Here is a 55,785-nt window from a genome sequence, read left to right as displayed (position 1 = left end):
TCGGGCGAAAGCGGCATTGCGCGCTCGGTCGAGGGCGCGCTTGCCGGCGGCATCGTGGCGGTCGAGCTCTACAAATGGACCGCCGGCATCGCCCTGCGCACGGGCGCGCGGTTTGCGCTGCCGCTGGCCCTCGGTATCGCGATCGGACGGCTCGGCTGCTATTTCGCGGGCCTCGACGATTTCACCTACGGCACGCCGACGGCATTGCCCTGGGGCCATGATTTCGGCGACGGCATTCTCCGCCATCCCGTGCAGCTCTACGAGAGCGCCGCGATGGGCATGTTCGCGCTGCTCTATGTGCTGGCGGTCTTGAACCGGAACGCATTCGCGATCACCAATGGTTTCTACCTGGTTCTGCTCTACTATGGAGCGCAGCGCTTCCTGTGGGAATTCCTCAAGCCCTATGGCACGCTGATCGGCCCCCTCACGCTGTTTCACCTGCTGTCGCTGTTCATCCTCCTCTACGCCGCAATCATGCTGGCGACGGCGCCCAAAGCGAGACCTGTGCATGAACGCGCCGTTGCGTAAGTCGCGTCCCTACATCTTCTGGGGCCAGACCCAGTCCCTCTGCGAGACCTGCCTGAAGCTGGTGCCGACCAAGATCCAGATCCTCGACAACGAGGTCTGGTACGAAAAGCGGTGCAAGGAGCATGGCGTTCAGTCGACGCTCGTGTCCACCGACGCGGCCTATTGGCGTTTGTGCAAGGATTTCATCAAGCCTGGCGACCGCCCGCTGCAATTCCAGCACCGCACCGAATTCGGCTGCCCCTATGATTGCGGCCTCTGCCCGGATCACGAGCAGCATTCCTGCCTCGCGCTGATCGAGATCACCGAGCACTGCAATCTCACCTGCCCGGTCTGCTTCGCCGAATCCGCGCCGGCGCGAACCAAATTCACCCCGCTCGCGACCGTGGAGAAGATGCTCGACGCGCTGGTTGCCAGCGAGGGCGAGCCCGACCTCGTGCAGATTTCCGGCGGCGAGCCGACATTGCACCCGGACTTCTTCGCGATCCTGGACGCCGTGCGCGCCCGCCCGATCCGCCATGTCATGATCAACACCAACGGCCTGCGCATTGCCCGCGAAAAGGATTTCGTGGCGCGGCTCGCCGAGAACAAGCGCGGGCTGGAGGTCTATCTCCAGTTCGATTCGCTGCAACGCGATCCATTGATCAATCTGCGCGGCGCGGACCTGCGCAAGATCCGCCAGCAGGCGCTGGAGAATCTCGAGCATTTCGGCGTGTCGACCACGCTGGTGGCGACCATCAAGCGCGGCGTCAACGATGCCGAAATCGGCGACATCGTGCGTCACGCGCTGACCTGGAAATGCGTGCGCGGCGTCACGCTCCAGCCGGTGCAGGATGCCGGCCGCAACGAGAACTTCGACAAGAATACCGACCGCATCATGCTGTCGGAGATTCGCAACCGCGTGGTCGAGACCGGCGTGTTCGGCGACAAGGACATGATCCCGCTGCCCTGCAACCCCGAAAGCATCTCGATCGGCTACGGCCTGCGCAAAGGCGAGAAGGTGCTGCCGCTGACCTCGCTGATCCCGCAGGAACAGCTGGTTGCGGTGATGCCCAACACCATCAGCCCGGAAAAATATCCGATGCTGCGGGAAAAATTTGTCGATCTGTTCTCACTGTCGTCGGGGCCGATCAACACCTCCGAGCGCGTTTGCGAGCTCTTGTGCTGCCTGCCGAGCTTCGAGGTGCCGGAAGGACTTTCTTACGAGAACGTGTTCCGCGTCACCATCGTGCAGTTTCTCGACCGCTTCAATTTCTGCGTCGGCAACGTCAAGCGGTCCTGCATCCATTTCGTCACGGAGCAGGGCGCGATCATTCCGTTCGACACCTACAATCTGTTCTATCGCAACGGAAAGATCGACGGCATCCGCGCTGCACTGGCTGGCGAGACGTATCGCGAGGCACGCCAAAGCGAGGAGGTGCCGCGATGAGCGACACCGGCACGCCTCCTCCGACTCCGACGCCGCAAGGGGACGCGCCTCCGATGGCGCCGCCACGGCGCGACGGGCGCCTGACCGCTTTCATGGTGATCGCCGGCGTGGTGCTGCTTTTCCCCGGCCTGTGCTTCCTGGCATTCGGCGGCCAAGGTGCCCCCTTTGTCCTGATTGGATTGGTCCTGGTCGGATTTGCGATCTTCCTGTTCATCCGCGCGGCGAGCCCGCCCAAGCCCTGACAAGAGTGTCGCCTCCTCATGAGCAACATCGCCCCCCCGCCCCCGCCTCCTCCGGCCGCCCCGCCGCAGCGCGGCGGCTGCCTGACCGCGCTCATGGCGATCTCCGGGGTCATCCTGCTGCTTCCGGGTCTCTGCGCACTCCTGTTCGGCGGAATCTCCATATCCGAGGGGGGCAAGATCGATTCCGACATCGCCCCGCTGGTCTTCCTGGGGCTGGTCGTCGGCATCGGGGGCGTCGTCCTGATCTGGGCGGCGATCAAGGGGCGAAAGGCCCCCGCTCATCCCGGAACCCAGCCCTAAGCCCCGGGAATTCCCGGACAAAATTCAGTCAACCAACCGGCAAAGAACACATTGTTTTTTGGCGGTTTTTGCATATATTGCGCCGCAACGCGCAGGGTGCCCGGTCGATAGACCGGGCTTCCCTTTTTGGGCGGAAAGCGCCCGTTTCCAGTCTTCCAGCGTTGTTTCGAGAAGAGGTCCCGGTCTGGCCGGCGAGATCGCGCTTAACCCATTGTTCGAACGCAAAGAAGCTCACTCATGAACCTCCGCAACGTCGCCATCATCGCCCACGTCGACCACGGCAAGACGACCCTGGTCGACAAACTCCTCCAGCAGTCCGGCACGTTCCGCGAGAACCAGAAGGTGACGGATCGCGCCATGGACTCCAACGACCTGGAGCGCGAGCGCGGCATCACCATTCTGGCCAAGGCAGCCTCGGTGCAGTGGAAGGACACCCGGGTCAACATCGTCGACACCCCCGGCCACGCCGATTTCGGCGGCGAGGTCGAGCGCATCCTCAACATGGTGGACGGCGCGCTGGTGCTGGTGGACGCCGCTGAAGGCCCGCTGCCGCAGACCAAGTTCGTGGTCTCCAAGGCGCTGAAGGTCGGCCTCAAGCCGATCGTCGTCATCAACAAGGTCGACCGCCCCGACGCGCGCCCGACCGAAGTCATCAACGAGGTGTTCGACCTGTTCGCGGCGCTCGACGCCAGCGAGGAGCAGCTCGACTTCCCGATCCTCTACGGATCGGCCAAGCAGGGCTGGATGGCCGAGAGCCCCGAGGGTCCGCAGGACAAGGGCATGGAGCCGCTGTTCGACCTGATCCTGCGCCACGTCGCGCCGCCGACGGTCGAGGAAGGTCCGTTCAGGATGATCGGCACCATCCTGGAGGCCAACCCCTATCTCGGCCGCATCATCACCGGCCGCATCTCCTCCGGCGTGCTCAAACCGAACCAGCAGGTCAAGGTGCTGCATGCCGACGGCAAGCTGGTCGAGACCGGGCGCATCACCAAGATCCTGGCGTTTCGCGGCCTTGAGCGCACGCCGCTGGATGAAGCCGAAGCCGGCGACATCGTCGCCATCGCGGGCCTGACCAAGGGCACCGTCGCCGACACCTTCTGCGATCCGACCGTCGAGGTGCCGCTGCCGGCACAGCCGATCGATCCGCCGACCGTGTCGATGTCCTTCATCGTCAACAATTCCCCGCTCGCCGGCACCGAAGGCGACAAGGTGACGAGCCGCATGATCCGCGACCGTCTGCTCCGTGAAGCCGAAGGCAACGTCGCGCTGCGCGTCGTCGAGGCCGCCGACAAGGACGCGATGGAAGTCTCGGGCCGCGGCGAATTGCAGCTCGCGATCCTGATCGAGACCATGCGCCGTGAGGGCTTCGAGCTCTCGGTGTCGCGCCCGCGCGTCGTGTACCAGAAGGACGAAGCCACCGGCGCCACCATGGAGCCGATCGAGGAGGTCGTGATCGACGTCGACGAGGAGCATTCCGGCGTCGTCGTGCAGAAGATGAGCGAGCGCAAGTCCGAGCTGGTCGAGATGAAGCCGTCCGGCGGCAACCGCCTGCGCCTGGTGTTCTACGCGCCGACCCGCGGCCTGATCGGCTACCAGGGCGAGCTGCTCACCGACACCCGCGGCACCGCGATCATGAACCGCCTGTTCCACGGCTACGCCCCGTACAAGGGCGAGATCCAGGGCCGCCGCAACGGCGTGCTGATCTCCAACGACCAGGGCGAGGCCGTGGCCTACGCCATGTTCAAGCTGGAAGACCGCGGCCCGATGATGATCGAGCCGGGCTGGAAGGTCTACAAGGGCATGATCGTCGGCGAGCACACCCGCGACAACGATCTCGAGATCAACGTGCTCAAGGGCAAGCAGCTCACCAACATCCGCACGACGTCGAAGGACGAAGCCGTGCGCCTGACCCCGCCGATCCGCATGACTCTGGAAAAGGCGCTCGCCTATATCGAGGACGACGAGCTCGTCGAGGTCACCCCGAAGTCGATCCGCCTGCGCAAGAAGCACCTCGACCCGAACGAGCGCAAGCGCGCGGAGAAGTCCAAGGAAGCGGTGGCGTAAGCTACCGCACGCCGTTGTGCCGTAGGGTGGGCAAAGCGTAGCGTGCCCACCACTTGAAGTCCCGGTCGGCAATGGTGGGCACGGCGCAAGAGCGCCTTTGCCCACCCTACGGAGCGTCACTCCCGCCTCTGGAATACTGGATCACCCGCTCCAGTGCGCAAGCGCGCACAGGGCGGGTGATGACAGCTGACTTGTGGCGGCTTCAGCACATCCAGCGAACGTGCTAGAGCCCGCCCATGAGCTCCCTTCCCTCCTCCGTTGATGTCGCGATCATCGGCGCCGGTGCTGCCGGGCTCGGCGCGGCGCACGCGCTGGCGGGTTCCGGCCTCTCCGCCATCGTGCTGGAGGCCCGCGACCGGCTCGGTGGCCGGGCGTGGACCGTGCAGGCCTCGCCCGAGGTGACGTTCGACGTCGGCTGCGGCTGGCTGCATTCGGCGGACCAAAACTCCTTCGTCGCAATCGCAAGGCAGCTCGATTTCGAGGTCAACAAGGACCTGCCGCCCTGGCGCGAGCGCGCCTTCGGCAACGCGTTTCCGCAAAGCCAGCGCGACGAGTTCATGCAGGCGATGGACGCGTTCTACGAGCGCCTCTGGCAGGCCGCGCAAAAGGGCAAGGACGAGCCCGCGAGCCTGAGCCTCGAGCCCGGCAATCGCTGGAATCCCATGATCGACGCGATCTCGACCTATATCAACGGCTGCGAACTCAAGGACATGTCGACGCTGGACTGGGACGCCTATGAGGACACCAACCTCAACTGGCGCATCCGCCGCGGCTACGGCGCCCTGGTCGTGGCCTATGGCGCGCCCTGCCCGGTGGCGCTGAACTGCATGGTCACGCTGATCGATCATTCCGGCCCGCGCATTCGTATCGAGACGTCGCAGGGCACGCTGACCGCCGGCAAGGCGATCGTCACCGTGCCGACCAATCTGATCGCCGATGAGGCGATCCGCTTCTCGCCACAGCTCCCCGCCAAGGTCGATGCCGCAGCCGGCCTGCCGCTCGGTGTCGACGACAAGGTGACGCTGGCGCTTGGCGATGCCGAAGCGTTCCCTAGGGAAGGCAACCTGCGCGGCGCCACCATGCGCACCGCGATGGGCACCTACCACATCCGCCCGTTCGGCCAGCCCTGCATCGAAGGCTTTTTTGGCGGCAGCTTCGCAAGAGAACTGGAAGACGCCGGCGACGGCGCCATCGCCGCGCAGAGCATCGACGAGATCGCCAGCTTCCTCGGCAACGACATCCGCCGCAAGCTGAAGCCGCTGTGCGAGTCGCGTTGGGCGCATGATCCTTTCGCGCGAGGGTCGTATTCGCACGCGCTGCCCGGACACGCCGGCGACCGTGCGGTGCTGGCTGCACCGGTGGATGGACGGCTGTTTTTCGCCGGAGAGGCGACGTCGCCGACCTTCTTCACCACGGCGCACGGGGCGCGGGACAGCGGAGAACGGGCGGCGAAGGAAGTGCTGGCGGCTCTGCGCAAGCCATAACCGCAAACTCCGTCATTGCGAGCGCAGCGACAAGTCACTCGATTACCCGCGCCCGCAACTCCGCATCCGGCACAAAGCACGCCTCGTACTTCCCGAAAATGCGATAGCGGTTGCGCGCGATGAGGCTGTAGACGGGATCCCGCAGCGGCTTCGGTACCGCGAACAACGCGCGTACCCAGCCCCAATCGGGAAGCTGCGACAGCACCATCAGCGCTGCATCCGACTTCATGAACACCTCGCCGCCGTGGATCACGGCGTTGGTGTCGGGATCCCCAGGGTCGATGCCGAACGTGCGCGCCAAACGCGCCCCATAGTCCGACTGGATCGGCGTGAAACGAAAGCGCTTCGCCGTGTCGCGCTTGGCGACGAAGCGCACCCAGCGCGAGCAGAAGATGCAGACGCCGTCGAACAGGATCACATCGTCGTCGGGCCATTTTGGCATCAGCGATTATCCAGCATCAGCAGCGCAACCAGCATCAGCACGATCGCAGGCCCCGTCTTGACCAGCGCGCCGAGCGGCTCGATCCAGAGATCGGGCGTCAGGATCGCCGCGCCGAGCATATAGCCGAGCGAGGCGACAATGCCCGCGACCAAGCCGACCGCAGCCGTACGTCGGAACGCGATCAGCACGCCGATGCTCATGTCCATCAGGCTGGTGCCGATGGTGATGGGATCGACCAGCGCAGGCGCAAAATTGTGCGCGCTCAGGATGCCGGCGGCGGCGCGGTAGGAGACGAACAGCGCGATGAAGCCGGAGACGACCCAGAACGCGGCCAGGCTCGCGAAGATCAGCGCCTTGACCAGGAACAGCCGCGCGAACCATTTGTCCTGGATGGTGGCGGGATGACGTCCGATCACTTCAGCCAGCGTTTTCGGCACGATGCCCGTGGCGGCGATCCAGGCCGAGGGATCACCGCTCACGCCGCGGCGCAGCTCGGCTATGGCGGTGGAGCGCATCGGCGGCATCCAGCCGAGATAATTGGCGAGATCGCCGATTTTCGCGCCGAGATCGAGCATCAAGGTCGGCATCGCGATGCGCGGCCAACCGGCCGTGCCGAATGCGAACCGAAACTGCTTGATGATTCCGGCCATGGTGACCGGCTCCGATAGCATCAGGTCCCAGCACACTGATATCACGGATGCATCGTCGATATCACGCGCGGCGAGCCAGGCGATGGTCGCCGAGATGTCCTCGACCGCGACGGGCTGGAACGGCGTCGCCATCTCCGCACCCGGCAAGTCGAGCGGGAAGGCGGCGAGCGCGCGCAGCATGGCGCTGCCGCCATAGGCTGACGGCGCGACCACGAAGCCGGGCCGCAGGATGGCATGGGCGATGCCGGAGGCCGCGATCAATCGCTCGGCCTCGCGTTTGGTCGTCGCGAAGGCGGTGCGGTCGGCTTCGGCCATTCCCGGAATCGAGATGTGCACCAGCCGGATCGCGCTGTCGCCGATCGCCTGAAGCAGACGCGCGACGAAATCCCGGTGCACGGCGCTTGTGTCGCTGCCGGGCCCATCCTGGAGCACGCCGAGGCAATTCACGACGACATCCACGGCCTGCTCGCGCAGCAGGCGCGTCAGCGCGGCCGCATCGAGCGATAGGATTGGAAGCTCGATATCGAGCGCGCCCATCTTCTGCGCCGGCGACAGGCTGCGCGCCACGCCGACGGCGCGAAAGCCCCGCGCGCGCAGATCGTCGGTGACGAAGCGGCCGATCAGGCCGGAGGCGCCGAGCACCAGGATGGTTCGCTGGTTCATCATTCCCTCAAAACGGCTTGGCGACCATCAGCCAGAGGATGAGCATCGTCGCGCCGAAGCCGGGGAAGCCGAACGCGAACCAGCGGCGGAACAGGACGAAGTAACGCTCCGGCAGCGCGGCGCGCTGCTCGGAAGCCTTGCGCGCGAGATCGCGCATCTCGATCTGCATGAAGACGACAGGGATCCAGAACAGGCCCGCGATGGCATAGAGCGCGAGCGACGCGAGCAGCCAGCGCTCCGTGAACGACGTGGCCGAGAGCATCATCAGCAGGCCACCGCTGACCGGCTGCAAGATCACGGCCGACAGCGTGAAGATCGCGTCGGCAATCACCACCACCGAGGCGGTGCGCGCAATGAAGTCTGCATCGTGCGTGCGATGCGCCATCAGCATGAAGAAGGCGATGCCGGTTCCGGTGCCGAGGATGACGATGGCGCCGAGCACGTGCAGGTATTTGACCAGGAAATACAACGTCATGGTTTCTTCTTCAGCGCACGCTCGAGCTCGCTGCCGGCGGCTTTGACGCCGGCTTCGGTCTCGATCATCCAGTGCCCCTCGCTGCCCACCCCGGGCAGTGCGCGGAAATCGACCTTGCCGCCACCGCCGCGAAATGCATCTGCCAGCGACTTCGAAAATACCGGCGGAAAATAGCTGTCATTGCTCGCAACGAGCCATGTGACGGGAATGCGCGCCGCCTTGCCGAATTCAGCGGCGGCCGCGAGAAGCGCATGGGGCGCGCAGATCCGGTTCGGTTCGTCATTGGCATGGCCGCCGCGCCCCGGCGCAATTACTGTGATCGCCGAGATCGTCTTGGGCTCGGCATTGGCGAGCGCCAGCGCGCCCCAGCCGCCGGCGGAATGGCCGATCACGATCGCGGCATCCTTGCGGATGAAATCCTGCTTTCGCAAATGGTCCAGTGCCAGCGAAATTTCTTCGGCGGTCGCACGACCCGCGCGCGCGTAATCCGCTTCGTCACAGCCGCCCTGGTCTTCGACATAGCGGCCGCCGGTTGCACCGTGGCCGAGCCGTTCCGGCACCAGCACGGCAAAGCCGCGCGCGACGAGGAACGCTGTGAGCGCGCGGTATTCCGGCTGCGGCATTTGTGCACGACGCAAGCCATTCTGCGTCGAAGCATGCGCGATGACCGCGAGTCGAAATGGACCGGCACCGAACGGGCGAAACAGCAGCGCATGCGCGGCAATGTCCGTATCCGGCGACGGCACACGCCACTCCTGCCGGCGAAACGGCTCGCCTTCCTCGCCCGATGCAGCGAACGTGACCTGGGCGCACAGAGGCGGCGCGGTCAGCACGGCCAGCAGAGGCAGGAGCGCGAAGATGTTGAAGAGCCGCATGAATTGCCGGAGTCGAGCACGGACAACGAAGGCCAGACTAACGGGAACGAATCATCCTGGGCGGACTTTCTGCGTTGCCATCGCCATTCATTGGTTGCTGCAACCGAGTTTTGCACCGACGCATGGCAGTTCGTTGCCGTTCAGGGCAGCGCCTTGTCCTCTTTCGGTACAACACAGTTGAAATACTGATGCAGAAAGTCCACAGGTTAACCGATAATTAACGATAGGTCTTGCCGCCGACGCGGCGACTTGGTTTGATCGTGTCCATGAGCACAACCCTGATCGAGGTCCGGCCGGCCAAAGCTGCAGATGCAACTGCGGTGGCGTCAACCCATGACGAAGCCTGGCGCTCGGCCTATCAGGGCATCATTCCCGGCGCCGAGCTGGAGAAGCTGATCAACCGCCGCGGTCCGCAGTGGTGGGACAGCGCGATCCGCAAGGGCAGCCGCGTCAGCGTGCTGGTGTTCGGCGACAAGATCGCAGGCTATGCCAATTACGGCCGTAACCGTGCCCGCAGCCTGCACTTCGACGGCGAGATCTACGAGCTCTATCTGCGCCCCGAATTCCAGGGCCTCGGCTTTGGCCGTCGCCTGTTCGCCGCCGCTCGCCGCGACCTGATGCAGAGCGGGCTGAAGAGCATGGTCGTGTGGGCGCTCTCGGACAACGATCCGGCGACCGAGTTCTACCGGGCCCTGGGCGGCCGCATGGTGGCGCGTTCTTCGGAACGATTCGGGCCGAAGTCGCTCGACAAGGTTGCCTTCGCTTGGACCAATTGAGCTGCTGAAAGTCTAGCCGGCAGCGTTTCCCATCCGTCGATACCGTTGCCGCTTGAGCCGGTGTTCGCCGGATTCATTATTTCAAAAAAACACGATGGATTGGGGGGCCAAGCCCGCGTATGACAGCGCCAAAATCGCTGCCGGGCGCGATTTAACCTCGGCAACAACGGAGCCTTGAATGCGTATCGATGCTATCTCGATCGGGAAAAACGTCCCACAGGACGTCAATGTCATCATCGAAGTCCCCGTGGGCGGCGAACCGATCAAATACGAGATGGACAAGGAGGCCGGCACGCTGGTGGTCGACCGCTTCCTGTACACGCCGATGCGTTACCCCGGTAACTACGGCTTCATCCCGCACACGTTGTCGGACGACGGTGACCCCTGCGACGTGCTGATCATCAACACCCGCGCCATCATCCCCGGCGCCGTCATGAGCGTACGCCCGGTCGGCGTGCTGTTCATGGAAGACGAAGCCGGCGGCGACGAGAAGATCCTGGCGGTGCCGTCGTCGAAGCTGACGCAGCGCTACGACAAGGTGAAGTCGTACTCCGACCTGCCCGACATCACGCTGCAGCAGATCCAGCACTTCTTCGAGCACTACAAGGATCTCGAGAAGGGCAAGTGGGTGAAGATCCTGCGCTGGGGCGGCCCGGAGGACGCGCACAAGCTGATCCTCGAGGGCATCGAGCGCGAGAAGAAGAAGAAGAAGGGCTGAGCTTCTGTGTCCCGGACGCGGCGCGGCATGAAATGACGCGACGCTGAGCCGGGACCCATGCCGCCACTGGGCCCCGGCTCAGCAGCGCCCCGCTGAAGAAGCGCTGCGCTGCGTCCGGGGCACGAGAGTTTACCTACACCGCCGGCTTCGGCAGCCCGGCGATTGCGCAGGCCGCGCGCAGCGTGTTCACGAGCAGGCACGCCACCGTCATCTGGCCGACGCCGCCGGGCACCGGCGTGATGGCACCGGCAACGCCGAGCGCTTCCTGATAGGCGACGTCGCCGACAAGGCGCGTCTTGCCGTCCTCCTTTGGAATCCGGCTGATGCCGATGTCGATCACGGTCGCGCCGGGCTTCAGCCAGTCGCCGCGCACCATCTCCGGCTTGCCGACGGCGGCGTAGACGAGATCGGCGCGCTTCACGAGGCCCGGCAAATCGCGCGAGCGCGAATGCGCGATGGTCACCGTGGCGTTCTCGTTCAGCAGCAATTGCACCAGCGGCCGGCCGACCAGGTTGGAGCGGCCGATGACGATGGCGTTCAAGCCCTCGAGCGAGGGATGGACGCTCTTGGTCAAAATGATGGAGCCGAGCGGCGTGCAGGGCGACAGCGCTTCGAAACCGCCAGCGAGACGACCGGCATTGTTCGGATGCAGGCCGTCGACATCCTTGGCGGGATCGATGGCGTTGATGACGGCCTCGGTGTTGAGGCCCTTCGGCAGCGGCAGCTGGACAAGAATACCGTGCACGGCGGGATCGCGGTTGAGCTTTGCGACGACGGCCAGCAAGTCCGCTTGCGAGACGTCAGCCGGCAGCTTGTGCTCGAAGGAGGCCATGCCGGCCGCCTGCGTCTGGGTGCCCTTGGAGCGGACATAGACCTCGCTCGCCGGGTCGTTGCCGACCAGGACCACCGCAAGGCCCGGCACCAGATTGTGCTCGCGCTTGACGCGGGCAACCTCGTCGGCCACGCGCGCCCGGAGGTCCGCGGCAATGACTTTTCCATCGATGATCTTGGCCGTCATGTCAGTTCCCTCGGTCTTTCGATTTGGCGGATGCGAGTTGGCGCAAGGTCTCGCCGAGCCGAGCCGGATCGCCGTCGACCGCGATCTGCTTCAGCCGCGAGGTCGCTCCGGACAGGAGTCTTACGCTGGCCTTGGGGACACCAAGCGATTTCGCCAGCAGGACCAAAACGGCCTTGTTGGCCTCGCCGCCATCGGCGATCGCGCGCACCCGCACCTTGAGCACGCTGCGGCCATCGGCCAGCTGCTCGATCCCGTCGATGTCGTCGCGGCCGCCGCGCGGCGTCACCCGCAGCGCGATGCTGATTCCTGCAGCCGAGTAACGCCAGGGTTCCTTGAAGGCCTCTTTCGCGACCAAGGCGCTCCTGCCTGCTTAGATGACGTTCGGGTAGATGTAATACAGGATCACCCGCTCGATGAACATGATGAGCAGGATCAGGATGATCGGCGAGATGTCGAGCCCGCCGAGGCTGGGCAGGAAATTGCGAATCGGCGCCAGCACCGGCTCGGTGATCCGGTAGAGGAACTCCGCAACCGCCGAAACGAACTGGTTGCGGGTGTTCACCACGTTGAAAGCGATCAGCCAGGACAGGATCGCGGAGGCGATCAGCAGCCAGACGTAGAGGTCGAGCACGATGATGACGATGTCGAGAACGGCACGCATGGCTTTTGAAGACTCTGGCTTTTGAAAACTCTGGCTGCGGTCGGGATTGACGCCTTTTGCTAGATATCGGTTCCCCCCGGCCCAAACAAGGGAAGTTCGGACGCAGGAATGGCTAAAACCGGGTTACGCCCGTCCTTGACTTGACCTTGGCAGGGACTTAAATGGCGCCCGGTTGTCGGCCGCGTTTACCAGGGCGGCCAACAAACGGGGCCATAGCTCAGCTGGGAGAGCGCGTCGTTCGCAATGACGAGGTCGGCGGTTCGATCCCGCCTGGCTCCACCAGCCTTCGCAGGCTGCGCCTGCTTCGGCTCGGCAAGCCCGCTCGTAGCGAAGGCTGCCACGCCATAGCCCACGGGGCGACGGCGGGCTCCATCCGAAGACCTCTCCCCCCTACCTCCCCGTAAACCTCGGCGGCCGCTTTTCCATGAAGCTTGCCACGCCCTCCCGGAAATCGCTGCCGCCGAGCGCCACCATCATCTCCCGGTTGGCCTCGATCGTTGCCTCGGCCAGCGTCTGGAACGGCACCTCGTAGAGCTGGCGCTTGATCACGGCCATCGCGCTCGGCGAGACGAAGTCGGCGAGGTCGCGCGCATAGGCGTAGGTTTCCTCGCGGAGCTTCTCCGGCGAGCACAGACGGTTGACCAGCCCGATCCGCAGCGCCTCGTCGCTCGAAACACGGCGCGCCGAGAGCAACAGATCCATCGCATTGGCATGGCCGACGATGCGCGGCAGCATCCAGCTGATGCCGTGCTCGGCGATGAGCCCGCGCCGCGCGAAGGCGGTGGTGAACACGGTGTTGTCGGCGGCAAAGCGCAGGTCGCAATAGAGCGCGTGGACGAGGCCGATGCCCGCGGTCGCGCCGTTGAGCATAGCGATGACGGGCTTGCCGATCGACGGATAGAAGCCGTAGCGCGTCTGCCAGTCGGGCCGGCGATTCATGTCGAAGGGCGGCAGGCTCGATGCGCGCCTGACGTCATCGGGGTCGAGCCCTTTCAGCGCATCCATGTCGGCGCCGGCGCAGAAGGCGCGGCCCGCGCCGGTGAGCACGATGACGCGGACATTGTCGTCGGCGCTTGATGCTTCCATCGCATGGCGCACGTCGCGCTCCATTGTCGGCGTCCACGCGTTCATGCGGTCCGGGCGATTGAGCGTGATGGTCGCGACCTTGTCGCGCACCTCATAGAGAATGTGTTCATAGGCCATGACGCTCTCCCTTTGTCTGCCGGCACGCGTTCGCGCGCGCTCGTTGTCAGCGAGCCTAGCATATCCAGGGATGAGGCAAGGGCTTGCGCGAAGGCGCGATCACTCGGCGGCTTGCGCCAGCAGCGGCCGGCGCGCCAGCCAGCCATTGATGAAGTGATCGAGCCAGGCGCGTTCCGCGGCATCGTACACGGCACGGTCCGCGAAATGATGATGCCGCTCGCGCGCACCGGGCGCGCTGAACCCGTCATAGCCGCGCGTGGTCCAGCGATGCATCATGGCGTAGGTCACGTCAGGATGAAACTGCACGCCGAAGGCATGGCCCGCACGGAACGCCTGCACCGGAAAATCGTCGCCTTCCGCCAGCAGCTCAGTGCCGGCCGGCAGCTCGAAACCCTCGCGGTGCCAGTGATAGACCTGCGCCGGCCAGGCCGGACAGAGCGCGTGGCCCGCGGCCGTCGGGCGGATCGGGTAGTAGCCGATCTGGGTCAGTGCCTCCGCATGCGGCGCGACGCGGGCCCCGAGCTGCATCGCCAGCATCTGCGCACCGAGACAGATGCCGAGGAACGGCCGCTGTTCGCGAAGCGGAATTTCGATCCAGTCGATCTCGCGGCGGATGTAGTCGTCGGGATCGTTGGCGCTCATGGGGCCGCCGAAGACCACGGCGCCGGCATGCTGATCGAGCGTCTCCGGAAGCGGATCGCCAAAGCGGGGACGGCGGATGTCGAGACGATGGCCGAGCGCGCGCAGCGCATTGCCGACCCGGCCGGGCGTCGAGGATTCCTGGTGCAGGACAATCAGAACCGGCAACCGGGCTTCGGGACGAGCAGCAGATGCGCCAAGGGCCCTTCTCTTCGGGAAGGGCACCAATTCCGCGCCACCAAACCTGTCCGTCCGGAACGACATTGCCTTTCCAAATGCTATCGGTTCAGACCGCCAGCATAGCTAAGCGATGGTTAACATCGTGTGAGTTTGCGCACACACGACACCGATCAGGAAAGCAAGCTCCGGGCCACGACAGGCTTCGAGCGTTCTTCAGCGTCTCTGCCGCTGGAATCGGCTGGTGGCGGACAGGATGAAGCCGCGCGGGAAGAAACGTAGCGCGAACGGCACAATCTTGATGCCGAGACCCGGCAGCACTGCCCGTTTATTTGCCATCAGCCCACGATAGGCCTCCCGTGCAACATCGGAGGCAGGAACATTGAGAAGGGCCGTATTGTGTCCGGATCCGACGCCGGCGCGCGCCTGGAATTCGGTAGGCACCGGACCCGGGCAAAGTACGGTGACGCGGACGCCGCGCGGCGCGAGCTCCGCCCGCAAGGCCTCGGTGAGAGAAATCACATAGGCCTTGGACGCGTAATAGACCGCCATGCCGGGGCCGGGCAGAAAGCCGGCGACCGAGCCGACATTGAGAAGACCGCCCTTGTTCCTGATGAGCTGATCGGCAAATCGCAGCGACAGATCGGTCAGGGCCCGGACGTTGACGTCGACGATGCCAACCTGCTCGTCGCGATCGCACTCGATGGCATCGCCGAACACGCCGAAGCCGGCATTGTTGACGAGATGGTCGAGCTCGACATCTTCGGCGGCGAGCGCGGCCGCGATCTTCTCGCCGGCATCAGCTTCCTGGAGGTCGCAGGCGATTACGATCGGCTTCTTGCCGCCCTTGGCGGCGAGTTCGTTCGCGAGCGCCTCGAGCCGGTCCGCACGCCGCGCCGTCAGCGCCAGACGGTGTCCATTCGCGGCGAACACCCGCGCCAGCTCCGTGCCGATGCCCGCCGAGGCACCGGTGATCAACGTTACCCGCTCAGTCACGATCGAAGTCTCTTGAATTGAAGTTTTTAGTCCCGCAATGGCGGAACGAGAGCATAGGCCGTACGCGACAGGCAAGCGGCGCTGACAGCATGGCCGCCTGACCGGACATCAGGGAGACCAGAAAACCCGGGGATTTACGGATGAATCCGGGATAACCGCAGCCGGGGGCTACATTAAAGTTTCGTCATGTAGCCTGTACAACCGGCAATCCGCCGTGTTGGACGAAATCAGCCGCCTACGGCGCCGTCCTTCACCTGGTTACCGGCACGGTCCGCCACGGCATGCTTCAGGTCGATCCGGTCGCGCTGGGAAATCCCGAGCAGGTCGGAGGCGCGCCAGACCACGTTGTCCTCGAACTCGGAGACCTGGCCGTCGGCATAGACCAGCTCCCACATCATCTGGACGATGCGCTTGCGGCCCGCTTCGTCGAGCGAGCGCATGATGACGCTGGTGAAGTGATAGAGATCGACCGCCTCACCCTCGACCTGGGTCGCATCGGCGATCAAACGATCGGCAGTGCCGCGATCGAGCCCAAAATGGCTTTCGATCAGGCTGTGCAGCTTGCGCTGCTCGGTCGCCGTCGGCTGGCCGTCCAGCGAGACCACGTGAACCAGCAACGCGGTCGCCGCAAGCCGATAATCGCTGTCGCCGAATGCGCGATCCCCGGCATGGGGAGCAACAATGTCGGCGATGAATTGACGCAGGCCGTCGAGCATGGGGTCCTACCGAAAACGATGACGCCGCGGGGGCGCGGCGTTACCAGCATTATATGTGCGGGAAACTCAACCGGCGCAACGTGCGTCAGTTCCCCGCGCTGCATTACGTTTCGGCAATCTCAAGGCGGTCATTTCTGAAGGGCGGCCAAATCGACTCTCCTAAGTCGTCCTGGCGAAGGCCAGGACCCATTACCCCAGCGAGCAGTTTGACGAAGACTGGTTGTCGTACGGTACTACGACCATCCGCAATCGATAGATACCGCGGTATGGGTCCTGGCTTTCGCCAGGACGACGCTGGAGAGATTTGGTGCTTCGCTCGTAGATGACGGAGCCCGCGGACTCCGCCACCGCGCGCTCACGGTATCTCGTACACCACCATCTTGTCGGCGATGCCGCGCAATGCGGCCTGCTTCTGAATCGGCTTGATTTCACGCTGCTTCAGCACTTCCGCCACGGCTGGCGCGTCCAGCACTGACCCGGTGATGTGCATCTCCTGCGCGGTCGACAGGCTCTGCACGCGCGCGGCGATGTTGACGGTCTGGCCGAAATAATCCTGCCGCTCGTTGAGCATCACCGCGAGGCACGGACCTTCATGGATGCCGATCTTGACGATGAGATCGGCGGTGCCGCGCTGCTTGTTGAGCACGTCCATCGCCGCACGCATCCGCAGGCCCGCGACGATCGCGTGCTCGGGACGGACGAAGGTCGCCATCACGGCGTCGCCGATGGTCTTCACCACCGCGCCCTTCTCGGAGGAGATGATCTCGAGCAGCGCATGGAAATGCGCGCGCACGAGATCGAAGGCGGCGAGATCGCCGACCCGCTCGTAGAGCGCGGTCGATCCTTTCAGATCCGTGAACAGAAATGTCAGGGACGTGATCTGGAGCCGCTGATCGACACTGAGATTGTCCGCCTTGAACACATCGCGGAACGTCTGGTTCGACAGCATCCGCTTGGCGGTGAGGAACGGCTTGCGCTTGCCGATGAGGTGATGAAGCGCCTCGGCCGCGATGAACACCGACGGCAGCACGCGTACGCCGGCCTGGTTCTCCAGCGACAGCCGCAGCGGACCCGGCCGCATGGTCGTGGTGCCCGTCGGCGCCTGCACCCTGTTGTACATGATGGCGAGCTGCTGGCGGTCCTTGGTCGGCTCGCCCTGGACGTCGATGAAATGCGCGGCGTGCGTCACCGGCTCGAAGATGATGATGAAGTCGTTCGGCAGTTGCAGCGACATGGTCGCCTTCTCGCCGGCAGGCAGCTCCATCGTATCCAGTGTGACCTCGTTGGCCAGCGTCGCAAACGACTCCTTGTTGAAGTCGACGCCGGAGCTCCAGAACACCTGCTTGAAATACTCCCATACCGGAAGCGTATCCGGGTCGTGCGCCGCGATGCGCCGGACGCGCGGGTTCACGGTGAAGGAGACCTCGACCTGGTCGTCGACGGAGGCCTTGTAACCGCAGGCACAGAGCGCACAGTGATAGTCGTCGGGCTTGAGCGCCTTCAGCGTCGCGTGAGCGCCAAGCACACCGCCGCAGCCCGGACACAGCACGTTCCAGCCGAGATCGAATAGCCCGAGCCGCGCCGAATGCAGGAAGGCGGAGATCGCGCGCTCTTCGTCGACACCATGCTGCCTGGCGAAATCGAGGACATTGACCCGGTTGAGCTCGTGATCCTCGCCGTCCTCGATGAGGCGCGCAATCTCATCGACCGCCTTCGGATCGGCGGTCTGCTTCAGAACGGAAAATTGGGCCTGGATGTCGCTCATGGCGTAACTCTATCTAGGGTGGATCACGCCATCGGCCAGGCGAGCGCCTGTCACCGACGCGTGATTCGGAACATGGGTGAGCGGTCCGGCTGGGTCGTGACGACGCCATGCGGGATCACGGGAACCGTATCGACCAGCTCGACGCGAAACGCACCGATCAGCCGGGCCAGCGCCAGCACGGATTCGGCTTGCGCAAACGGTGCGCCGACGCACACGCGCGGACCCGCGCCGAACGGCAAATAGGCAAAACGGTCGGGTGCTTCGGTCGACATGAAACGCTTTGGAACGAACGCGTTCGGCTGATCCCACAGCTTTTCGTGCCGGTGCAGCAGCCAGGGCGCGATCATGATGATGTCGCCCCTGCCGATCTCGATTCCGGCCGCATTGTCCTTCTCGCGCGCGGCACGCGCGATCAGGAAGGCGGGCGGATAGAGCCGCATGGTTTCTTCGATCACCGCGCGGGTGAATTTCTGGCGATCGATGTCGGCCATGCTGTCGAGATGTTCGCCGCGGGTCTCGGAGGCCACCTCCTCCTGCGTATCAGGATCGAGCGCGAGCAGATAGAGCGCCCAGAACAGCGCGGTCGCCGTGGTCTCGTGGCCGGCGAGAATCATGGTCGCGACTTCGTCGATAAGCTGCTCGTCCGAAAAGCCCTTGCCCGTTTCAGGATCGCGCGCCTCGTCCATGAGATCGAACAGGTCGCGCGGCGGCGCGCCGTCCTTTTTCCCGGCGGCGCGCCGCTCGGCGATCAGCATCGCGACGAATTCGGTCCAGCGCTTGCGGAAACGGGCGCGGGCAAAATCCATCGGGCTCGGCCAGGACACCGGCAGCAGCATGTCGAGGAAATAGGGCCGTCCCAGCCGCTCGCCATATTCCACGACGAAGTTGCGCAAGGTGGCGCCATGCCGGTCCATGCCGAACGAGAACATCGTGCGCCCGGCGATCTCGAGCGTCATGCGCTGCATGGCCTCGCGCAGATCGACGGTCTCGCCGCTGCGCGCATCCAGCTTCGCGATGGTCTCGTCGAGCACCGCCGTCATGTGCGGAACGAGATTTGCGGTGGCGCGCGGCGTGAAGGCCGGCGCAAGCGTGCGGCGCTGAAACGTCCAGGCATGACCTTCCGCAATCAGGAGGCCTTCGCCGAGCACGGGACGCAGCATGCGAATGCCGGCCGGCGTGCGCGTGTAGTTCTCGTAATTGCTGAGCAGGACATGCCGGATCGCGTCCGGGCGGTTCAGGATGAAGCTCTTATGGAGGAAGAAGCGGCCCTCGAGAACGTCTTCCTCATAGGCGCGCTGTCCCCAGGTTGCGATCATGTTCTGCCTGATCACAGCGACCCGTCCGAGGAACGACATGTCGTCGGGGGCACGCGGCGGCGTCGGGGGGATGATGGGCCGCCGCACGCTGGCGATGTTCATGGCTCTCTCCCGCAGATGTGACGCAGGCAAATAGCTAGTAAGTCAGCTCGGCAACCGCAATCCTGTTCTCGGCGGCAGGCCAGAGGCGTGCCACGATCCGTTCTTCGCCGAACTGGGCCACGATGTTACGCCCGATCTCGCCGGCCGGAAGCCGCAATGTTGCTGTCGCATCCGTGGGTACGCCCGGTTTGACGTCGGCCGGCTCCTTGCCGTCGAGCAGAACCACGTCCCGCGGCAGGCCGAAATAGCCGCGCGGACGTGACATGATCACGACTGCGCCGGCATCCTTGTCCGCCGGCCCGAGCGGGCGCGCGGCACGCAGGTGGACGACGTCGGACGAGCGCGGGAAGGGCGAGCGATAGATATGCGTGGTCGGCGCATCCGGCGACGCGAGGACGAATTCGAGCGGCCAGGAGGGTTCGACCTGCGCTGGCCCCCAGCGGCCGTCAGCACCGGTCTTCGCGCTGTGCACGGCATTGCCGTTGCGCTCACCGGTATCCGGATCGACGCGGAAGATATCGACGGTTGCGCCCGCCACCGGCCGATTGGTGGACACGCCGCCCGGCGTTCCCGTGACGAGGCCACTCAGCCTGACGCTCGGTTCCGGCACGATCGCGATGCGCGCGGGCTCGCGGCCGGCGATGAACTTGTAGATCTCGCGGAACGCGCGCGGGTGAAACGCCACCTCGCGATGATCGAGCGCACCGAGCACGAGATTGGTGGCCCCCCGCAGCTCCGGCCCCTCGGCGGTGACACCGGTCGGCGTGCCGGGCTTGCCGATGAAGCGGCCGTCGGCTTGCGCGTATTTGTCCATGCCATCGCTGCGCAAGGTGAGGAAAGCCGTGCCCGGCGTCACCTCGCTCTCGCCCCCGTTCAACCCGCGCAGGAAAACGCCGCGGCCGTTGAACTCGTTGTTGGGCTGGTCGTCGCTCGTGAACACGCCGTGATTGGGCGTGCCGCACAGGACAGCGTGGCTGACGTCAGCCACACCGCCGTTCCTGACGACATTGCGGATCGCATAGCCGCCGCGCGAGCTGCCGACCAGCGCCACGCGAGGTGCGCCGGTACGGCGCTTCAGCTCGGCGATGGCGGCGGCGAGCTCACGGCGCTGGTCCTCGGTCGAGGAGCGGTTCGCCTGCTCGACCGTGTCGTCGCTCCGCGCATTGGGATCGGTGAAGTTGATCGCCAGCATGCGATCGCGCGCGATGCCATTGGATTCCATCCGCCACATCGTGGTCATCCAGAGCGCGTCGTAGTCGCCATTGCCGTGGACGAACAGGATCGGCGGCACCTCGGCGCCCTGCGCCGCGGGCGCGGTTTGAGCGAAAGCATCCATCCGGACGCTCGCAAGCGCAAAAGGCAATGTGCCGGCACCTTGCAGGATCGTCCGTCGCGACAGCTTCATCTGTTCCTCCCCGGCAAAACCGCCTCTTTGCACCGCTTATAGCGTCCTAACCACTGGACAGCGAAGGACTTTCGCGGGCATCACTGAATCCGCCGGAATCGCCAGGACCACTTCTGCCAGCCCATATGGAAGGGGATATGACCGAGCAGCCGAACCGTCAGAGAATCGCAGCCGACGGCATCGCCGCGCCGCTGCGATACACCGTGTTCCGGCGCATCTGGCTCGCCAGCCTGCTCTCCAATCTCGGCCTGCTGATCCAGGGCGTCGGCGCCGCCTGGGCGATGACGCAGATGGCGGCCTCGGCCGACAAGGTGGCGCTGGTGCAGACCGCGCTGATGCTGCCGATCATGCTGATCTCGATGCCGGCGGGCGCCATCGCCGACATGTATGACCGCCGCATCGTCACCCTGGTCTCGCTCATGATCGCGCTGACCGGCGCGACTGCGCTCACGATCCTGGCCGGGCTCAAGCTGATCACGCCGGAAGCGCTGCTCGCCTTCTGCTTCGTCGTGGGCAGCGGCAACGCGCTGTTCGGCCCGGCCTGGCAATCCTCGGTCAGCGAGCAGGTGCCGCCCGAAGCACTGCCGTCGGCCGTCGCGCTGAACGGCATCAGCTACAACATCGCGCGCAGCTTCGGTCCCGCGGTCGGCGGCGTCATCGTCGCCGCGCTCGGCGCGGTGGCGGCGTTTGCCTGCAACGCGATCCTCTATCTGCCGCTGCTGGTCGTGCTGCTGCTGTGGCGGCGCAGCACCGAGCCCTCGCGCCTGCCCCGCGAGAAGCTCAACCGCGCCATGGTTTCGGGCTTCCGCTACATCACCAATTCGCCGCCGATCAAGATCGTCCTGCTGCGCACGCTGGTGATGGGCCTGATCGGCGGCGCCATCATGGCGCTGATGCCGCTGGTCGCGCGCGACCTCTTGCATGGCGGCGCGCAGACCTACGGCATCATGCTCGGCGCCTTCGGCATGGGCGCGGTCATCGGCGCGCTCAACATCCACGAATTGCGCAAGCGCATGAGCGGCGAGTCCGCGATCCGCGCCTGCACCATCTCGATGGCCTTTGCGATGGCCGCCCTTGCCGTGAGCACAGAACCGGTGCTGACGGCGACCGCGCTGGTGCTGGCCGGCGCGGTCTGGATGGCCGCCGTCGCGCTGTTCAATATCGGCGTGCAGCTCTCGGCACCGCGCTGGGTCGCAGGCCGGTCGCTGGCAGCGTTCCAGGCCTCGATCTCCGGCGGCATCGCGATCGGCGCCTGGGGCTGGGGCCATCTCACCGACTATGCCGGCGTCGAGGTCGCGCTTCTGGTCGCGGCAGGCCTGATGCTGATCTCACCGCTGCTCGGGATCTGGCTCACGATGCCGCGCGTCGGCGCCCGCAACGAGGACGCCGAGGTGCTGGCCGATCCCGAAGTCAGGCTGTCGCTCACCGGCCGCAGCGGACCGCTGGTGGTCGAGATCGAATACCGGGTGTCTCAGGAGAACGCGCGCGCCTTCCACAATGTGATGCAGGACGTGCAGCTCTCGAGGCAGCGCAACGGCGCCTATGGCTGGTCGATCGCGCGCGACATCGCCGACCCCGAATTGTGGACCGAGCGCTATCACTGCCCGACCTGGTTCGACTATCTTCGCCAGCGCAACCGCTCGACCCTATCCGAACGCGCGCTGCATCAGCAGGCGATCGATTTCCACATCGGCCCCGAGCCGGTGCGCGTCCGCCGCATGCTGGAGCGTCCGTTCGGCTCGGTGCGCTGGAAGGAAGAGACGCCGGACCAGGGAGCAAGCGAGGTGCTGCCCGTGGTCGCGACCGCGGCGGGCAGCAGCACGTAGGTTCTGCCGTCGTCCCGGCGAAGGCCGGGACCCATAACCACAGGCAAAAGTTTGGCGAAGATTCGGAGTTGCGACCGAGTCCTGTACAGCTAGTCGCGCTCTATCGATAGATCACGCGGTATGGGTCCCGGCCTTCGCCGGGACGACAATCACGTTTACTGCCCGTGCTCCGTCAGCACCTTGTCGCAGCCCTTGCTCAGCCGCGTGCGGTTCTGCTTCAGGCAGGCGAGCACAGCCTGGTCGCCATTGTTCATCACGGGGCGGCAGAAGCGCGTGACGTCGCGCGCGCAGGCGTCGTGTCCGGGCTGCTGTTGCGCGGAGGCGCCAGATGCGCACAGAAGAAAAGGAACGATCAAAAGAAATCTGGTCATCGCGTAATGCCTCTTACCCGGAAGATGTGCGGGCGAAGCTAGTGCGACGATCCCGGAGCCGCAACGGCTTTATTGACAGGCTGCATCGCGCCACAGCGTGGCCCCGGCTTGACGCCGGGGCACAACGCGAGGGGAGCTAACCGACGCAACGATCGCTGTGTGCTCTTACTGGTTGCCCTGAGCGTCAGCGACCTTGCGTGAGGCGCCCTTGGCGAGGTCCTTGTCCATCACTGCGCGGCAGCCGGCGCTCAGATCCGAGCGATGCTTCATCATGCACGCGGTGATCTTCGGGATGTTGGGGATCTCCGACGAGCACAGGCGGAAGGCATCGCCGGTGCACTGCTGCTGCGCCTCGGCCGAGAAGGCGAAGCTCGAAGTCGTCGAGACGATCGAGACGATGGCGGCGAAGCCCAGAGCCAGGCTGGTGTCGCACAGCTTGGCCGTAAACGACTTGGTCATTTGAAGCTCCCATTGGCGCCGCTGCAAGCGGAGCCCGTTGTTGATGGGAACTACGATGCTCTAGCAAAACAGTTTCCACTGTGATGACGGTCACGGGGCGCACCCCAACTGTGACATCGGTCACATTGGCGCACCTCGCTGAAAATCCGGCGCAAACGCCGTCGTGTTGGTGTCACGTTAACTGTTCCTTCGCATTAATGGCTCGTCGCGCGGGAAATTCCGCAGGTTTGGTTGCGTAATTGGAAAGAGTAGCGATGCGTAATGCGTTGGGCCTGATGCTGGCCAGTGTAGTTGCGGCGGTCGTGATCGCCGCCGGCGGTTGGTTTTATTATTCCGCGAGCGCCGATCCGGGCGCCCCCAAGACAGTTGCCGCCCGTGCCGCCGACCCGTTGCCGGCACAGGCGAAAATCGCCGCCAAGGACGACGTCGCGACCACCGCGGCGATCGCGGCGAAGCCGACGGCCGTTGCCCAGGCATCCGCGCCTGCGCCCGCCCCGGTCGCGCCAGTTCAACCGAAGCAGGCCTGCGCCAATCCAAACGCCCTCGGCGTCGCCCGCGTGGTCGAGATCGACACCACCGGCGGTCCCGGCTTCGGCTTCGAGCACTTCAAGCAGTTCGATTTCCTCACCGACAAGGAGGTCGTGCTGACCTTCGACGACGGTCCGTGGCCGGTCAACACGCCCGCAGTGCTGAAGGCGCTCGCGGATGAATGCACCAAGGGCCTGTTCTTCTCGGTCGGCAAGCACGCGACCTACCACCCGGAGATCCTGCGCCAGGTTCTGGCCCAGGGCCACACGGTCGGCACGCACACCTGGTCGCATGTCAACCTGAACAGCAAAAAGATGACGGAGCAACAGGTCAAGGACGAGGTCGAGAAGGGCTTCAGCGCAGTGAGGTTCGCGCTCGGCACCAATCCCGCGCCGTTCTTCCGCTTCCCGCAGCTTCAGCACAATCCGGCGATGGTGAGCTATTTCGGCACCCGCAACGTCGCGATGTTCTCGACCGACATCGATTCCTTCGACTTCAGGAAGGGCGCCACGCCGGAGAAGATCGTCGAGACCGTGATGGGCAGGCTCGACAAGCTCGGCAAGGGCATCATCCTGATGCACGACTTCCAGAAGCACACCGGCGAAGCCATGCCGGCGCTGCTCGCGCGGCTCAAGGCCGGCGGCTACAAGATCGTGCAGATGAAGGCCAAGACCACCTTCCAGACGCTGCCGGAATATGACGAGGCGCTGCTGAAGGACCTGAAGGTGCCGACCTCGAGCGCGCGTCCGATCGGAAGCGTGGTGCAGACGGTTTCGCAGTAACGCGTTCGACCAGATCGAAAACTCTTGCGTGATGGCCGGGCTTGTCCCGGCCATCAACGTTCTTGGGCCACTCCGAAGACGTGGATGCCCGGGACATCTGGCGCGAACACGCGCCTCGCGTTTGCCTGAGGCGTGACGGCGAGGGTGGGGCGCAAAGACCGCTTACCAATAGATGCCGTGGCGATGCAGCTCGCTGATGATGCGGCCTTCGGTCCAGGTACGCTTGTGCTTCGGCTTGTTGACTTTCGCCGTGGTCTTCGTTGCGGTCGCGGCGGGCGCTGAAGTCGTCGTGGTTACGGCGGGTGCCGCGGCAGGCGCAGGCGCCGAGATCGCCGGCGGACGGTCGACATATTTCGGAGGTTCGGTGACGGGTGCGGCTTCACTCACTTGCGTCGTCACGGCGATTGTCGCCGTCGCTTGCGGCGCCGAGGCCTGTTCGCTCGCCGTGGCCAGCGAGAGGCTGCGTGGACCGGCCGCCTGAGCAGATGCTGAAGCCAGGACCATGGCGGCCAGCAGAATGATCTTGCGCATGTGAAATCTCCCCGCGTTGGCGTGACCGGGACGCTACGGGAGAGACACGCGACATTATGTGATCGCGATCACGCAGGCGACCGAACGATCTTGAACCCGCGCACGCTCATGCCGGCTGGATGCGCCGGTTAAGACGCTTGTCTGTGATAACAGGATGAATTCGGGGCGCTGGTGCCGCAAGAGGGATTCGAACCCCCGACCCCGTCATTACGAATGACGTGCTCTACCGACTGAGCTATTGCGGCGAACCCTGCCGGGCTCGGACGATGCCGGTCCCGATACGCGCGCTCCTGATATCGGGCATGGCCCGAATTGGCAAGAACAAGCCGGGTGCGAAATGCGGCTTAGGCGCCCCAGCGGGACCAGAATCCGCGCCAGCCGCCGGCCTGGGCCTTGGGCGTGCCGATTTGTTCCGTAAATTCATCGCTCGGGCCCTCGTCATCGATCCCGGGATCATCCGGGGCGCGGACGATCGGGATGACGGCGGGGATCGGGACAGGTGCGGGCTTGCCGAGGTCGGCGCGGGTCCGGAACACCGGCGTTGCCGCCGCCGGCGATGATTCGGCCGGCTCGGGGGCCGGTCTGACCGGCTCCGCAGATGTCATCGCAGGCTCTGCCTTTGGCTCTTCCTTCGGCTCTTCCTTGGCCACCGGAGGTGAATTGTCCTGCTCCGCCGGGACCGATGCAGCCGGAGCCGGTTCCATCAGGGTGTCATTCGCAGGCGCCGTCACCCGTTTCGGCGGCGGGGCCGCCAGCATGGCTTCCTCGAAGGCCGAGGATTCGATCAAGTCGCCCTTGTCGGAAGGAAGGCTCGCGACCGGCGTCTGCCACTGGAAGGCGTCGAGGCGGCCGGTGACCGGGGAAACCGGGCGCCAGCGATCGCTGACATAGCCGTCGGCGGTCCAGGCCGGATCGTGGCGCGCACGCACCGCGCGCAAGGTCCAGGCGCGGGCGCGGCCGCCGTCGCCGTGCTCGGTGCGCTCGATCTCCGCCATCAGCAGTGCGACCCGCTGGGTCGGATCGTTGACATAAGGCGCCAGCACCGCGCGTGCGCGGCTGAATTCGGAGGCATCGATCGCGGCGCGTGCGAGCGCGAGCTGGCCTTCAACATGGCCGGCCTTGTCGGCAGGCGTCTTGGCCGCAAGCGTCTCGACCCGCTGCAAGCGCTGCCGCGCGGAATCGCCGAGCTTCACATGTGCATAGGCCTCGGCGAGATCCGGATGCGGATTGGCGAGCCAGGCGGCCTCGACCAGCTTCATGGCGCGGCGCACCTGATGCGCCTCGCTCTCGAATTTTGCGGCGAGCACGGCGGCCGGCACCAGGGTCGGTGCAAGCTTGATCGCCTCCATCACGCTCTCGCGTGCGACGTCGCGATCCATCGTTTGCAATTCCAGCGCACGTGCGGTGAGCAGCACGCCGCGCTGGCGACGATAGGCCGGCTTGTCGATCAGGCCCGCGGACAGGTTCGAATCGAGGATCGCCAGCGCGCCGCTCCAGTCGCCGCGCGCGCAGCGGAAGCCGAGCACCGCATGCGAGGCCCAGGTCGACGACGGCGACAGCTTGATCGCTTCCTCCGCGATCATGACGGCGCCGACCGCATCGTCGGCGCGCTGCGCCTCGATGAACAGGCCGCGCAGGCCGAGCAGCCGCGTATCCTCGCGCTCGGCCATGGCACGGAAGGCGCGCTGCGCCTCGTCGCGATTGCCTTCGAGCTGCGCCGACTGCGCATGCAAGAGAAGCGCGAGCGGATCGTTCGGCGCATGCCGCCGCGCCGTCTCGGCATGACGGCGGGCGAGCGCGGTATCGCCATGGCCGATCGCGAGCAGGCCGTGGGTGATGGCGTGGCGGCCGCGCGCGTGGCGCTTTTCGTGACTGCGGCGGCGCAAACGCCCCGGCGTCCGCCAGATCGTCGTCAGGATGCTCCAGACCAGCACGACTGCCGCGGCAAAGAGGCCAAGCAAGAACACGAATCTGGGCAACGTCGTTGAGGCGCGGAAGCCGCCCGCCGTCAGGACGAGATCGCCGGGCTGATCGGCAACCCAGGCCGCGCCGGCCGCCGCCAGCGCAATCAAGACGAGGAAAAGGACGATGCGAAGCATGGCGATCCCTATACGCGCTGATTGTTGCGCGAAGCTTTATTGAGCAGGCTTGACGAGATCCGCCATGGCATCGTCGGCGAATTTGCGGGAGGCGGCGAGCGCGGCATCGCGGGCATTGGCCTTGTCGAGCCAGGCCTGCGCCGGCGCGCGATCGGCATCGGGCAGCGTCTTCAACTCGCGCCGCGCCTCGACGAAATCATTGCGGAGCGCAGCAGCCGTCACCCGCGCCACGATGGCGCCGCGATCATTGCCGACCCCGTCGGTCCGTTCGATGCGGACGAGCTTTGACGCTCCGGCCTGGAGGCGCTCGACGATGCCGCCGCCGCTGGACTGGGCATCCGCCGGCGGCGACAGCTTTGACACGATGTTGAGGAGCTCGCGGCTCAGCGCGACGGGGGTCGGGATGCCCGACGATGCAAAGGTGTCGAGTGGCTTCAGCATCTCGGGCTTGGCCGCCAGCGACCGCGCCGCGGCGAGCTGCGCCTCATAGGGATCGCCATGGCGCACGGCGACGTCGAGCAGGGCCGCCGCCACCACATGGCGCAGCGGCTTGTCGTCCATCGTCCTGGCGTCGGCGATCTTCTCGCCCTGCTGCGCAAGCTCGGCCCGCTCCGTCTTGCCGGCGCGCTCGAGCTGCGCGATGCGGTCGTTGAGCGCGGCAAGATCAGGCGAAGCGGCGCCCGGCGCAGATTTCGCGTCGTTCAGTGCGCTCGCGGTCTTGTCGGACTGTGCGCGCAGATTGGCGATGTCGCTGCGCAGGCTGCCCACGGATTTTTCCAGCGCATCGATCCGCGCCACCATGGCCGGATCGGCGGCGGGCTTGCCGGCCTTGGCTTCAACCGCGGCAACGCGACCGCCCAGAGCATCGACCGTCGCGCTCGTCACTTGTGGCGCGGCAGGCGGCGCCTGCACGGCGGGCCAGCCCAGCATCCAGCCGACCGCGATCACGACGGCCGCCGCCACCGCACCGGAGAGCGGTGCAATGACCCAGGGCGAAACCGGAGGCGACGCGGGAGCGGGCGCAACCGCGGCCTGCGCCTCGGCGCGCTCCGGCTCGGCGTCAGCCTGCTCGGATTTTGCCTGCTCGGGCTCGGTGTGCTCGCTCACCGGCGGAGCCTCGGGCTCGCCCGCCGCCTCCTGCGGCTGGGTCGAGACATCGGTCGCCTCGAGGTCGATGGTCGGCGGGGGGCGCTTGGCACGACCGGACTCCGGGGCCAATCCTGCGTCTTCAGGCTTGTCGTCGGCCATCGTGACGGTTCCTCACACTTCCATACCTTGCACAGATCCCTGGCGCAGATCTTGGGCAGACCCGATCGCGTCGGATTCGGCCCGACCTCTTACGCCAAACGGGTCTGCAAAGCACGCTCCAAGGTGTCAAATAAGGCATTTTCGTCCGGTTTCGCGGCCACCAGAACCTGCGACGCACCGGCATCGCGCAGCACGCTTGCGACCGTCTCGGACAGGCAGCATTGCGGGATCGCCAGCGCCGAGATTTCGACGCCTTCGTCCCGCGCTGCATCCAGGAAGGCTCGCGCGCTGCGCCGGGAGTAATGAAGCACCGCCTCGATCCCATGCGCGGCAAAACCCTCGCAGACATCGCGCGGGAGAACCTTGACCGGCGCCATGCGATAGGTGGTCTGCGTCACCACGTTGAAGCCTTCGGTGCCGAGTTCGCCGCCGAGATCGCGCGACAGATCCGCGCCGGCGAGATAAAGCAGCGTGCTTTTCTTTTTCAGCACCTTGTCGCGCGCACTCCGGACGACCGTGTCGCGCAGGGCCGCGGAATCGCCGCCGGCGATAATCACCTCGGCAAAGCCGGCGTCTCGCGCGGCAGTCGCGGTGTGCTCGCCGACCGCGAACAGCGGCAGCTTCAACAGGCCGAGATCCTGCAATTGCGGCGCGACGGCACGGATCGCATTGGCCGATGTGACGATGATGGCGCTATAGTTCGCCTCGCTCTCGTCGTGGAAAGCGACCGGCTCGAATTTGAGCACCGGCGCGAGCAGCACCACGTGTCCCCGCGCGCGCAAATTGTCCGCCGTCGCCTCATTGTCGGGATGCGGTCGTGTGACAAGAATGGACATCGCTCGTGTTCCCGAACCGCGTGACGGTGACGCATTCGCAAAGACGGCCGCGCGTGACGATTGCGCAAGCCGACCCCGGAATGCTACCGGACGTACCAGAACTCTGCTTTCCGGATGAGCGCAAGGGCGCAAATTGGATAACAATTCGCCAATGCTGGTATTGGGCATCGAAACCACCTGCGACGAGACCGCCGCGGCCGTGATCGAGCGCGCGCCTGACGGCAGCGGCAAGATCCTGTCCAACATCGTGCGGTCGCAGGTCGATGAGCATGCCCCGTTCGGCGGCGTGGTGCCGGAGATTGCCGCCCGCGCGCATGTCGACCTGCTCGACGGCATCATCGACCGCGCCATGCGCGAGGCCGGCATCGGCTTCGCCCAGCTCAATGGCGTCGCGGCGGCCGCGGGACCGGGCCTGATCGGCGGTGTCATCGTCGGGCTCACCACCGCGAAGGCGATCGCTTTGGTGCACGACACGCCGCTGGTCGCGGTGAACCATCTGGAGGCGCATGCGCTGACGCCGCGGCTGACCGACGGAATCGAATTCCCGTACTGCCTGTTCCTCGCCTCCGGCGGCCACACCCAGATCGTCGCGGTCACCGGCGTCGGCCAATATGTGCGGCTCGGCACCACCGTCGACGACGCCATCGGCGAAGCCTTCGACAAGGTCGCGAAGATGCTGGGCCTGCCCTATCCCGGTGGCCCGCAGGTCGAGCGCGCGGCGGCCGGCGGCGATGCCGCGCGCTTCGCCTTTCCGCGGCCGATGCAGGGCAGGCCGGACGCCAACTTCTCCCTGTCGGGATTGAAGACCGCGGTGCGCAACGAAGCGAGCCGGATCGCCGAGATCACGCCGCAGGACATCAGCGATCTCTGCGCAAGCTTCCAGGCCGCCGTGCTGGATTCGACGGCCGACCGGCTGAATGTCGGCTTGAGACTTTTCCGCGAACAGTTCGGCGCGCCGCGCGCGCTCGTGGCCGCCGGCGGCGTCGCCGCCAATCAGGCGATCCGCGGCGCGCTGCATGACGTCGCTCGGCAGGCCAAGACGCAACTGATCATGCCGCCGCCTGCGCTCTGCACCGACAACGGCGCGATGATCGCCTGGGCCGGCGCCGAGCGCCTCGCGCTGGGAATGACCGACACGATGGAAGCCCAGCCCCGCGCCCGCTGGCTGCTCGACGCGAATGCGACCGCGCCCGCGGGCTACGGCAAGACGCGAGCGGGATTCTAAATGGAGAGGCGTCTCCACGAGCTCCACTTCACCTCGCCCCGCTTGCGGGGAGAGGTCGGATTGCATCGTAGATGCAATCCGGGTGAGGGGGACTCTCCGCGAATCCAGCTGCCACCTCCCTTGCGGAGACTCCCCCTCACCCCAACCCTCTCCCCGCAAGCGGGGAGAGGGAGCGGAGGGAGCGAGCGATGACCGCGTTCCACTCCGTTGCGGTGATCGGAGCGGGCGCCTGGGGCACGGCGCTGGCGATGGTGGCAGCGCGGGCCGGGCGGAGCGTCACGCTCTGGGCGCGCAATGCCGAGCATGCGACGCGCATCGCGTCGACCCGCGACAATCCGCGGCTGCCCGGCGTGCGGCTTGCGCCGGAAATCGTCGTGACGAGCGAGCTGGCGCTCGCCGCGCGCGCGGACATGCTGCTGATCGCAACGCCGGCGCAGCATCTGCGCGGCGCCGTCAACATGCTGGCCTCGCACATCGCAAGACCGACACCGGTCGTCGCCTGTGCCAAGGGCATCGAGCACGGCACCCATAAATTCATGACCGAGGTGATCGCTGAAGCCGCGCTGCACGCGCAGCCGGCGATCCTGTCGGGCCCGAGCTTTGCCGACGACGTCGCGCGCGGCCTGCCGACGGCGGTGACGCTGGCGGCGAAGGAGGAAGAGCTGGCCAGCAGCCTCGTGCAGGCGTTGGGCTCGCCGACGTTCCGGCCCTATCACTCCACCGACGTCCGCGGCGTCGAGATCGGTGGCGCCGCCAAGAACGTGCTGGCGATCGCTGCCGGCATCGTGGTCGGCCGCAACCTCGGGGCCTCCGCGCTCGCCGCGCTGACCACGCGCGGCTTCAGCGAGCTGGCACGGCTCGGCCGCGCCTGCGGCGCGCGCCCGGAAACGCTCTCGGGCCTCTCCGGCCTTGGCGACCTGCTCCTGAGTTGTTCAACCGCGCAATCGCGCAATTTCGCGCTCGGCATTGCGCTCGGCCGCGGCGAGGCGGCGCCGGCGGGCAAGCTTGCGGAAGGCGCATTCACCGCGCCGGTGCTGGTCGAGCTCGCGGCCGCACGGAACGTCGACATGCCGGTCTCGCAGGCCGTCGCTGCCATCCTCGACAACAAATTGACGATCGACGCAGCGATCGAGGGGCTGCTGACGCGGCCGTTCAAGGCAGAAGAATGACATCTTCCGTCATGCCCGCGCTTGTCGCGGGCATCGACGTCTTGGTATTGAACACGGAAGCAGAGACGTGGATGGTCGGGCATAGGCGAGCGAAAGCGACGCCGTCCTTCGGACGGCTATGCCCGGCCATGACGAACGGATAGGGCGCGCGATGAACTACTGGCTGGTGAAATCCGAACCGTCGGTGTGGTCCTGGGACCAGCAGGTGGCGAAGGGCGCCAAGGGCGAAGCCTGGACGGGGGTGCGCAATTACACCGCGCGCCAGAATCTCGTCGCCATGAAGAAGGGCGACAAGGCGTTCTTCTATCATTCCAACGAGGGCAAGGAGATCGTCGGCATCGCGGAGATCGTCAAGGAGGCCTATCCTGATCCGACCGACAAGACCGAAAAATTCGTCTGCGTCGACATCAAGGCCGACAAGCCCTTGAAGACCCCGGTGACGATGGCCGCGATCAAGGCCGAGAAGAAGCTCGCCGACATGGCGCTGGTGAAATATTCGCGCCTGTCGGTGCAGCCGGTGACGGCCGAGGAGTGGAAGCTCGTCTGCAAGATGGGCGGGATGTAGGAGTTATCCCATCTACGCTGTCCGACTTACGTCTCCGGCAGCGCAAAGACCTCGCATGGCGCAGCAATGCCGCGCAGCGGATGCGATCCTAGCGCGACCAGTGGCATGTCCGTCTCGGCGGCGAGCGCGCCCGACACCAGCACGGTCTCGCGAAGCGGCTTGCACAATCCCTCGAGCCGGCTGGCGAGATTGACGGCGGGACCGATCGCCGTGAAATCGAGGCGGTTGGCGGCGCCGATATTGCCCCACAGCATCTCGCCGAGATGGAGCGCCGCGCCAAACGAGAGCGGCGGCAGGCCCTGGTTGCGGCGCTCGTCGTTGAGGTGGGCCATCCCCGCCCGGGCCGCGCCTGCGGCGCGCAAGGCCGCATCGCAGGCGCGGCGCGGTGATGCCTCGACCACCGGAAAGATCGCGAGCACGCCGTCGCCGATGAATTTCAGCACCTCGCCGCCAAAGGCGTGAACGGCACCGGCGATGCGGTCGAACCAGGCGTCGAGCGCCGCGATCACCTGGGCCGGCGGCGTGGTTTCCGACAGGATCGTGAAATTGCGCAAGTCCGCATAGAGTAGCGCGGCCTGAATGGTTTCGCCGAGATCGCGCCGCAGCGGTGCCGCCAGCACCCGTTCCGCGCTGCGTTTGCCGAGATAGGCATCCAGCGTCGCCCGCAACGTGGCGCGCGCGGCGAGCACGGCAAGGGGCGTCGCGGCAAATCGCGCAGCCTGGCGCAGTTGTTCGATTTCATCCGCCGTGAACGGACGCGGCCCGATCCAGCCGAGCACCGGTCCATCGGGCCGACCGACGATGTCTTCGTGCACCTCGCCGTCCGCAATGCCGCGGAGCCACCGGCGACCGGCATCGTTGGGCGGGTCGGGCGCCAATCCGCCTGGTGCAAAGCCGAGCGCTTCGATTACCGCGCCGGTCCCGGCGCGCCACAGCCAGGTCCGCTTCGCGATCAGCGGGTGCGGCACCTCCAGCGTCAGGGCGCCTGCCGCAAGCGGCACGCCGTCGGCGACCAGATGCGCGCCGAGGTCCGCAAGCAGGCGATCGGCCCCCTGACTATCGGAGGCGGCATCGACGAGCCAGGCGAGGGTCGGGGCGAGGTGCATGGCCCGATGATGACGAAGCAGGCCCGTCTTTGTCACGGGCAATCCTTGACGGAGCGCAGGGCCGCCGCCATGTCCCGAGGGCAGCCCAAGGGCAGCTCAAGGCAAGACGAGGGATGATCGCCGATGACCGAACCGTTCATAGTGCGACGCGAGACCCAGATCGCAGCCCCGCGTGCCACCGTCTTCGCCTATTTGACCGATCCCGAGAAGATCTTGAGCTGGATGGGTTCCGACGCGACGACGGAACCGCATCCCGGCGGGCTCTATCTGCTCAAGGGTATCGGCCCGCGCGGCGCCGCCGCCCGCGGCGCCTTCCGCGAGGTCGTGCCGGTGCATCGTCTGGCCTACACGTTTGGCTGGGAGGGCGGCCAGGAAGTACCACCCGGATCGAGCCTGATCGAGATCGACCTGATCGAGCGCGACGGCGGCACGCTGCTGCGCATGACCCATAGCGGGCTGCCGACCGAGGAACAGGCCGCCGCACACGCGAAGGGTTGGGCGCACTATCTGGAACGACTCACCACCGCAGCCGCGGGCAACGATCCCGGTCCGGATAACGGCGTCTCGACCAAGTCGTAGCTCTTGTGGGGTCGTTACACCGCCGCGGTCGCGACCACCTGCGCCAGAAGCTGCTCGCGCCTCGCCTGCGAGCGCTGGCCCTTCATGGTCGCGGCGAAACGCTCGAGAATGCCGTCCTCGAAGGCGGTGACGATGGTGTCGTGGACATAGCTCTTGCGGCAGATCGCCGGCGTGTTGGAGAGCTTGTCGGCCGCGGCACGGATCGCGTCCAGCACCTGCTTCTTGCGGCCGCGCTGGCTGGTCGCCGGCGTGATCCGCGACAGCGATTCCACCACGACGGCGGAGGCCATCAGGGTGCGAAAATCCTTCAGCGAAATCTTGATGCCGGCGATCTCGCGCAAAAACGCGTTCACCTGCGTGGTGTTGACCGCGCGCACGATGCCGTAGGCATCGCGATACTGGAACATGCGTTTGCCGGGAACGCCGCGCAGGATGCCGATGGCGCGCACCAGCTTGGCCGCGTCGCACTCCTTCCGCACCGCCTTGCCGCCCTTCGCCTTGAAGGTCAGCACGAAGCAATCGTCTTCCAGCGTCACGTTCGACTTCAGCAGCGTGGTCGCGCCGCGGGTTCCGTTGAGGCGGGCATAGGATTCGTTGCCGGGACGGATCGCGGTGCGCGCGATCAATTCGATCACGGCCGAGAGCGCGAATTCGCGTGTCGGCTCGTCACCCGACAGGAACGCCGACACCTTGCGCCGGATCTTTGGCAGCGCGCCGACGAGCTTCTCCAGGCGATGCGCCTTGCGGTGCTCGCGGACCTTCTCCCAGTCGGCGTGATAGCGGTATTGCAGCCGGCCCGCGGCATCGCGTCCCACGGCCTGGAGATGCGTGCTCGGATCGGCCGAGTAGCGCACCTCGCGATAGGCCGGCGGCACCGCCATGGCGTGCAGCCGGCGGATGGTGCGGGCGTCGCGGATATGCGCGCCGTTGGGACGGACGAAGGAATAGCCCTTGCCGCGCTTGATGCGGCGGATGGTCAGCTCGTTCTGGTCGCCGAGCCGCAGGCCCAGCTCCCTGGCCAGCGCCTCGACCGTCGCCGCGGGCGCCGTGTCGAAGACCTTTTTCGGGCTGAGACGCGCTGATGCGGCCGGTTTCGGCCATTGTCCCAGGGCCTTGGCCAGCGCAACAGCTGCAGGATCGGCTGAAGCGGGCCGCATCGTCCCGAGATTCTGCTGATCCATCATAGTGTTACGCCTTAGCCCTGCCTGTTACCGGTCAATGCCGCTGTTCTGATTTTTGTTCCTAGGGGTCTCTTTGGACCCGGGTTGGCCATTTAGGGTGTTCCGAACCGTATTGCGAGTCCCGAATCAGTGAGAGACGGTTCCCAAATACCTCCGAGCGGCGCATGGGGCTCTGCGCGGGCCTGTTCCGGGGATCTGGGTAAAGAGCCGAAAGGCGCCGACCGGCCTGTTTCAGATTTGCGACAGCCGGCCTGCGCACCTTGATCCTTCGCATGGCGGGCCGCTCGCCGAAGGTCCAGCTTGTGCACCTTGTCGGGTCCGGTTAGCCCGACGCATAATCAGCCCAATGATTGATGTCGGCATTGCCTGAGCTTGCCGCATGTGGAGGGAAATATGTCCGAGAAGATTTACGACGTGCCGGCGGAATGGGCAAAGCGCGCCTGGGTCGACCAAGCCAAGTACAAGGAAATGTACGCCCGCTCGATCTCGGACCCGAACGGTTTCTGGGCCGAACAGGCCAAGCGCATCGACTGGATGAAGGCGCCGACGAAAATCGAGAACGTCTCCTTCGCGCCGGGCAACGTCTCGATCAAATGGTTCGAGGACGGCGTCCTCAACGTCGCCCATAACTGCATCGACCGTCATCTGCACAAGCGCGCCAACCAGACCGCAATCATCTGGGAAGGTGACGATCCCTCGCAGTCCCGCCACATCACCTACAAAGAACTCCACGACGAGGTCTGCCGGATGGCCAACATCCTGCGTACCCGCAACGTCAAGAAGGGCGACCGCGTCACCATCTACCTGCCGATGATTCCGGAAGCGGCCTACGCGATGCTGGCCTGCGCGCGGATCGGCGCGATCCACTCCGTGGTGTTCGCGGGCTTCTCGCCCGACAGCCTCGCCCAGCGCATCAACGACTGCCAGTCCAAGGTGATCATCACCGCCGACGAAGGCCTGCGCGGCGGCAAGAAGGTGCCGCTGAAGGCCAATGTCGACGCGGCGCTCGCCAAGGCCGACGGCGTCGACTGGGTCGTCGTGGTCAAGCGCACCGGCGGCAAGATCGACATGAACCCGACCCGCGACCTCTGGTATCACGAGGCGGCGGCGATGGTGACGACGGAATGCCCGGTCGAGCACATGCAGGCCGAGGATCCGCTGTTCATCCTCTATACCTCCGGCTCGACCGGCCAGCCCAAGGGCGTGCTGCACACCTCCGCCGGCTATCTCGTCTATGCCGCGATGACGCATCAATACGTCTTCGACTATCACGACGGCGACATCTACTGGTGCACCGCCGACGTCGGCTGGGTCACGGGCCACAGCTACATTCTCTACGGGCCGCTCGCCAACGGCGCGACCACGCTGATGTTCGAGGGCGTGCCGAATTATCCGGACAATTCCCGCTTCTGGAACGTCATCGACAAGCACAAGGTCAATACCTTCTACACCGCGCCGACCGCGATCCGCGCGCTGATGCAGGGTGGCGACGAGCCGGTGAAGAAGACCTCGCGCGCCTCGCTGCGCCTGCTCGGCTCGGTCGGCGAGCCCATCAATCCGGAAGCCTGGGAGTGGTATCACCGCGTCGTCGGCGAGGACCGCTGCCCGATCGTCGATACCTGGTGGCAGACCGAGACCGGCGGCATCCTGATCACGCCGCTGCCGGGCGCCACTAAGCTGAAGCCGGGCTCGGCGACGCAGCCCTTCTTCGGCGTGGTGCCGGAGATCGTGGATGCCGACGGCAAGGTTCTGGAAGGCGAGACCACCGGCAATCTCTGTCTCACCCGGGCCTGGCCGGGCATGATGCGCACGGTCTATGGCGATCACGCGCGGTTCGAGCAGACCTATTTCTCGACCTACAAGGGCAAGTATTTTACGGGCGACGGCTGCCGGCGCGACGCCGACGGCTATTACTGGATCACCGGCCGCGTCGACGACGTCATCAACGTCTCCGGCCACCGCATGGGCACCGCGGAGGTCGAGAGCGCGCTGGTTGCGCATGAGAAGGTGTCGGAAGCTGCCGTTGTCGGCTTCCCGCACGACATCAAGGGCCAGGGCATCTACGCCTATGTCACCCTGATGGCCGGCGTCCAGCCGACCGAGGATCTGCGCAAAGAGCTCGTGACCTGGGTGCGCAAGGAGATCGGCCCGATCGCCTCGCCCGACCAGATCCAGTTCGCGCCGGGCCTGCCCAAGACCCGGTCCGGCAAGATCATGCGCCGCATCCTGCGCAAGATCGCCGAGGACGAGCCGGGCAGCCTGGGCGACACCTCGACCCTGGCCGATCCCGCCGTGGTCGACGACCTCGTCAAGAACCGGCAGAACAAGAAGTCGGCGTAAGCCAAGGTCTCGTGCCCCGGACGCAGCGCAGCGCGCACTTCAGCGGTGCGCTGCAGAGCCGGGGCCCAACTGTCCACACGCAAAGAACTGGGTCCCGGCTCTGCGCCTCGTCACTTCGCGCCGCGCCTTGTCCGGGACACGCGACCAAACCTCGCTCCGCACTCTGTCGCCCCCCGAAACAACAGCGGTTCACACCCTCACGCTCTTGTCAGGGCGCTTGCCGGCATGGCCGTATCTTTCCCGCCGAGTGTTGTTTTCCGGTCATTTACTTTATTTCGAACATTTCCTTTGTTCCCCCTGCTGGCTGGCCCTCGGCGGCCGCGCGTAGAAACCATCCGGTTAACAGGCGCGGTTAAGAATGTCTGGGCAAGGCGGCGATTGCCGGGTTCTGCGTAGATTTGGACGACCCGTACGGGGCAAGGGGAAGCATTGATGGCGATGAGGATTGCTGTGGCGCTGGCCGCCACCATCGGGGCAGGGATATTGATGTCAACGGCGGCGGAGGCGCGGCCGGAAATGGTGGGGACGCACCTGGCCGACTATTCGCCGGGCACCATCGTGGTCAAGACCAACGAGCGGCGGCTCTATCTCATTCTCGATGACGGCCACGCCGTGCGCTACCCGGTCGGCGTCGGCAAGTCCGGCAAGCAGTGGGCCGGCACGACCCGTATCGACGGCAAATACCGCAATCCGGCCTGGTCGCCGCCCGCCGAGGTGAAGCGCGACAAGCCGCAGCTTCCCGACGTCATTCCCGGCGGCTCGCCGCGCAACCCGATGGGCGTTGCGGCGATGACGCTCGCCGGCGGCGAATATGCGATCCACGGCACCAACGTGCCGGGCTCGGTCGGCGGCTTCGTCTCCTATGGCTGCATCCGCATGCTCAACGACGACATCACCGATCTCTACAGCCGCGTCTCTGTCGGCACGACGGTGGTCGTGACACGCTGATCACCGGGATCGGAGAGAATTGAAAGAGCCGCGTCCTCGACGCGGCTTTTTTGTTACCAGAAGCGCCACCCCCGCGCGCACCAGCCGTCGCGATGGCCGCCATTGTAGCTGCGCGCATAACCACCCGCGAGCAGCACGGCCGAGACGTTGGCCGTGCGTTTGGTCGCGACGTCGGCAAGAACACGCCCGTACTTGTCGGGGCCGAGATTGGTGATCGTGACGCCGCCCTGGCCGAGCAGGTTGCGCAGCGCGTCGGTGGCGGCTTCAGCCTTGTCCAGTTCCTCCTGGCAGGACGCTTTCATCTCCGGCGCATCGATGCCGCGCAGGCGCACGCGCACGACGAGATCGCGGCCGCCCTGCTGATGCACGCGCGCGAGAAAAGTGTCGCCGTCGATGGTGCGGATGACGTCGACGGGCTGACGGCTAGCGGAATTGCCGGATTGCTGGAGGATGATCTCGGTATCTTGCGACCGACCGTCGGCTCCATGCGGAACGGGCGCTCCGTGCCGGAAGGTGAGCACGATCGCCGCCGCGACGCCGACCACGAACATCCACGGCAACAGGCCCGCGAAGCGGCGGCCGAACGGCGAACCGCCGAACTGCGGCCGATAGGCATTGGGGCGATCGTGGAAGCGCATCAACTCACGCTAGGACTGAGTCGGGGAAACCGGCAAGGCACGATCGGCACCCGGGCTGATCGGTGATCGCCTGATCGCCCCGATCGTTGCCCGACGAAGAATCGTACCTATGCGCGGCGCGCTGTTCCAAACGCTCTCCGTTCGATACCTCCTGTAGTTGTACGGAGTTTAAGATTCACGCGCTGTTTAGTAATAGGGCGGAGTACTCGGTTTGCGTGTGGGGAGCGGTAAGCATGGCATCGTTCAAGGTTCGCATCGGTACAAAACTGGGATTGACCGCGAGTGCGGGTGTCCTTCTCGTCGGCGGCATGCTCGCCAACCAGCTCATTCGCAACGAGCAGATCGCGGACCTGAGCCGGCTGGTGGTCATCAACACCGCGAACAAGGCCAACGCCCAGGGCACCGAACTCGCAGTGACCCGGGCACGCCTCGCCATAGCGGAAATCGGATCCGCATCCTCCGCCGACGGTCTCGCCAAACATCTCGAAACATTGCGTGGCTCCATCGCCGGTGCCACGACCGAAATAGACGCCGCATTGGAACGGTCCAAGCGTGCCGAAGCCAAAGAGCTTTGTCGCGAGGTGAAGATCCTGCTCGACGCCTCTTTGAAGGCCGGCAACGATCTCGGCGAGGCTCGTGGCACCGCCGTCGCCGAATTCGCCGCGGCAAGCCAGATCGAGGAGGCCTGGAACAAGGCCCTCGAGACCCTGTTGGCGTCGCCCGCAATCGCCGCATCGCAGAACCGGCTCAACATCGAGGTCGCGTTGCGCGAAGCCGACGCCTTGTTCAAGGCGGTCAGCGCGGCCGACTGGCATTTCACGGCGACCGGCGACGCCGTGCAGAAGGACCGCATCGCCGAACGCGCCGACGCCATGATCCGCGTTCTGAAACAGGTCCGTCAGTCCGCCGGCGACAAGAATATCGCCGACGGTGTCGACGCGCTCGCCGCGCTCGCCGGACGCTACAAGGCGGCAACCGGCGCAGCCATCAAGGCGGAGGAAGCCAGGAGGCGCATTTTCGACGAGCGGGTGCTTCCGGCCGCCAAGGAAATCACAACGCGCGTCGACAAGCTGGTCGCCGCCAACAACGAATATATGGCTCTGCGGCAGAGCCAGCTCGTGACCGCGCTGGAGCAGGCGACCCAGGTCAGCCTGGCCGTCGGTGTCCTCGTGATCCTAGTCCTGGCCGGCTCGGCTCTGTTTTCCGTGCTGAGCATCGCCCGGCCGATCCGTCGCATCGGCGACGTGCTGCTGCAACTCGCCGGCGGCAACAAGGCCGTCGAGATTCCCTACACCGCCCGCGGTGACGAAGTCGGCGACAACGCTCGCGCGGCCCGCACGTTCAGGGACAACCTGATCCGCATCGAGCAGATGGAGGCCGACCAGAAGGATCAGGAGGCCGCAGCCGCCGCGCAGCGCAAGCAGGAGATGATCCGGCTGGCCGGTGCGTTCGAGGATGCGGTCGGCGGCATCATCAATTCGGTTTCGGTCGCCTCGCAGCAGCTCGAATCCGCCGCCGGCACGCTGTCGGGGACAGCGGAAGAGACCGAGCAGCTTTCCGGAATGGTGGCCGCGGCCTCCGAAGAAGCCTCTGCCAATGTCGGAGCCGTGGCGTCCGCCGCCGAGGAGATGAGCGCATCGGTCGTCGAGATCGGCCGCCAGGTCCATGATTCCAGCCGCATCGCCGGCGAAGCGGTGCGGCAGGCCGAGCGTACCGACCTCCGGATCAATGAATTGCTCAAGGCCGCGGGCCGGATCGGCGACGTCGTCAAATTGATCACCGCAATTGCGGAGCAGACCAACCTGCTGGCCTTGAACGCCACCATCGAAGCGGCGCGCGCCGGCGAGTCGGGCCGCGGATTTGCCGTGGTGGCGAGCGAGGTCAAGGCGCTCGCAGCCCAGACCGCGCGGGCAACCGACGAGATCGGCGCACAGATCGCCGACATGCAGACGGCGACGGAAGACTCCGTCGGTGCCATCAAGGAGATCGGCACGACCATCTCCAGGATTTCGGACATCTCGACCACCATTGCCGCCACCATCGAGGAGCAGGGGGCTGCGACGGCCGAGATCGCACGCAATGTCAGCGAAGCGGCCAAGGGAACGGTCGAGGTCGCCGACAAGATCGCCCAGGTCAGTCATGGCGCCGGCGCCACCGGTTCGGCGTCGACGCAGGTGCTGGCATCCGCGCGCTCACTCTCGACCGAGAGTGGCCGCCTCAAGCACGAGGTCGCGAAATTCCTCGATACGGTGCGGGCCGCCTGAGGACCCGCACCTCCTGCGGCCGGCCCGAGGCCGGTCGCAAGCCATCATTCTCATGTGACGAACAATCAACGGCTTTGGGAGACCCCCACGCCGAGCCCCCGCTCGCGCCTGGGTCAAACATATAAACTGGGGGATTGAGCGATGATCATCAGCATTGTCGGCGGTGGCGCAACCGGCATCACGATCTTGCGTCATCTGGCGGAGCTCGTGGCATCAGGGCGAGACAACGGCACGATCAGCGGAATTCAGCTCTTCGACAAGTCCGGTTTCGATGGCGGCGTTGCCTATCGCACGCAGAGCGACCGCCATCTGCTCAACATGAAGGCGTCGACGATGTCGATCCGTCCGGGCGACGCGGAAGAGTTTCTGCGCTGGCTTCGAGCCCGCGGCCTCTCCTGCCACGGCAACAAGCACCTGCCGCGGATGGTCTATCGGGACTACCTCGACGCCGTGCGACTGGCCGCGATCGCGCAATGCCGCAGCGCCGGTGTGCCCGTTCATGCCGAACAGGCCGAAATTGTCCGCATGCGGCTCTCGCCGGATCGCGATGTCCTGCTGACGACCGACCGCAACATCACGCATATCTCGTCCGTGCTGATCCTCTGTACCGGTCACAACGCGCCCGACGACCATTACGGCCTGGCCGCAAACCCGAACTACATTCGCGACCCCTACGCCCAATTCACCTTCGCCGATCGCGACGGCGTCGAGGTCGGCATCCTCGGAAGCGGGCTCAGCGCGGTCGACACCGCGGCGGCGCTGGCCAAAACCCACCCGGCCGTCAGGATGACCTGCTTGTCCAGAAGCGGCCTGTTTCCGACGGTGCAGCCGGTGACGCTTCCCGCCACCGCAGATGACTTCCGCGACGCCCTGCATCGCTATGTGGCCAGCCGTGAGCGAATCGAAGCGGACGCCTTTGCCGCCCGCCTTTCCGAACTGCTGCTGGAGACCACCGGAATTCGCTGCGATCTGTCTTGCCGCAACGTCGGCGGCGACGCGCTGGCCGATCTCGAGCACAGCATCGGGCGCGCCGAGTCCGGCGAGCCCAGCGTCTACTCCTATCTCGTCAGTGTCATCGACGTGATGTGCGATGCCTGGAGCCGGATGCGCGATGTCGAGAAGATGCGCTTCATGGACGTCTACAATTCCGGCTGGCTCCGCAATCGTTCGGCGATGCCGCTGGAGAACGCAATCCGTATCCGCGACCTGATGCGCTCGGGCAGGCTCTCGGCCCGCGCCCGGCTGCGCAACGTGACCGGAACCGGCGGCCGATTTCGCGCGATCCTCGGCGACGGCGATCGTCACGACGTCAATTACGTCATCGACGCGACAGGACCGTCCTACCGGCTGGACTCGAGCCCGCTCTATCAGGACATGCAGCGGCAGGGGCTCATCGCGTTCGACGCACTCGGCGGGATTCGCTGCGGCTACGACGACGGCCGTGTCCACGACCGCCACGGCACAGCTCATCCGAACGTGTACGCGGTCGGTGGCCCGACCAAGGGGACGCACTTCTACGCCGCCGCGGTCGACATCAACCTGCGCCGCGCCCAGGAGCACCATTATCTCTAGCGGCCGGGACGAGCCTTGCCCGCATCGTCGACCGATCCGGCTGACGGCTCAGAAGTCGGAAGCGATGCCCTTGCGCTCCCAATCGCCGTAGCGGGTCGGCTCGGGTCCCTTCGGCCCCTGCAATTCCTTCGGCGTCGCCTTGGCGTCGTCCTCGGCCTGGACCGCCGCAGCCTGTCGGCGCGCCTCGGCCTCGGCCAGCGCGCGCTGGGCTGCCGGCGACAGCGGCTTGCGATCGGAAACGGGTGGCTGGTCACTCATCGCCAGGTCTTCTAGCGCAGGACGAGCCGCAATGCGACGTCCAATAACGCATTCCTGAAATCGGGCCCAAAGGGCTGAAAAAGCCGGAAGCGATTCTTACATTTGGCATATTCGCGTGCCAGAGATCGCTTTCTCAAGGCATGCGCCCATATCGGCGGAACTGCCGCTCGCTCAGAACCTTGCTTCCGCATGCCATCTCAACGTTTCGCCCCACCATCCGAAGTGCCTGGTCTCGCGGCGCGGCGGATTGCCGCCGACATCGTCGACGGCGTGCTGCACAAGCACCGCACGCTTGACGACCAGCTCGACGGCAGCGGCGCCCATCCCGGACTGAAGACGCTGGCCGACCGCGACCGCGCGCTGATGCGCCGCCTGGTCGCGACCGTGCTGCGCCGGCTCGGCACGCTCGGCCATGTGCTGTCCCGCCTGCTCGACAAGGGCATTCCCTCCGAAGCACCGCGCGCGCAGAGCGCGCTGCTGATCGGCGCCGCCCAGATCCTCTGGATGGACGTGCCCGATCATGCCGCCGTCGATCTCTCCGTCCGCCTCGTGCAATCCGACCGGCGCGCCGCGCGCTATGCCGGCCTCGTCAACGCCGTGCTGCGCCGCTGTGCGCGCGAGGGCCAGGCGCTGGTCGAGGAAGTCGCCACGCAATCGCTGGACCTGCCGCCATGGCTGCTGGCGCGCTGGCGCGCACATTATGGCGAGGCCGCCGCAAGAGACATGGCGCTGGCGCTCGGCCATGAGCCGTCACTCGATCTGACCGTGAAGTCGGACGCCGAACAATGGGCGAGCCGCCTGCACGGCGAGACGCTGCCGACGGGGACGGTGCGGATGCTGCTGCACGGCTCGGTGACCATGCTGCCCGGCTTCGCCGAGGGACAATGGTGGGTGCAGGATGCCGCCGCCGCATTGCCGGCCCGGCTGTTCGGCGACATCAAGGGCAAGTCCATTGCCGATCTCTGCGCCGCCCCCGGCGGCAAGACCGCGCAACTGGCGCACGCCGGCGCGCATGTCACGGCGATCGACCGCTCGCCCGCCCGGGTCGCACGGCTGCGCGAGAATCTGGCGCGGCTGTCGCTCCAGGCCGAGACCGTTGTCGCTGACGCCGCGGAATGGGCCGGCCCCGCCGAAGGTTTTGACGGTATCCTGATCGACGCGCCCTGCACCTCGACCGGCACGATCCGCCGTCATCCCGACGTGGCCTGGCTGCGACAGGAGTCCGACATCGCCGCCCTGACCGCGCTCCAGCAGCGGCTGCTGCGAAAATCGGTCTCGCTGCTCAAGCCGGGCGGGACGCTGGTCTACTGCACCTGTTCGCTGGAACCCGAAGAGGGCGAACAGGCCATCGCCACGCTGCTGGCCGCAGAGCCTGCGCTTCGCCGCGTCCCGATCGAGGCGTCGGAGGTCTCAGGGCTCTCCGAGATCATCACTGCCGAGGGCGACCTGCGCACCCTGCCCAGCCATCTGCCGAACGCCGATCCCAAGCTCGGCGGGCTCGACGGATTCTTTGCAGCCCGGCTCGTTAAATCCTGATTTTGCACTGGTTTTTGCAACCTCGGCGTTGATTCCCACCGTTCAAGGTGGTGTCAGACGGTCGATTTTGGGATTAATAAGGATTCGTCGGAATCCTCCTCTCCCCCTTCAAGGCAAGGCGTGTCGGTCGCTCAACGCAGACGTATCTCGACGCTGGTGATGAACCGCTTCGCGCGGAACATGCTCGCGCGCGCGAGCGGCGGCTCCGTTGCGCTGTCACGGGTCTGGCCCGGCCGCACCGACCGCCTGATCATCGCACCGCATGATCTGCGCACCGCGGACGCGACCCGCGCCGCCGAGATCTATGCCGGCCGCTTCGTCTTCGCCGGCAAGATCGTCAATTGCCACGGCCGCTCGATCTTCGATCTCGAGCCGCCGTCGGAGGATTGGGAGGTTGCGCTGCTCGGCTTCGGCTGGCTGCGCCATCTGCGCGCCGCCGACACCGCACTGACGCGCGCCAATGCGCGCGCGCTGGTCGAGGACTGGATCGCCAACCCCGCCAACAAGCGCCGCCCCGTCGCGCGGCGCGCCGACGTGCTGGCGCGGCGCGTGATCTCGCTGCTGTCGCAGGCGCCCCTGGTGCTCAACGACACCGACAACAAATTCTACCGCCGCTATCTGCGCGCGCTGGCCCGCGAGATCCGCTTCCTGCGCTACACCATGGTCAACATCCCGGACGGGGTGCCGAAGCTCCAGGTGCTGATCGCGCTGTGCTACACGACACTCTGCCTCGCCAACCAGGCGCGCCATATCCGCAGCGCCTCGAAAAAACTTTCGGACGAGTTGCAGCGGCAGATCCTGCCCGACGGCGGACACATCTCCCGCAATCCGGGCGCGCTGATCGAGCTCCTGATCGACCTCTTGCCGCTGCGGCAGACCTTTGCCGCGCGCAACATCGCGCCGCCGCCGGCGCTGCTCAACGCGATCGACCGCATGATGCCGATGCTGCGCTTCTTTCGGCACGGCGACGGCAATTTCGCGCTGTTCAACGGCATGAGCGCAACGCCCTCGGACCTGCTCGCCACGCTGCTCGCCTATGACGACACCCACGGCGCGCCAATGGCGAACATGCCGCATACCGGCTTCCAGCGCCTCGATGCCGGCCAGACCACACTGATCATCGACACCGGGCCGCCACCGCCGGCCGGCGTCAGCCACGACGCCCATGCCGGCTGCCTGTCGTTCGAATTGTCCTCCGGCATCAGCCGCATCGTCACCAATTGCGGGATGCCGACCACGGGCCGCGACAATTGGCGGCCGTTCGCGCGCAGCACGGCGGCGCATTCGACGCTGACCTATCACGACACCTCTTCATGCCAGTTCGTGGAGATGTCGGCGATGAAGCGGCTGTTGCATGGCTCGCCCGTCACCAGCGGCCCGGTCGAGGTCGAGAGCTATCGCGAGGTCGTTCAGAACGGCACGCTGCTCACGACGTCGCATGACGGCTATCTCGCCAAATTCGGCGCGATCCATCGCCGCGTCCTGATGATCGCCAATGACGGCGCGCGCATCGACGGCGAGGACACGCTGTCGCCGCCGCAAGGCGGACGTTTCAAGGGTGCGGATGCCGATTTCGCGGTCCGCTTCCATCTGCATCCGGCGGTGAAGGCGAGCCGGCTGTCGGATGCCCGCGGCGTCATGCTGGTGCTGCCGAACCGCGACGTCTGGACCTTCGAGGCGCTCGACGACAAGGTCGATCTCGAGGACAGCGTGTTCCTGGCCGGCAATGACGGCCCGCGCCGCACCGCGCAGATCGTGGTCCGGCAGGATGCCCGCCAGGCGCCCTCGCTCCGCTGGAGCTTTGTCCGCTCCACCGCTTCGCCCGCTGTCACCAATGCCCGCCGCAACGCCCGCCGCGAGCCGGAACTTCCGCTGTAAATGCGCACGATTCGGCCCCATCTCATCGTTGTGAAAACGGCCGAAAGCTGCTATCGAGCGCTCGCTCGCGCGACTGGCGACCTTGGATGGAGCACCATCGGGAAGCGCGGGACTTAAGACGCCGCGCGCCTGGGCATAGACACTCCTTAAGACAGAGGATCTTGCTCATGACTGACCATCCCCGCCGCGTCACCCGTGCCCTGCTTTCCGTCTCCGACAAGACCGGCCTGATCGAATTCGCCAAGGCGCTTGCCGCCCATGACGTCGAACTGGTTTCGACCGGCGGCACCGCCAAGGCGATCGCCGCGGCCGGCCTCAAGGTGAAGGACGTTTCCGAGCTGACCGGCTTCCCCGAGATGATGGACGGCCGCGTCAAGACGCTTCATCCGAAGGTGCATGGCGGCCTGCTCGCGATCCGCGACAACAAGGACCATGCGGATGCGATGAAGGCGCACGGCATCGCGCCGATCGATCTGCTCGTCGTCAATCTCTATCCGTTCGAGGCGACCGTAGACAAAGGCGCGGGCTTCGAGGATTGCATCGAGAACATCGACATCGGCGGCCCCGCGATGATCCGCGCCGCCGCCAAGAACCATGACGACGTCGCCGTGGTGGTCGAGGCCGAGGACTACAAGGCGGTGCTCGACGAGCTCGCCGCCAACAAGGGCGCAACCACGCTGAAGCTGCGCCGGCGGCTTGCCGCGAAGGCCTATGCGCGCACCGCGGCCTACGACGCCGCGATCTCGAACTGGTTCAACCGGCAGCTCGAGATCGACGCACCTGATTTCCGCGCCTTCGGCGGCAAATTGATCCAGTCGCTGCGCTACGGCGAGAACCCGCACCAGACCGCGGCATTCTATGCGACTCCCGACAAGCGCCCGGGCGTCTCGACCGCACGGCAGCTGCAGGGCAAGGAGCTCTCCTACAACAACATCAACGACACCGATGCGGCATACGAGTGCATCGGCGAGTTTGACGCCAAGCGCACCGCGGCCTGCGTCATCGTCAAGCACGCCAATCCCTGCGGCGTCGCTGAGGGCTCCGACCTCGTCAGCGCCTATCGCAAAGCGCTCGCCTGCGATTCGACCTCGGCGTTCGGCGGCATCATCGCGATGAACCGCGCGCTCGACGCCGACACCGCGCGCGAGATCACGAAGATCTTCACCGAGGTGATCATCGCGCCCGACGCCAGCGAGGAAGCGATCGCGATCATCGGCGCGCGCAAGAACCTCCGCCTGCTGCTCGCGGGCAGCCTGCCCGACCCGCGCGCGCCGGGCCTCACCGCCAAGACGGTGGCCGGCGGCCTGCTCGTGCAGAGCCGCGACAACGCCGTGGTCGACGACATGACGTTCAAGGTGGTGACCAAGCGTGCGCCCACGGACGCCGAGATGCGCGACCTCAAGTTCGCGTTCCGGGTGGCCAAGCACGTCAAGTCCAACACCATCATCTACGCCAAGGATCTCGCTACCGTCGGCATCGGCGCGGGCCAGATGAGCCGGGTCGATTCAGCCCGCATCGCGGCGCGCAAGGCGCAGGATGCGGCGGCTGAGCTGAAGCTCGCCGAGCCGCTCACCAAGGGCTCGGTGGTGGCCTCGGATGCGTTCTTCCCGTTCGCCGACGGCATGCTCGCCTGCATCGAGGCCGGCGCTACCGCCGTTGTGCAGCCCGGCGGCTCCATGCGCGACGACGAGGTGATCAAGGCCGCCGACGAGCACGGCATCGCCATGGTGTTCACGGGAACGCGGCATTTCAGGCACTGATTTCGCCGTCATTCCGGGGCGCGCGCAGCGCGAACTCTGGTGCGCAATTGCGCACCTGAGAATCTCGCGCGACAACTTCTGGATTCCGGGTTCATCGCTCCGCGATGCCCCGGAATGACGGCGGGAAGCTACTCCCGCACCCGCATCAACAGCCCCAGTCCCGCGACGAAGAACACCACCAGCACGGCCATGCCGGCCTTCTGGCTGGCCGTCACCGCCGTGATCATGCCGATCAGCAGTGGGCCGATGAAGGACGTCACTTTCCCGGTCAGCGCGAACAGGCCGAAATACTGCGCGATGCGATCCTTTGGCGCGAGGCGGATCAGCAACGTGCGCGAGGCAGCCTGAAGCGGACCGCCGGCGGCGCCGATCAGGCAGCCCAGCACGAGATAGGCGCGTTCGGCCGCGCTCGAGAACAGGGGAGCGCCCGGCTGGGGGGCCGCGACCTTGACGAACAGCACGCTGTCCTTGTCGACCAGAAGGATCGCCGCCACCGACAGCAGCAGAATCAGCATGCTGCCGGCGATGACGCGCTTCGGCCCGAGATGATCGTCGAGCTTGCCGCCGAGCCAGGCGCCGAACGCGCCGGCGATGGCGAGCATGATTCCGAAGGTGCCTATCTGGATCGTGTGCCAGCCGAAGGTGCCGGCGGCGTAGATGCCGCCGAATGCGAACAGCGACACCAGGCCGTCGGTGTAGATCATGTTGGCGAGCAGGAACGCCGCGAGCGATTTCTGCTGCGGCAAACTCCTGATCGATTGCTTCAGCTCCGACAGGCCTTTGCGTAGCGCCTCGCGCACCGGCCGCTTCGCCGGATAGTCCGGCGTGAACAGGAACATCGGGGTCACGAAGATGATGAACCACACCCCGGTCAGCGGTCCGGCGGCGCGATCTCCCTGATGGCTGGCCGGATCGAGCCCGAACAGCGGCGCAAAGCCGAGCAGCGTGCGTCCGGTCTCGGGATTCGCAGCGAGCAAGCCGAGCACGATGATCAGGCTGACGATGCCGCCGATGTACCCCGTGGCCCAGCCGGTGCCGGAGAGCCGGCCGATTCGCTCGGGCGGCACCAGGGTCGGCATCATCGCGTTGTTGAAGAGGGTGGCGAATTCCGCGCCGACGCTGGCGAGCGCGACCGCGGTGAGCAGGGGCGGAATGACTGAGGGATCGCCGGGCTTGCCGATCCACAGCGAGCAGGACGCCAGCACCAGCAGCGTGCCGAACCCCGCGATCCATGGTTTCCTGCGGCCCGAGGCATCCGCGATGGCCCCCAGCACCGGCGACATCAGCGCGATGGCGAGGCCCGCAGCCGCCATCGCAAAGCCCCACAGCGATTGGCCTGTGGCAGCATCTGGCGCGATGCTGGTGGCGAAATAGGGCGCGAACACGAAGGTCGTGATCAGCGTGAAATAAGGCTGCGCAGCCCAGTCGAAAAAGATCCAGCTGATGACAGCGGCGCGCGGCGGATAGGTCCGCAGCACGCCGGCCATGCGCGCATCCGAGGCGATCGTCGTCATCACGCAGTCCTCATCACGAACAGTTTTGCCTGTCTTGGGGCAAACCGTATAGCATAAGCGACGCGTGTGAACTGTCCCGAGGACCCGGCGGAAATTTGATGATGTCGTCATTTTCGACCCGGCGGACATTTTTCGCCTTCCTGGCCACTCTGGCGCTTGGTCTGGCATCTGCGACCGCGCAGGATGCGCGGCGGGGCTATGTCCCGCCGGCGCTCGACACGGTGCATGCCGTTGCAGCCGAGCACGGCATGGTGGTGGCGCAGGAAAAGATATCGGCGCAGGTCGGCGCCGATATCCTGCGACGCGGCGGCAATGCCGTCGATGCCGCGGTCGCGACCGGCTTTGCGATGGCGGTGACCTATCCGCGCGCCGGCAATATCGGCGGCGGCGGCTTCATGATGATCCATTCCGCCGAGCGCAACGAGGACATCGCGATCGACTATCGCGAGACCGCGCCGGCAGCGACCACGCCGCAAATCTTCCTCGGCCCCGACGGCAAGCCCGACATTGCGAAGTCGCGCGATTCCGCGCTCGGCATCGGCGTGCCCGGAACCGTCGCAGGCCTTGCCCTGGCATTGGAAAAATATGGCTCGGGCCAGTTCACGCTGGCGCAATTGCTCGAGCCTGCGATCGCGCTCGCCCGCGACGGCTTCGTCGTCAGCGACGACATCGCCGACACGCTCCCGGGCTGGCACCGGCGGCTGACACGCTGGCCTTCGGCGGCCAGGATCTTCTCGCGCCCCGATGGCGCGCCGCTCAGTGACGGCGACAGGCTGGTGCAGGGCGACCTTGCCGATACGCTGGCGGCCGTCGCCGCGCAGGGACCACGCGGCTTCTATGAGGGCGCGGTCGCGGACAAACTCGCCAAGGCCGTGTCCGAGGCGGGCGGCATCATGACGCCAGCCGATCTGAAGACCTATCAGGCGGTGATCCGCACGCCGGTGCGCGGCACTTATCGCGGCTACGACATCGTGTCGATGCCGCTGCCTTCCTCCGGCGGCGTGGTGCTGGTGGAGACCCTCAATATCCTCGAAGGCTTTCAGCTTGCCGATCTCAAGCAGGGATCGCCCGCATCGCTGCATCTCCTGATCGAGGCCATGAAGCGCGCCTATGCGGACCGCGCGCGCTATCTCGGCGATCCCGCCTTCGTCAACGCGCCGATCGAGACCCTCACGGCAAAGGACTACGCCGCCAAGCTGCGCGCGGGCATCTCCACCAGCCGCGCCACGCCGTCGAAGCAGCTGGTGTCCGCCGCCGCCTCGCCGCGCGAAGGCAGCAACACCACGCATTTCTCCGTCGTTGACAGCCGCGGCAACGCCGTCAGCAACACATACACGCTGAACTTCAGCTATGGCGTCGGTCTCGTCGCCGAGGGCACCGGCGTGCTGCTCAACAACGAGCTCGACGATTTCACCGCGGCGGTCGGCGCGTCCAACGCCTACGGCCTTGTCGGCTTCGAGGCCAACCTGCCAGGGCCCGGCAAGCGACCGTTGTCGTCGATGTCGCCGACCATCGTGCTGAAGGACGGCAAGCCGGTGCTGGTGACGGGTTCGCCCGGCGGCAGCCGGATCATCTCCACCGTGCTCCAGGTGATCGTGAACGTGCTCGATTACAAAATGGATGTGGCCGCCGCCGTTGCCACACCGCGGCTGCACCATCAATGGCTGCCGGACGAGGTGCGCGTCGAGCGCGGCTTTCCCGACGATGTCCTGTTCGAGCTGAAGGCGATGGACCATCCCATCGTCGAGCCGATGGGACAGACTTCCGCCAATTCGATCGCGGTGACACCGAATGGCCCCCTCGGCGCACCCGATCCGCGCACACGCGGCGCAGAGGCGGCAGGGCAGTAACTCGTCCGCCGCATGGCACGGAAGCGGGCGCCGGCTTGCGCCCGCTGCTGCGCGTGCTACCACCGCGCAACTTCAAGAAACTGCCGGGGAAACACACATGACCACAGCCGATCCGAACCAGCGCATCGAACGCGCCGAGATCGAGGACACCAGCCTTCTCGCCTTCTATCGCGACATGAACGCGCCGGAGCGGCGGACGTTCTGGGCCTGCGCGGCGGGCTGGGCGCTCGACGGCATGGACTTCATGATCTATCCGCTGGTGATCGGCACCATCATCGCGCTGTGGAAGGTCGATGCGGCCTCGGCGGGTCTCGCCGGCACCGTGACGCTGCTGGCCTCTGCGATCGGCGGCTGGCTCGGCGGCTACCTCTCCGACCATATCGGACGAGTCAGGACGCTCCAGATCACCATCATCTGGTTCTCGTTCTTCTCGCTGGTCTGTGCCGTCGTGCAGAATTTCGACCAGCTCCTGATTGCACGCGCCGTGCTCGGCCTCGGCTTCGGCGGCGAATGGGCGGCGGGCGCCGTGCTGATGGGCGAGGCGATCCGGCCGCAATATCGCGGGCGCGCGGTCGGCTCGGTGCAGTCGGGCTGGGCGGTCGGCTGGGGTCTCGCCGTGCTCTCGCAGGCGATCCTGTTCTCGCTTCTGCCGGCCGAGACGGCCTGGCGCTGGATGTTCGTGATCGGCGCGCTGCCGGCGCTCTTGGTGTTCTACATCCGCCGTTCCGTCACCGAGCCGGAGATCGCAGCCGAGGCCCGTGCCAGGCATGCGGAAACGGGCAGTCATCCGAAGCTTTGGGAGATCTTCACCTTCCCGATGGTGAAGACCACGATCCTGGCGTCGCTGATGGCGACGGGTTGTCAGGGCGGCTACTACGCCGTCACCTTCTGGGTACCGCAGTTCCTGACCAAGGAGCGGCATCTGTCGATCGTCGGCTCGACCGGATATCTCTCGACGCTGATCATCGGCTCCTTCATCGGCTATCTCACCGGCGCTTGGCTCGCCGACCGGATCGGGCGGCGCAATCTGTTTCTGATCTTCTCGCTCGGGGCCATGGCCGTGGTGCTGCTCTATACGCAGCTGCCGCTGACCAACGAGATCCTGTGGGTGCTTGGCTTCCCACTCGGCTTTTTCGCCTCGGGCTATTTCTCGGGGATCGGCGCGTTCCTGACTGAGCTCTATCCGACGCGGCTGCGCGGCTCCGGCCAGGGCTTTTGCTACAATTTCGGCCGCGGCATCGGCGCGCTGTTTCCGTTCCTCGTCGGTGCGCTGTCGGCGACGACGTCGCTTGCGAACGCAATCGCGATGTTTGCGGTGGTAGCCTACGCGCTGTTCTTCATCGCCGCCTTCGCGCTGCCGGAGACGCGCGGTCGCGTGCTGCACGCGGATTGACTACTCGGCGTCATCCCGGGGCGGCTCGAAGAGCCGGACTATGGTGCGCAATTGCGCACCTGAGGATCTCGAGATTGTGGCGCGAGATTCCGGGTTCGGTGCTGCGCACCGCCCCGGAATGACGGGAGAGTGGGCTTACCGCCCCACCTGGTACGGCCCGCCTTTTTCCAGCGCTCTGGCGTAGGCCGGCCGCGCATGGATGCGCTCCAGGAACGCCATCGCCCTGGGATGGCCCTGCTCCAGCCCGCCGCGCGCTTGCGCGGCTTCGAGCGGAAAGCTCATCTGGATGTCGGCTGCGGTGAACTCGTTGCCGGCGAACCACTCGCTCTTCGCAAGCTCGCCTTCCCAGTAATCCATGTGCTGCTTGAGCTGCGGATTGACCAGCGCGGTAAGCGCCTGGTTCGAGACCTTGCGCACCAGCGGACGAAGCAGCGCCGGCGCACGCTTCGGCATCAGCGTGAACAGCAGCTTGAGCAGCAGCGGCTGCATCGCCGAGCCTTCCGCATAGTGCAGCCAGTAGGTGAAGCGCAGTCGCTCCGGCGTGTTCGGCGGCGGGATCAGTCGGCCGTTGCCGTAGGTGGCGATGAGATATTCGATGATCGCGCCTGACTCGGCGATGGTGTTGCCGTTGTCGGTGATGACGGGCGACTTGCCGAGCGGATGGATCGCGCGCAGCTCCTTCGGCGCGCGCATGTCGGGCTGGCGCTGATAACGCGCGATCTCGTAGGGCACGCCCAACTCCTCGAGCAGCCACAGCACGCGCTGCGAGCGGGAATTGTTGAGGTGATGGACGGTCAGCATCGGCGGGATCCCCAGGCTAGGCGTGGTCTGTTCGCCGCGTACGTGCCAGCCCGGGAACGCAATGTCGAGCCATCCGGACGGATATTTTAACCCGGGTATATTGACGCCGATAATTTACCCGGGTATTAAATGATCAACGTCATCGGGATATGGCAATGATTTCAATGCAGAGGACATTCACGGCCTTCCAGGGCCAGCGCCGCCTGGCGTCCGGGTCGGCCGGAGAGGTCGCACTGGTCGTCAAGCGGATCATGCCCACGCCGGACGAGCCCATCATCATCTTCGAGGACGCCACGGGCCGATCGATCGACTTCGATCTGCGCGGCGGCGATCGCGAGGTGCTGGCGCGGGTCGCGAAGCTTGTCCCGCCTCCGGTTGAGGAGACCGCACCACCGAGCGAGCCGCGCGGGCGCGGCCGGCCGAAGCTCGGCGTGGTCGCGCGCGAGGTAACGCTGCTGCCGCGGCACTGGGAATGGCTCAACGCGCAGCCGGGCGGCGCCTCGGTCGCGCTGCGGAAACTCGTCGACGAGGCACGGCGTGCCAGTGGCGACAAGGACCGAGAGCGGCAGGCGCGCGATGCGGCCTATCACTTCATGTCGACCATGGCGGGCAACCTGCCGCAGTTCGAGGAAGCTTCGCGGGCATTGTTCGCGGATGACCGGCGGCGCTTCACCGGGCTGATCGCCGACTGGCCGACTGATATCCGCGACCACATCGTCAAGCTCGCCTACAGCGACCGCGCGTAAACCGCGCGGCGCTTTCCCTCAACCCTATCGACGGCCCAAGCCGCGCCTCGCGCGGCAACGGCTTCGCACGCCCTGATGAAAGGCAAATCCATGTCCGCCGCCACGCCACTCTGGACAACATTCCTGCGCTTCCTCGCGCCCCTGATGCTGAGCAACGCGCTGCAATCGCTGTTCGGCACCGTCAGCAACGTCTATCTCGGCCAGATGATCGGCGTCGACGCGCTCGCGGCGGTCTCGGCGTTCTTTCCGGTGATGTTCTTTCTGTTCGCCTTCGTCATGGGCTTGAGCACCGGCGCCACGGTGCTGATCGGCCACGCGTTTGGCGCCGGTGAACATGGCCGGATCAAAATCGTTGTTGGCACGACGCTCGCGGTCGGCCTGCTGCTCTCGATCTCGATTGCACTGGTCGGCGGGTTGTTCAGCCGGCCATTGATGATGGCACTTGCGACGCCCACGGACATTCTCGACCAGGCCAGCGCTTATGCGCGCGTCATGCTGCTCACGATGCCGCTCGGTTTCGTCTTCCTGCTGATGACGGCGATGATCCGCGGTGTCGGCGATGGGCTCACGCCTCTGCTGGCGCTGGCGCTGTCGACCGCGATCGGCCTGATCCTGACGCCAATGCTGATCCGCGGCGCGTTCGGATTGCCGGCGGCCGGCATCACCAGCCCGGCATGGGCTGCCGCGATCGCCAACATTGCGACGCTGATCGTGCTGGCCCTCTATTTGCTGCGGAAGAAACATGCGCTTGCTCCCGATGCCGCGCTGCTGCGTCATCTGCGGCTCAACGGCGCGGTGCTCGGCAAGGTCCTCGGCATCGGATTGCCGAGCGCGATCGGCATGGTGGTGATGGCGATCGCCGAGCTGGTGCTGCTCGGCCTCGTCAACGGCTTTGGCTCCGACGCCACCGCGGCCTATGGCGCCGTCAACCAGGTGATGGGCTATACGCAGTTCACGGCGATGTCGATCTCGATCACAGTCTCGATCCTCGGCGCGCAGGCCGTCGGCGGCGGCGACAGGGGCCGGCTCGACGGCATCGTTCGCACAGGCCTCGCGTTCAACCTCGTCCTGACCGGCGGCCTCGTGGCGTTGATCTATCTCGCGCCACGCGCCGTGCTCGGCATCTTCATCACCGATGGCG

At 65.9% G+C, this 55,785-nt stretch carries 51 protein-coding genes, 2 tRNA genes and 1 riboswitch (2 of these 54 running past the window's edge); of the genes, 26 read left to right on the top strand and 27 right to left on the bottom strand.

What is annotated here, in order from left to right; all coding sequences use genetic code 11:
* The 6 genes from AAFG50_RS00550 to AAFG50_RS00525 form a co-directional block, all read left to right on the top strand.
* Positions 1–528 carry the 3' portion of a prolipoprotein diacylglyceryl transferase family protein gene (locus AAFG50_RS00550; RefSeq protein WP_028174930.1) on the top strand. It extends 189 nt beyond the left edge of the window, so only the last 528 of its 717 coding nucleotides appear in the window; its start codon lies beyond the left edge, outside the window; it ends in the stop codon at positions 526–528.
* Positions 509–1,954, top strand: a complete 1,446-nt coding sequence (locus AAFG50_RS00545) for a radical SAM protein (protein ID WP_028174931.1) — start codon at positions 509–511, stop codon at positions 1,952–1,954. The genes AAFG50_RS00550 and AAFG50_RS00545 overlap by 20 nt, the downstream gene beginning before the upstream one ends.
* Entirely contained in the window at positions 1,951–2,196 is a 246-nt protein-coding gene (locus AAFG50_RS00540) for a hypothetical protein (protein WP_028174932.1), read from the top strand. The genes AAFG50_RS00545 and AAFG50_RS00540 overlap by 4 nt, the downstream gene beginning before the upstream one ends.
* Positions 2,197–2,214: 18 nt before the next feature.
* The gene (locus AAFG50_RS00535) at positions 2,215–2,496 is read left to right on the top strand and encodes a hypothetical protein (RefSeq protein WP_011083370.1); all 282 of its coding nucleotides are present in this window, start codon (positions 2,215–2,217) and stop codon (positions 2,494–2,496) included.
* Between the two features lie 237 nt (positions 2,497–2,733).
* Positions 2,734–4,560, top strand: coding sequence for a translational GTPase TypA (gene typA, locus AAFG50_RS00530; RefSeq protein ID WP_028174933.1), 1,827 nt, complete (start codon positions 2,734–2,736; stop codon positions 4,558–4,560).
* Between the two features lie 236 nt (positions 4,561–4,796).
* On the top strand, positions 4,797–6,044 hold the full coding sequence (locus AAFG50_RS00525; RefSeq protein WP_028174934.1) for an NAD(P)/FAD-dependent oxidoreductase: 1,248 nt from the start codon (positions 4,797–4,799) through the stop codon (positions 6,042–6,044).
* A gap of 34 nt (positions 6,045–6,078) precedes the next feature.
* Here the strand turns inward: AAFG50_RS00525 and AAFG50_RS00520 are convergent, their stop codons facing one another.
* Genes AAFG50_RS00520 through AAFG50_RS00505 form a run of 4 tightly spaced genes read right to left on the bottom strand, consistent with a single transcriptional unit; the run spans position 6,079 to position 9,149 of the window.
* Complete coding sequence (locus AAFG50_RS00520; RefSeq protein WP_028174935.1) at positions 6,079–6,486, bottom strand: DCC1-like thiol-disulfide oxidoreductase family protein; 408 nt, start codon at positions 6,484–6,486, stop codon at positions 6,079–6,081.
* Positions 6,486–7,799 (bottom strand): SDR family oxidoreductase, encoded by a 1,314-nt coding sequence (locus AAFG50_RS00515; protein WP_028174936.1) that lies wholly within the window; start codon positions 7,797–7,799, stop codon positions 6,486–6,488. The genes AAFG50_RS00520 and AAFG50_RS00515 overlap by 1 nt, the downstream gene beginning before the upstream one ends.
* 7 nt (positions 7,800–7,806) lie before the next feature.
* Positions 7,807–8,274, bottom strand: a complete 468-nt coding sequence (locus AAFG50_RS00510) for a DUF2269 domain-containing protein (protein ID WP_011083376.1) — start codon at positions 8,272–8,274, stop codon at positions 7,807–7,809.
* On the bottom strand, positions 8,271–9,149 hold the full coding sequence (locus AAFG50_RS00505; RefSeq protein ID WP_028174937.1) for an alpha/beta fold hydrolase: 879 nt from the start codon (positions 9,147–9,149) through the stop codon (positions 8,271–8,273). The genes AAFG50_RS00510 and AAFG50_RS00505 overlap by 4 nt, the downstream gene beginning before the upstream one ends.
* Positions 9,150–9,415: 266 nt before the next feature.
* On the opposite strand from AAFG50_RS00505, the gene AAFG50_RS00500 reads away from it, so the two are divergent.
* Positions 9,416–9,925 (top strand): GNAT family N-acetyltransferase, encoded by a 510-nt coding sequence (locus tag AAFG50_RS00500; protein ID WP_008136728.1) that lies wholly within the window; start codon positions 9,416–9,418, stop codon positions 9,923–9,925.
* A 178-nt stretch (positions 9,926–10,103) separates the two neighbouring features.
* Positions 10,104–10,643 (top strand): inorganic diphosphatase, encoded by a 540-nt coding sequence (ppa, locus tag AAFG50_RS00495; RefSeq protein ID WP_028174938.1) that lies wholly within the window; start codon positions 10,104–10,106, stop codon positions 10,641–10,643.
* Between the two features lie 133 nt (positions 10,644–10,776).
* Here the strand turns inward: ppa and AAFG50_RS00490 are convergent, their stop codons facing one another.
* The 3 genes from AAFG50_RS00490 to AAFG50_RS00480 are packed head-to-tail and all read right to left on the bottom strand — an operon-like array spanning position 10,777 to position 12,322.
* Complete coding sequence (locus AAFG50_RS00490; RefSeq protein WP_011083379.1) at positions 10,777–11,661, bottom strand: bifunctional methylenetetrahydrofolate dehydrogenase/methenyltetrahydrofolate cyclohydrolase; 885 nt, start codon at positions 11,659–11,661, stop codon at positions 10,777–10,779.
* Between the two features lies 1 nt (position 11,662).
* On the bottom strand, positions 11,663–12,016 hold the full coding sequence (locus AAFG50_RS00485) for a DUF167 domain-containing protein (protein WP_028174939.1): 354 nt from the start codon (positions 12,014–12,016) through the stop codon (positions 11,663–11,665).
* Between the two features lie 15 nt (positions 12,017–12,031).
* Positions 12,032–12,322, bottom strand: coding sequence for a YggT family protein (locus AAFG50_RS00480; protein WP_007598721.1), 291 nt, complete (start codon positions 12,320–12,322; stop codon positions 12,032–12,034).
* A 206-nt stretch (positions 12,323–12,528) separates the two neighbouring features.
* On the opposite strand from AAFG50_RS00480, the gene AAFG50_RS00475 reads away from it, so the two are divergent.
* A tRNA-Ala gene (locus AAFG50_RS00475) sits at positions 12,529–12,604 on the top strand.
* A gap of 108 nt (positions 12,605–12,712) precedes the next feature.
* On the opposite strand, the gene AAFG50_RS00470 is transcribed toward AAFG50_RS00475, so the two are convergent.
* From AAFG50_RS00470 to AAFG50_RS00440, 7 genes are all read right to left on the bottom strand, one after another.
* Positions 12,713–13,525, bottom strand: a complete 813-nt coding sequence (locus AAFG50_RS00470) for an enoyl-CoA hydratase (protein WP_011083381.1) — start codon at positions 13,523–13,525, stop codon at positions 12,713–12,715.
* Positions 13,526–13,624: 99 nt separating this feature from the next.
* Positions 13,625–14,428 carry a glutamine amidotransferase gene (locus tag AAFG50_RS00465; RefSeq protein ID WP_011083382.1) on the bottom strand — a complete coding sequence of 268 codons (804 nt, stop codon included), beginning with the start codon at positions 14,426–14,428 and terminating at the stop codon, positions 13,625–13,627.
* Positions 14,429–14,557: 129 nt separating this feature from the next.
* Complete coding sequence (locus AAFG50_RS00460) at positions 14,558–15,337, bottom strand: SDR family oxidoreductase (RefSeq protein ID WP_011083383.1); 780 nt, start codon at positions 15,335–15,337, stop codon at positions 14,558–14,560.
* A gap of 227 nt (positions 15,338–15,564) precedes the next feature.
* The gene (locus tag AAFG50_RS00455) at positions 15,565–16,053 is read right to left on the bottom strand and encodes a TerB family tellurite resistance protein (RefSeq protein ID WP_011083384.1); all 489 of its coding nucleotides are present in this window, start codon (positions 16,051–16,053) and stop codon (positions 15,565–15,567) included.
* Positions 16,054–16,408: 355 nt separating this feature from the next.
* The gene (locus AAFG50_RS00450; RefSeq protein WP_011083385.1) at positions 16,409–17,818 is read right to left on the bottom strand and encodes an adenylate/guanylate cyclase domain-containing protein; all 1,410 of its coding nucleotides are present in this window, start codon (positions 17,816–17,818) and stop codon (positions 16,409–16,411) included.
* A gap of 50 nt (positions 17,819–17,868) precedes the next feature.
* The gene (locus tag AAFG50_RS00445; RefSeq protein WP_028174940.1) at positions 17,869–19,236 is read right to left on the bottom strand and encodes a cytochrome P450; all 1,368 of its coding nucleotides are present in this window, start codon (positions 19,234–19,236) and stop codon (positions 17,869–17,871) included.
* A gap of 34 nt (positions 19,237–19,270) precedes the next feature.
* Complete coding sequence (locus AAFG50_RS00440; RefSeq protein ID WP_028174941.1) at positions 19,271–20,641, bottom strand: hydrolase; 1,371 nt, start codon at positions 20,639–20,641, stop codon at positions 19,271–19,273.
* 137 nt (positions 20,642–20,778) lie between these two features.
* Between AAFG50_RS00440 and AAFG50_RS00435 the strand changes: the two genes are divergently transcribed.
* Positions 20,779–22,467, top strand: a complete 1,689-nt coding sequence (locus AAFG50_RS00435) for an MFS transporter (RefSeq protein WP_011083388.1) — start codon at positions 20,779–20,781, stop codon at positions 22,465–22,467.
* A gap of 155 nt (positions 22,468–22,622) precedes the next feature.
* Here the strand turns inward: AAFG50_RS00435 and AAFG50_RS00430 are convergent, their stop codons facing one another.
* Both AAFG50_RS00430 and AAFG50_RS00425 read right to left on the bottom strand, forming a co-directional pair.
* Entirely contained in the window at positions 22,623–22,838 is a 216-nt protein-coding gene (locus AAFG50_RS00430) for a hypothetical protein (protein ID WP_028174942.1), read from the bottom strand.
* 165 nt (positions 22,839–23,003) lie between these two features.
* Positions 23,004–23,297: a hypothetical protein gene (locus AAFG50_RS00425; RefSeq protein WP_028174943.1), complete on the bottom strand. Its 294-nt coding sequence runs from the start codon at positions 23,295–23,297 to the stop codon at positions 23,004–23,006.
* Positions 23,298–23,551: 254 nt separating this feature from the next.
* Between AAFG50_RS00425 and AAFG50_RS00420 the strand changes: the two genes are divergently transcribed.
* The gene (locus AAFG50_RS00420) at positions 23,552–24,607 is read left to right on the top strand and encodes a polysaccharide deacetylase family protein (protein WP_028174944.1); all 1,056 of its coding nucleotides are present in this window, start codon (positions 23,552–23,554) and stop codon (positions 24,605–24,607) included.
* A 162-nt stretch (positions 24,608–24,769) separates the two neighbouring features.
* Here the strand turns inward: AAFG50_RS00420 and AAFG50_RS00415 are convergent, their stop codons facing one another.
* The 5 genes from AAFG50_RS00415 to AAFG50_RS00395 form a co-directional block, all read right to left on the bottom strand.
* Positions 24,770–25,138, bottom strand: coding sequence for a hypothetical protein (locus AAFG50_RS00415; protein ID WP_028174945.1), 369 nt, complete (start codon positions 25,136–25,138; stop codon positions 24,770–24,772).
* Between the two features lie 169 nt (positions 25,139–25,307).
* Positions 25,308–25,383, bottom strand: a tRNA-Thr gene (locus AAFG50_RS00410).
* A 99-nt stretch (positions 25,384–25,482) separates the two neighbouring features.
* Entirely contained in the window at positions 25,483–27,237 is a 1,755-nt protein-coding gene (locus AAFG50_RS00405) for a heme biosynthesis HemY N-terminal domain-containing protein (RefSeq protein WP_028174946.1), read from the bottom strand.
* 36 nt (positions 27,238–27,273) lie between these two features.
* Positions 27,274–28,485 (bottom strand): hypothetical protein, encoded by a 1,212-nt coding sequence (locus tag AAFG50_RS00400; protein WP_028174947.1) that lies wholly within the window; start codon positions 28,483–28,485, stop codon positions 27,274–27,276.
* Positions 28,486–28,574: 89 nt separating this feature from the next.
* Complete coding sequence (locus tag AAFG50_RS00395) at positions 28,575–29,321, bottom strand: uroporphyrinogen-III synthase (protein ID WP_011083395.1); 747 nt, start codon at positions 29,319–29,321, stop codon at positions 28,575–28,577.
* Between the two features lie 151 nt (positions 29,322–29,472).
* Here AAFG50_RS00395 and tsaD point away from each other — a divergent pair, with 151 nt between their 5' ends.
* The 3 genes from tsaD (at position 29,473) to AAFG50_RS00380 (ending at position 32,280) form a co-directional block, all read left to right on the top strand.
* Entirely contained in the window at positions 29,473–30,546 is a 1,074-nt protein-coding gene (gene tsaD, locus AAFG50_RS00390) for a tRNA (adenosine(37)-N6)-threonylcarbamoyltransferase complex transferase subunit TsaD (protein ID WP_028174948.1), read from the top strand.
* A gap of 188 nt (positions 30,547–30,734) precedes the next feature.
* A complete protein-coding gene (locus AAFG50_RS00385) occupies positions 30,735–31,715 on the top strand; it encodes an NAD(P)H-dependent glycerol-3-phosphate dehydrogenase (protein ID WP_028174949.1) in 981 nt (326 codons plus the stop codon).
* 151 nt (positions 31,716–31,866) lie between these two features.
* Positions 31,867–32,280 (top strand): EVE domain-containing protein, encoded by a 414-nt coding sequence (locus tag AAFG50_RS00380; protein ID WP_028174950.1) that lies wholly within the window; start codon positions 31,867–31,869, stop codon positions 32,278–32,280.
* A 26-nt stretch (positions 32,281–32,306) separates the two neighbouring features.
* Here the strand turns inward: AAFG50_RS00380 and AAFG50_RS00375 are convergent, their stop codons facing one another.
* Positions 32,307–33,386: an adenylate/guanylate cyclase domain-containing protein gene (locus tag AAFG50_RS00375; protein ID WP_028174951.1), complete on the bottom strand. Its 1,080-nt coding sequence runs from the start codon at positions 33,384–33,386 to the stop codon at positions 32,307–32,309.
* Positions 33,387–33,509: 123 nt separating this feature from the next.
* On the opposite strand from AAFG50_RS00375, the gene AAFG50_RS00370 reads away from it, so the two are divergent.
* Positions 33,510–33,965, top strand: a complete 456-nt coding sequence (locus AAFG50_RS00370; RefSeq protein WP_011083400.1) for an SRPBCC family protein — start codon at positions 33,510–33,512, stop codon at positions 33,963–33,965.
* Positions 33,966–33,979: 14 nt separating this feature from the next.
* Here AAFG50_RS00370 and AAFG50_RS00365 read toward each other — a convergent pair whose 3' ends face one another.
* Entirely contained in the window at positions 33,980–35,149 is a 1,170-nt protein-coding gene (locus AAFG50_RS00365; RefSeq protein ID WP_028174952.1) for a DNA topoisomerase IB, read from the bottom strand.
* 390 nt (positions 35,150–35,539) lie between these two features.
* Between AAFG50_RS00365 and acs the strand changes: the two genes are divergently transcribed.
* Together acs and AAFG50_RS00355 are read left to right on the top strand one after the other, a co-directional pair.
* Positions 35,540–37,486, top strand: coding sequence for an acetate--CoA ligase (gene acs, locus AAFG50_RS00360; RefSeq protein WP_342714114.1), 1,947 nt, complete (start codon positions 35,540–35,542; stop codon positions 37,484–37,486).
* 432 nt (positions 37,487–37,918) lie between these two features.
* Positions 37,919–38,434, top strand: coding sequence for a L,D-transpeptidase (locus tag AAFG50_RS00355; protein ID WP_011083403.1), 516 nt, complete (start codon positions 37,919–37,921; stop codon positions 38,432–38,434).
* A 53-nt stretch (positions 38,435–38,487) separates the two neighbouring features.
* Here AAFG50_RS00355 and AAFG50_RS00350 read toward each other — a convergent pair whose 3' ends face one another.
* On the bottom strand, positions 38,488–39,072 hold the full coding sequence (locus tag AAFG50_RS00350) for a thermonuclease family protein (protein ID WP_039186434.1): 585 nt from the start codon (positions 39,070–39,072) through the stop codon (positions 38,488–38,490).
* A 233-nt stretch (positions 39,073–39,305) separates the two neighbouring features.
* Between AAFG50_RS00350 and AAFG50_RS00345 the strand changes: the two genes are divergently transcribed.
* Positions 39,306–41,336: a methyl-accepting chemotaxis protein gene (locus tag AAFG50_RS00345; RefSeq protein WP_028174955.1), complete on the top strand. Its 2,031-nt coding sequence runs from the start codon at positions 39,306–39,308 to the stop codon at positions 41,334–41,336.
* Positions 41,337–41,477: 141 nt separating this feature from the next.
* Positions 41,478–42,908 carry an FAD/NAD(P)-binding domain-containing protein gene (locus AAFG50_RS00340; protein WP_028174956.1) on the top strand — a complete coding sequence of 477 codons (1,431 nt, stop codon included), beginning with the start codon at positions 41,478–41,480 and terminating at the stop codon, positions 42,906–42,908.
* 48 nt (positions 42,909–42,956) lie between these two features.
* On the opposite strand, the gene AAFG50_RS00335 is transcribed toward AAFG50_RS00340, so the two are convergent.
* Positions 42,957–43,166 (bottom strand): DUF1674 domain-containing protein, encoded by a 210-nt coding sequence (locus tag AAFG50_RS00335; protein ID WP_028174957.1) that lies wholly within the window; start codon positions 43,164–43,166, stop codon positions 42,957–42,959.
* A 189-nt stretch (positions 43,167–43,355) separates the two neighbouring features.
* Between AAFG50_RS00335 and AAFG50_RS00330 the strand changes: the two genes are divergently transcribed.
* From AAFG50_RS00330 to purH, 3 genes are all read left to right on the top strand, one after another.
* Positions 43,356–44,702 (top strand): transcription antitermination factor NusB, encoded by a 1,347-nt coding sequence (locus AAFG50_RS00330; RefSeq protein ID WP_028174958.1) that lies wholly within the window; start codon positions 43,356–43,358, stop codon positions 44,700–44,702.
* 159 nt (positions 44,703–44,861) lie between these two features.
* Positions 44,862–46,580 (top strand): heparinase II/III family protein, encoded by a 1,719-nt coding sequence (locus AAFG50_RS00325; RefSeq protein ID WP_028174959.1) that lies wholly within the window; start codon positions 44,862–44,864, stop codon positions 46,578–46,580.
* A gap of 59 nt (positions 46,581–46,639) precedes the next feature.
* Positions 46,640–46,722, top strand: a riboswitch (ZMP/ZTP riboswitch).
* 25 nt (positions 46,723–46,747) lie between these two features.
* Complete coding sequence (purH, locus tag AAFG50_RS00320) at positions 46,748–48,340, top strand: bifunctional phosphoribosylaminoimidazolecarboxamide formyltransferase/IMP cyclohydrolase (protein WP_028174960.1); 1,593 nt, start codon at positions 46,748–46,750, stop codon at positions 48,338–48,340.
* Between the two features lie 128 nt (positions 48,341–48,468).
* Here the strand turns inward: purH and AAFG50_RS00315 are convergent, their stop codons facing one another.
* Positions 48,469–49,854 carry an MFS transporter gene (locus AAFG50_RS00315; protein WP_028174961.1) on the bottom strand — a complete coding sequence of 462 codons (1,386 nt, stop codon included), beginning with the start codon at positions 49,852–49,854 and terminating at the stop codon, positions 48,469–48,471.
* A gap of 98 nt (positions 49,855–49,952) precedes the next feature.
* Between AAFG50_RS00315 and ggt the strand changes: the two genes are divergently transcribed.
* Both ggt and AAFG50_RS00305 read left to right on the top strand, forming a co-directional pair.
* Positions 49,953–51,704, top strand: a complete 1,752-nt coding sequence (gene ggt / locus AAFG50_RS00310; RefSeq protein ID WP_074076448.1) for a gamma-glutamyltransferase — start codon at positions 49,953–49,955, stop codon at positions 51,702–51,704.
* A 97-nt stretch (positions 51,705–51,801) separates the two neighbouring features.
* Positions 51,802–53,097, top strand: coding sequence for an MFS transporter (locus AAFG50_RS00305; RefSeq protein ID WP_028174963.1), 1,296 nt, complete (start codon positions 51,802–51,804; stop codon positions 53,095–53,097).
* 135 nt (positions 53,098–53,232) lie between these two features.
* Here the strand turns inward: AAFG50_RS00305 and AAFG50_RS00300 are convergent, their stop codons facing one another.
* Positions 53,233–53,898: a glutathione S-transferase gene (locus tag AAFG50_RS00300; RefSeq protein WP_011083414.1), complete on the bottom strand. Its 666-nt coding sequence runs from the start codon at positions 53,896–53,898 to the stop codon at positions 53,233–53,235.
* A gap of 149 nt (positions 53,899–54,047) precedes the next feature.
* Here AAFG50_RS00300 and AAFG50_RS00295 point away from each other — a divergent pair, with 149 nt between their 5' ends.
* Both AAFG50_RS00295 and AAFG50_RS00290 read left to right on the top strand, forming a co-directional pair.
* Positions 54,048–54,644, top strand: coding sequence for a DUF2239 family protein (locus tag AAFG50_RS00295; protein ID WP_074076449.1), 597 nt, complete (start codon positions 54,048–54,050; stop codon positions 54,642–54,644).
* 90 nt (positions 54,645–54,734) lie between these two features.
* Positions 54,735–55,785 carry the 5' portion of an MATE family efflux transporter gene (locus AAFG50_RS00290; protein ID WP_028174965.1) on the top strand. Its footprint extends 299 nt past the window's final position, so 1,051 of the gene's 1,350 nt are visible here — the first part of the coding sequence; its start codon is at positions 54,735–54,737; the stop codon falls past the right edge of the window.

Source organism: Bradyrhizobium sp. B039, from assembly GCF_038965675.1.
GTDB classification, from domain to species: Bacteria; Pseudomonadota; Alphaproteobacteria; order Rhizobiales; family Xanthobacteraceae; genus Bradyrhizobium; species Bradyrhizobium diazoefficiens.
This window is presented reverse-complemented; position numbering and strand designations above follow the sequence as displayed.

Coding starts and splice junctions, on each gene's coding strand:
- AAFG50_RS00425 (WP_028174943.1), bottom strand. CDS start 23,297: ATGACCAAGTCGTTTACGGCCAAGCTGTGCGACACCAGCCTGGCTCTG.
- AAFG50_RS00540 (WP_028174932.1), top strand. CDS start 1,951: ATGAGCGACACCGGCACGCCTCCTCCGACTCCGACGCCGCAAGGGGAC.
- AAFG50_RS00435 (WP_011083388.1), top strand. CDS start 20,779: ATGACCGAGCAGCCGAACCGTCAGAGAATCGCAGCCGACGGCATCGCC.
- AAFG50_RS00405 (WP_028174946.1), bottom strand. CDS start 27,237: ATGCTTCGCATCGTCCTTTTCCTCGTCTTGATTGCGCTGGCGGCGGCC.
- AAFG50_RS00340 (WP_028174956.1), top strand. CDS start 41,478: ATGATCATCAGCATTGTCGGCGGTGGCGCAACCGGCATCACGATCTTG.
- AAFG50_RS00350 (WP_039186434.1), bottom strand. CDS start 39,072: ATGCGCTTCCACGATCGCCCCAATGCCTATCGGCCGCAGTTCGGCGGT.
- AAFG50_RS00375 (WP_028174951.1), bottom strand. CDS start 33,386: ATGCACCTCGCCCCGACCCTCGCCTGGCTCGTCGATGCCGCCTCCGAT.
- AAFG50_RS00370 (WP_011083400.1), top strand. CDS start 33,510: ATGACCGAACCGTTCATAGTGCGACGCGAGACCCAGATCGCAGCCCCG.
- ggt (WP_074076448.1), top strand. CDS start 49,953: ATGATGTCGTCATTTTCGACCCGGCGGACATTTTTCGCCTTCCTGGCC.
- AAFG50_RS00415 (WP_028174945.1), bottom strand. CDS start 25,138: ATGCGCAAGATCATTCTGCTGGCCGCCATGGTCCTGGCTTCAGCATCT.
- AAFG50_RS00490 (WP_011083379.1), bottom strand. CDS start 11,661: ATGACGGCCAAGATCATCGATGGAAAAGTCATTGCCGCGGACCTCCGG.
- AAFG50_RS00520 (WP_028174935.1), bottom strand. CDS start 6,486: ATGCCAAAATGGCCCGACGACGATGTGATCCTGTTCGACGGCGTCTGC.
- AAFG50_RS00335 (WP_028174957.1), bottom strand. CDS start 43,166: ATGAGTGACCAGCCACCCGTTTCCGATCGCAAGCCGCTGTCGCCGGCA.
- tsaD (WP_028174948.1), top strand. CDS start 29,473: ATGCTGGTATTGGGCATCGAAACCACCTGCGACGAGACCGCCGCGGCC.
- AAFG50_RS00420 (WP_028174944.1), top strand. CDS start 23,552: ATGCGTAATGCGTTGGGCCTGATGCTGGCCAGTGTAGTTGCGGCGGTC.
- AAFG50_RS00330 (WP_028174958.1), top strand. CDS start 43,356: ATGCCATCTCAACGTTTCGCCCCACCATCCGAAGTGCCTGGTCTCGCG.
- AAFG50_RS00300 (WP_011083414.1), bottom strand. CDS start 53,898: ATGCTGACCGTCCATCACCTCAACAATTCCCGCTCGCAGCGCGTGCTG.
- acs (WP_342714114.1), top strand. CDS start 35,540: ATGTCCGAGAAGATTTACGACGTGCCGGCGGAATGGGCAAAGCGCGCC.
- AAFG50_RS00430 (WP_028174942.1), bottom strand. CDS start 22,838: ATGACCAGATTTCTTTTGATCGTTCCTTTTCTTCTGTGCGCATCTGGC.
- AAFG50_RS00440 (WP_028174941.1), bottom strand. CDS start 20,641: ATGAAGCTGTCGCGACGGACGATCCTGCAAGGTGCCGGCACATTGCCT.
- AAFG50_RS00545 (WP_028174931.1), top strand. CDS start 509: ATGAACGCGCCGTTGCGTAAGTCGCGTCCCTACATCTTCTGGGGCCAG.
- AAFG50_RS00305 (WP_028174963.1), top strand. CDS start 51,802: ATGACCACAGCCGATCCGAACCAGCGCATCGAACGCGCCGAGATCGAG.
- AAFG50_RS00380 (WP_028174950.1), top strand. CDS start 31,867: ATGAACTACTGGCTGGTGAAATCCGAACCGTCGGTGTGGTCCTGGGAC.
- AAFG50_RS00500 (WP_008136728.1), top strand. CDS start 9,416: ATGAGCACAACCCTGATCGAGGTCCGGCCGGCCAAAGCTGCAGATGCA.
- AAFG50_RS00325 (WP_028174959.1), top strand. CDS start 44,862: ATGAACCGCTTCGCGCGGAACATGCTCGCGCGCGCGAGCGGCGGCTCC.
- AAFG50_RS00525 (WP_028174934.1), top strand. CDS start 4,797: ATGAGCTCCCTTCCCTCCTCCGTTGATGTCGCGATCATCGGCGCCGGT.
- ppa (WP_028174938.1), top strand. CDS start 10,104: ATGCGTATCGATGCTATCTCGATCGGGAAAAACGTCCCACAGGACGTC.
- typA (WP_028174933.1), top strand. CDS start 2,734: ATGAACCTCCGCAACGTCGCCATCATCGCCCACGTCGACCACGGCAAG.
- AAFG50_RS00450 (WP_011083385.1), bottom strand. CDS start 17,818: ATGAGCGACATCCAGGCCCAATTTTCCGTTCTGAAGCAGACCGCCGAT.
- AAFG50_RS00470 (WP_011083381.1), bottom strand. CDS start 13,525: ATGGCCTATGAACACATTCTCTATGAGGTGCGCGACAAGGTCGCGACC.
- AAFG50_RS00345 (WP_028174955.1), top strand. CDS start 39,306: ATGGCATCGTTCAAGGTTCGCATCGGTACAAAACTGGGATTGACCGCG.
- AAFG50_RS00400 (WP_028174947.1), bottom strand. CDS start 28,485: ATGGCCGACGACAAGCCTGAAGACGCAGGATTGGCCCCGGAGTCCGGT.
- AAFG50_RS00515 (WP_028174936.1), bottom strand. CDS start 7,799: ATGAACCAGCGAACCATCCTGGTGCTCGGCGCCTCCGGCCTGATCGGC.
- AAFG50_RS00355 (WP_011083403.1), top strand. CDS start 37,919: ATGGCGATGAGGATTGCTGTGGCGCTGGCCGCCACCATCGGGGCAGGG.
- AAFG50_RS00445 (WP_028174940.1), bottom strand. CDS start 19,236: ATGAACATCGCCAGCGTGCGGCGGCCCATCATCCCCCCGACGCCGCCG.
- AAFG50_RS00295 (WP_074076449.1), top strand. CDS start 54,048: ATGGCAATGATTTCAATGCAGAGGACATTCACGGCCTTCCAGGGCCAG.
- AAFG50_RS00505 (WP_028174937.1), bottom strand. CDS start 9,149: ATGCGGCTCTTCAACATCTTCGCGCTCCTGCCTCTGCTGGCCGTGCTG.
- AAFG50_RS00480 (WP_007598721.1), bottom strand. CDS start 12,322: ATGCGTGCCGTTCTCGACATCGTCATCATCGTGCTCGACCTCTACGTC.
- AAFG50_RS00455 (WP_011083384.1), bottom strand. CDS start 16,053: ATGCTCGACGGCCTGCGTCAATTCATCGCCGACATTGTTGCTCCCCAT.
- AAFG50_RS00365 (WP_028174952.1), bottom strand. CDS start 35,149: ATGATGGATCAGCAGAATCTCGGGACGATGCGGCCCGCTTCAGCCGAT.
- AAFG50_RS00535 (WP_011083370.1), top strand. CDS start 2,215: ATGAGCAACATCGCCCCCCCGCCCCCGCCTCCTCCGGCCGCCCCGCCG.
- AAFG50_RS00465 (WP_011083382.1), bottom strand. CDS start 14,428: ATGTCGTTCCGGACGGACAGGTTTGGTGGCGCGGAATTGGTGCCCTTC.
- AAFG50_RS00385 (WP_028174949.1), top strand. CDS start 30,735: ATGACCGCGTTCCACTCCGTTGCGGTGATCGGAGCGGGCGCCTGGGGC.
- purH (WP_028174960.1), top strand. CDS start 46,748: ATGACTGACCATCCCCGCCGCGTCACCCGTGCCCTGCTTTCCGTCTCC.
- AAFG50_RS00510 (WP_011083376.1), bottom strand. CDS start 8,274: ATGACGTTGTATTTCCTGGTCAAATACCTGCACGTGCTCGGCGCCATC.
- AAFG50_RS00395 (WP_011083395.1), bottom strand. CDS start 29,321: ATGTCCATTCTTGTCACACGACCGCATCCCGACAATGAGGCGACGGCG.
- AAFG50_RS00315 (WP_028174961.1), bottom strand. CDS start 49,854: ATGACGACGATCGCCTCGGATGCGCGCATGGCCGGCGTGCTGCGGACC.